This window comes from Mesorhizobium sp. WSM3879 (assembly GCF_002294915.1).
In the GTDB taxonomy this organism is placed as follows: Bacteria; Pseudomonadota; Alphaproteobacteria; order Rhizobiales; family Rhizobiaceae; genus Mesorhizobium.
Genome location: NZ_NSFZ01000013.1, coordinates 1 through 56,039 on the forward strand (window position 1 = coordinate 1; position 56,039 = coordinate 56,039).

Genomic DNA, 56,039 nt, shown 5'->3' on the forward strand with positions numbered 1-56,039 from the left:
AGAAAGGGAGCATCGCGTCTGGGACGCGTTGGGCTCCATGGGAGAAGCCTTTGGGGACGGCGAATGAAACGTTTATAGAGTGCTCGATCGCAGTCGGGAGCTCAGACCATGCGGTGCGCGCGGCCTCCGCATGCAACCTTCCGATGTGTTCGGACCCTGTCCCTTGAACGGGTAGCCCTTCCAATGGCAATCCACTCAACTGCTGCACGGGGAGCTGCATCGGTACGAGGTCACCGGAAATGCCGATTTCGCTCAGCGGTTGCTGAGTGACGGCGGCTTGCGGCGTATTGAGGGCCCTCTGCCTCTTCGCCGGTGTCAACAGCGCTGTGGAATGTTCATTGTTGATGATGACCCACCCGGTTGGTAGGTGGTCGCCCTGGCCCGGATCCAGTGAGGGCCGGATCTGCTGTTGGCTGGCAGTTAATGCTGGCGGGGCGGCGGCCTCAACCCCGGCGTGCCCAGAGGCGGTCGCTGCGAAAGCGTCCGCCACGATGCTGTTGAGGTCACCCGGTCCAGCGGGCATCCTTGGGCCGCTGAAAAAAGACGAGGCGGCTTGATCATCCTCCGCTCGCTGAAGCGCTTCGCGGAACCCGTGTTCCAGTCGCAGAAGCTTCTCTGGATTGGTTGGCGATTCGTAAGCTTCATCGAACAGCAGGGCCTCGGCACGCCTATGCGACGCGGCCTCCGCATCGCGAACCCGCTCCAGCGCTAAGCGGAGATAGCGGTCGACTGGAAACAACGTCCCGGCAAATTTGATCCGCGAATCATGATCCAGCCCAGAGATCGTCAGGCCCTGACTTTCAAGCGCCTCAGAAAATCTGCGAAGACTACGACCATAGACAACACGGGTGCTTGAGGCCAAACTGCTGTCACCTGTCACTAGTTCTATGACGCGCGCGTCTGCCTTTGAGGGCACCGGCACCGGCCGCCGGCCAGGTCCAGATGCCGAATAGCCCGGATCATAATATGCACGCAGGACGCTCAACGCCGTCCTCATACCAACGTTTTTCGGAAAGAAAGCATTGACGTGATTGACCAGGGATTGGTGATCTTTTAGATCAGTCGCTAAGCCACGAGCGCCGAGATCATTCGCCAATCGGCGAAGCGCAGAAGAGTATATTCGGAGCGTCGGCGCTTTAGGGTGTTGCTGAGCCGCAGCGTGGCCGATCGCCTTATTAATAACGTCCCGGTGCTCGTCGGATAGATGGGGATAGTGGATAGCAGGGGCGCCCACGGTAACTGAATAGCCCGGCTCATGATACGCACGCAGGACATTCACAGCCTTCTTCATTTCATCGTCGTTCGGAAAGAAAGCATTGGCGTGATCGACGAGGGATTGGTGATTTATTAGATCAGTCGCTTGGCCACTAGCGCCGAGATCATTCGCCAATCGGCGAAGTGTATACGTGTATTTTTGGAGCGTGCTCTCTCTATATTTTTGCTGATCCGCAGCGTGGAGGATCACTTTATCAATAAGGTCCCGGTGTTCGTCGGAGAGATGGGGATAGTGGGCTTCACGGGTGCCACTCGCGACAGGTTCATCTTGGAGCGGGTCGGCCCCGTGCTGCTCAAAGCTCACTTGCGGGGCCTGGCCCGCATCCGGCAAGAGGTTATAGCTGCCCGAGAAAGGGAGCATCGCGTCTGGGACGCGTTGGGCTCCATGGGAGAAGCCTTTGGGGACGGCGAATGAAACGTTTATAGAGTGCTCGATCGCAGTCGGGAGCTCAGACCATGCGGTGCGCGCGGCCTCCGCATGCAACCTTCCGATGTGTTCGGACCCTGTCCCTTGAACGGGTAGCCCTTCCAATGGCAATCCACTCAACTGCTGCACGGGGAGCTGCATCGGTACGAGGTCACCGGAAATGCCGATTTCGCTCAGCGGTTGCTGAGTGACGGCGGCTTGCGGCGTATTGAGGGCCCTCTGCCTCTTCGCCGGTGTCAACAGCGCTGTGGAATGTTCATTGTTGATGATGACCCACCCGGTTGGTAGGTGGTCGCCCTGGCCCGGATCCAGTGAGGGCCGGATCTGCTGTTGGCTGGCAGTTAATGCTGGCGGGGCGGCGGCCTCAACCCCGGCGTGCCCAGAGGCGGTCGCTGCGAAAGCGTCCGCCACGATGCTGTTGAGGTCACCCGGTCCAGCGGGCATCCTTGGGCCGCTGAAAAAAGACGAGGCGGCTTGATCATCCTCCGCTCGCTGAAGCGCTTCGCGGAACCCGTGTTCCAGTCGCAGAAGCTTCTCTGGATTGGTTGGCGATTCGTAAGCTTCATCGAACAGCAGGGCCTCGGCAAGGTGCTGCTCAACGCCCATTTGTCGCGCCTGGACCGCTTGCCTCCCCTCTTCCACGCCGGCGTCCTGCACGGAAGCTGTTACACGGGATGGGTTGCTATTTAGCGGGTCCATACTAGCCTCACATCAAACTGTATCGTCAAAGTCCCTGCGTCAATTCAGGCAGCGGGTCATCGAGATGAGGTTCTGCCGAGAGCCCCTCGTCTGCTATCGTCAAGGGTGCCGGCTCCGGGAGGACGCCCGCCTGGCTTTCGAAGATGCGTTTCAGAATGCGATCCGAAAAATATCGCACCTTCCTCAATTGCAATGGTGGCAGACCTTTGATGAGCACAATCTCGTAGTCGTCATCGAGCAGCCGAACCTGTTCCGGACGCAACAGCGGTGCACCTTGATGCGATTTCTGAATGTTCCAGTCGAACGTTCGCGCTTGGCTGTAGGAAATCGATTTGGCTTCAAACGTGTATTCACCGATGGCCTTGGATATGTAGTTCGGAGTCTCGTCATCGGCAGTGGCCATGAACACTTGCAGGCCGGTATTGCTGAGAAAATTCTGCTTGCCAGCCTCACCATAGCCGCCCGTAAGTGCCGAGAGGCTTTGGATGATGAGCATGAAGCGACCCTTGTAGCCGGCGATGGTCGTGATTGCGGTCTCGATCGCCTCCAGCTTACCCAAGTGTTTGAATTCATCGAGCAGAAACAGGACTTCGTATTTTTCATCCCGGCGAGGCATCGAACGCTGTAGAATTGAAACGACTTGCTGAAAGAACAGGCGGATCAAAGGCGCGACCACCTCAAGATCGTTCGGACTAACGCAAAGATAGATGCACGTTTTGCGACGGCGAAGATCATAGACCGAAAAATCTGAGCGACTTGTCGCTGCCTTTACAGCGGGATCCGCCCACAAATTGAGCCCGCCATCGCCGAGGACGGACGTGTAGGAGGTTAGGATTTTTGTATCGTTCCCGGCCATGTCGTCGAAGATGCGTTGCGCCTCTTTGTTCCGGGTCTCCATGGCGAGTCGCGCGAAGAGCTTAAACTTCTCCCCCGGCTGGGCGAAGAGGTCATAGACGGCGCCGATTGTTGGCGTGCCCCGCTCGATGCAGGCAAGGATCCCCGCGACAAAGAGATCTCGCGCGCCGTTGACGAAACCTTCCGCGCCCTCCCCCTTCGCCGTAATTAGGTTTGCCGCCAAGCGGCGGGCCTCGGTGAATTGCTGCTGTGGAGGCAGCGCAATAAGGTCCAATAACGGATTAAAGCAATTCGTGCGCCGCTCAGAATCCAGCGGCGCAAATTTGAACACCTCGGCGCCGGCAGCCTGGCGCGCCCTCGAGGTAAGCTCAAAGAGCTCCCCCTTGACGTCGAGAGCTATCACCGAGCCTTTGAATGTAAGTAGCGTTGGAATGACTATGCCGACGCCCTTACCAGCACGGGTCGGTGCGACGATAAGGCTGTGAGGCTGCTCGCCATTGGTTAGGTAGTAGCCAGGCCAGAAAGGGCCACTCGTCTTGCCAAATACCGGGCCTGTTACGCCACGGTATCGTCGTAGATAACCCGGGCGTCTCATCTCATCCACTCGCGCCCAGCGCGCCGTCCCGTGATGTTCGAGGTTGCGCCGTATCATGATCTGCTGAATCAGCAACACGACCGCGGACGTTGAGAGCACGATAGCTACGCCCCGATAGAAGACGGGGGTTGCGAAACCCAGATAGAAGGGCGTCTCAAACCAAAAGGCACGGACGTCAAATGTCATCAAAGCCGCGCCGCTACGCCAGTGGCGGAGCGTTGCGTACAGACTTGCCGCGCAGAAGCCCAAGGCGAGCGAGCACGCGATGCTAAGAGCTATGTTGGGGGTCGTTTTTGTTGAAGCCATCGTTTGGTAGCTAATGCTGCGCTTGCTTTCAGACACTGGACCGACGTCGCGCGATGTCGCCGCTCGACAGATCCATGCCAGAGCGGGGGGGGGTCGATGCTTGCTTCGCACCACCCAGCAGACGTTGTTTTTGAAATTTACCCTAAAGCAGGTGCGTCAACGGCCAGCGAATTGGAAAGGGCAAGGCCGTGGACGGAATTCGGGCAGTATGCGTCACTTACCATGGCCGAGACCTCAACGGCCGGAGCGATCTCTGCTTCTGGAGGCAGACATTAGATCCTCTCGGGCGTGATTGTAGGCTTGGCTTATGGACTGTCCGACTTGACCACCCCGCCGCAGCTGTTCATGGGAGGTTTGCGGGCCTACTGTATCACGGACTGAAGCCGCAATACCTGCTATGCGGTCGTCCAAATTCGCACTCCGTTCCTCTGCTGCATGCTGCGGCGGAGGCATGTTCTGCAACAGGCCATGCAGGTCGGGAAGTGAGTTAGCTTGCGCTTGCTGATTTGCGTCCAGCTGGTGATACGCGGTCACAATTGCATTTTGGGCGGTCACCTTGACCATGTGGTGCTGATGAGGATCAGCAGCCAATTCAATGGCCTGCTCAAAAATGCGCGATTTATTTTGGTCATTAAACTTACTGAAGTTTTGCGCCACAAACATAACCCCTAGAGCTTGCTCCATTGGGTCCATATTGCCAATGCGATTAACAAGAGCAGTCTGCTTCTGGGGCCCTAGAAAATGGCCTACATTACTAGCCGCTTGGACTTGGAACAATGCTACATCATCCGGGGCGAACCCCAATCCGTCCGTCAATCTGTCGACCAGATCGTTGGCTGCTCGTCCGAGCTGGTTGTTGCGCCTATCAAATCTGCCGAGGTCAGATTCTTGCCCGGGTGCCGCGTCCTGAAGGGCACGTCGCATTTGCCTCTCGGCGGATTTGAAGCTCCCAAGATCGCGTGCTGTATCGCGCGGGTTAGCGGTTACCAACCGTTCGGCAACATTGGTCAGTGGCCCGCCTGGAAGGCCATGGTGGTTGCGCTGTTCCTCGGCCCTCCTCCCGTCGCGGGATGAACTTCCAGCTGCACGTTTTGGTCTGCTATCGCGATCCATTGATCGGCCTCCAAAGGCGTTTCTCTACCCCATGAGGTTACCACCCAAGCTTGATCTGCTAAACCAATATGGTGTTACACTTGTAGTCTCGCAGAGGCTTCTCCCAGCTCTCTGGTCACGGCGAGAGCCCATCTAAGCCAAAGGAATATGATGAGTTGGGCTCAAGGGCTATGCATGTTTCGCAGCACGGATGGCACGCCGTGCCGCCTCTTTCGCCTGCTCCTACCCGCCGTTGGAAAATCCCGGCATGATGTCGTCCGCAGCAGCTTCTCCTTTGAGAGCAGGCGTATATGTTGGAGTGTTTCGATGACGACCATCGCCTTTTCCGGCCAATTACCCGGGCTGTCCTCCTCTGGCAAGCAAATCAGTCACGACCTGGTCGGCAATTTGCACAGCGCCGCGCGCAACGCCGCCCGTCCTCGACGCGGCCCGCCTGTCGTGCAGCGGCAGTCAGCGCCAGCGCTGGCGACCGGGGCCGTCCGTCCTGCCCGCGGGCTAGATCGAGCGAGCCGATCGCAGCTCTAGACGCAATCGCGACATCTTCAATTTCAATGCCTTGGGCCGCCGGGTTCTCTCAACGAGAAGCGCCACCTCCGGTCGCGGCGCTGCTTGCAAGCGAATGAGAACAGGCCGCTGCGCCTGTGGACACCTCATAACGAGGCATCGTTGGCACGTGTTATGGAGGTTGACCGGTTGCAATTGCCGCGCAGCGCCCCAGCAGCGCGACGATCTCGAGATCGGTTTATATCTGTGGCCGCCGGTCCTCGCCGAATATGGTAGTTGCCGGAGATCGGTTGCCGGCTCGAGAAGGTTCTCATTTTTCGGCGAAGGGTCGCCGCCCTTACAGGCAAACTCGTCCCGTTTCTCAAGGGTATGAAGGACAATCTCTGCGCCAAATCAACGCAACCTCAGTCGATTCCGGTCACTGAGGCAAGTCTCGCCGCCTTGGCTGATCGCGATTTCAGCGCTTACCCCGCAGCTCGGCTTCGGCCAAAGCTCTGCGGGTCGGCCGTGACCCGCGATGTTGGCTGTCGGAAGACTCTGACCGATCACAACGGTCGGGATGAAGGATGGGAAACGCTCACAATAGTGATTCCGCAGCACAGACGTTTTGGATACTCGGCGATGATCCTGGCAGACCGCAAGCTCAGGATTTGATCGAGGTAAGGAGTGGTCCCGACCAGAGAGGTCGTAGCTGGGGCGCATGCGACGTCGACGCAGCCCTTTTCATATGTTTCGAACAATCCGTCGCTGAAGGGAACGAGTTCAACTTGGTCACCAAAGATGTCCAGCGTGGCTTGATGGGTCCAAGTACCCTGGGGCCAATGTACCCGGCCCTCTTGATCCCCGAGGTGTTAATCGCTGGAGGCCGCTTGAATTGCTCGTTCATTCTCCGGCCACGTCGATCGAGAGAGCGTCAGACCCACATCCCAGGAACAATCACAATGGCGAGGTTCACAGCAGAACATGAGAAGCCGGGAACGTGCCCCTCTTCTCCCGCAAGCATCTTGTTTCAGTAGGAATTAGCAGCTTCCCACAATCTGCTCCCGCGGCGACGGGATCCATGTTCTTGCCCGCTCTTTGCGCCGGTCGGTGGCACGTCTGCCCGGCTCTTGCCGGGCAGACGCAGAAAAGTTCAGCCAGCTTTGCTGAGACTGCCAGCGGAGGACTTGCCGGTACGCCGGTCCTGTTCGATCTCGTAGTTGATCTTCTGGCCCTCATTAAGGGTCGAAAGGCCCGCTCGTTCGACAGCCGAAATGTGGACGAAAACATCCTGACCGCCATTGTCGGGCTGGATAAATCCAAATCCTTTGGTGCTGTTGAACCACTTTACCGTTCCGGTCGCCATTATTGTATTCCTCTGTAACCATGTCGATGTGGGCAGGCCATAAGCCAGTCCGCTTCATATCCGAGATTTCAGGAGCAGCAAAAGCGAAAATTGCAAAAGCCCCGCTCCAATCGCAAAGGGCTCGCGCCCTCGGCGTTGGAGGCAGCGTCGGCGCCGGAATCGGTATCGCTTCGGCGTGCGATCCAGCGTTGTTTACAGCCCCAGTTTCCTTTTGAGTTCCGCGTTCTCCTTGCGCAAGCGTTCCGCGAGCAGGCTCTTCAGCCGCTTGTTTTCTCCCTCAAGCGCCACGAGGTCCTTCAGATCGTCACCATTCGATGCAGCCGGCGCAGCCTTCTTCCATTGATAGTACGTCTGTTCCGAAATGCCGGTCTGCTTTACGGCAGCTTTGTGAGTGGCGCCGCCACTAATCGACTTCTCTATCTGGGCGAGCATCTGGGCACGCTCCTTTTCAGAGTAAATCTTCCGAGTCCGCACGGCCACTGCTGGTGCTTCCTTCGCCTGAGGCGCCGTATTGGCGGCATTCTTCCGAGCAGCCTGCCTAGGCTCAGCGTCCGCCTTCCGCAGGCCTTTCTTTTTTCCAGGCGTCTCCACTTTGGCTGCCGCTTCCGTTGCTGTTATTACTGATTCGGCATCCAAGGGATTTGCCATGAGATGCTCCGCTCGTGGTTTGTGCATGTCTTCAGCATCAAGCGCTACGGCACTAGAGTCAACAAGGCGACCATTTGGCAACTCCATCTCCTTTAGTTCCCTTGTTGTCTCGGCCATTGCTGCGGAGAGATCGACATCGCTCCAGATGGAACGACCCCGGTTGTGAGAACTGCGCTTTTGTCTGATCTCCACGGTGAACGGTCTGGTCTGCCGCCTCATAGTTTCTTCCTTGTTGGACGAATTGCGCGGAAGTCGCGGCAGACGACGAACGAACGTCTGGCCCTTCTGCTGTCGCCCCAGCTATACGCATGCGACGGCACGAGCAAGCCTGCTGGCCACTCGCATCCTGAACAGACCGTTTTTATGAAGCATGTGAGCAGGTAGGCTGACCGCTATGAACTTTCGCCTCATCGCTCGATTGATTGTGAGCAAGCGCCGAAGGTTGATCCGCAAGCTGATTGCGATCAAGCGCATGACTTTACTGGTAAGTTCATAATTTTGGGAGGTCACTACCGGCGCCGATGGTACCTCTCTTTTTCATATTGCGATGGTGGATGAACGGGTTACGGTCAACTTGTCAGGGGATCAAAACTTCGGCGCTCATTCGCAAAGAGTGTCATGTTGTCGAAGACCCACTGTACCTCAGAGGAACTCGACTTTGCTTGGCAATCGGAGGCTTGCTCCGTCTGTTGCAGGAGCACATGGACTGACCCCATGGTGGACGCGTCTTAAAAGTCTGTCTCATCAAGGTCAGCCAACTCGAGCAATAATTGCCGATTGAATTGCCGCTGCCGTATATAGGGAAGCATCTAACGACAAATTCCCAAATGCAAGTTGACAAAGGAGGTAGTTTGCACCTGCCTCTCCAGCTGATCAAGAAGAGCTTGTTCCCCAGAAGCTGTCGTTCCTGCTACGCACAATTCCTTCTCGATTGCCCAATCGAAAGTCAGCGGCAGGTTTGGTGGTGTCGGCATTGCGTTGAGATCGTAAAGTAATTTAAAGCTCTTAAGCCACCCTTCGTAAGCGGGTACGGCGAGTGAACGTACATCTGTTTCAGAACGCCCAATCACGACCGTTCGGAGCAATCCAAGAAATGGCGCTTGGTCGCCCGCGTCGCTGGCGTGCTCTCGACCGGCGCGGAAGGCATCAGTAATTCTGCGAACAGAAATGGAAGGTCCCACGCGCGCGATGTTCACGCCATTCGCAGCGGCCCAGGCTGCCGGTTCGGGTCCGTTCGTGGCGATCCAAGTCGGCGGATGCGGACGCTGATGAGTTTTTAGCGTCAACGGAACGCTGTTCAACTCGAAATGGCGGCCTCGATAGGATAGCGTGCCGCCTTTCAGCGCATTCATAAGAATTTCGCTGGCTTCCGCATATTGGTCTCGCGCCGCCTCCGAGCCGATGCGGCTGGCAACGCCATCCGGGAGGGGAGCATGGCTGTTCCAGCGCACATTGATATGACGTGTCGGGCCTGCGGCGGAGAGGGCAGATTGAAGCGTTGGCAGGCTGACCAGGTGGACCTGCGCGACGACGAAATTGTGGAGTGCCCGACGTGCAAAGAGCGCGACCCTGAATTATGCAGTACCTGTGGGGGCAAGGCGAGATACCCCGCTGGTTTGCCGACCAGCTCTAGAAGTGAGCCTCCGACGAATTACGTTATGGCGAATGGAACGGTGCGGAGGCTGATGCCGGTCACGACCGACCAAGCTTCGCCATTTCTTTCTGAAAGAAGGGCGATCGGTGACGGCACCCAAGCTCCACCACTACGTCCCGCAATTCCATCTCCGCCGGTTCGCTGACGAGCGGGGCGGGCTGTGGGCGTGGGATAAGCAAAGCGATCGCATGTTCCGGAGCTCGCCGAGCGGAATAGCTGCCGAGAAGCAGTTCTATTGGCTGACGCAATATGATGAGGAAGGCAACGATCCGCTGACGATGGAGAAGCAGCTGTCGCAGATGGAGGGCGAGGTCTCGCTTATCACCGACCAGTGGCTCCAATGGCTCTCTCAAATGAAGGCGCTCGACGCTCTACCAATCCCGCGCATCAATCGCTGGCTCGTTGCGCGGTATCTTGCGGTCCAGATGCTGCGCACGCTCGACACGCGCGATCTAGTATCGGCGATGGCTCAGATTGACCGCGGCGAACCGGTCGACGCAATGGAGGCGCGTGAGCTGCATACTGAACTTATGTGGGGTCCGCGCGTGGTGGAAAAATTGACGAAGAGGTTCATGAAATCGGTCTGGATCTTTGCTCGCAACGACAGCGCGACGCCGTTTGTGACCTCAGATAATCCCGTCGCTTTTCGCAGCCCCGACCACCGACAATGGCTACGATCCCTAGCGCTGGTGCCCGGCGCGTATCTCGTATTTGCGCTGTCACCCGGCGTGGTGCTCTATTGCCACCCGCCCGTGGGACCGTTCCGCAAGCTGGGCAAATTTGCGAATCGCTTGTCGCCGGTTGTGTTGGACGACCAGATGGTCGAGAGCGAGAATAGCGGTCAGGTGTTCATGGCCTCACGCTTCGTGCTGTCGAAACGGCCCGAGTTTAAGGCCGAACGCGCCTTTGCCCGGACGATCGGCGCCAATATAAACGCGCCGTCCAACTGATGCCCATCAAAATTGCCATCGAGCGCGATCGGCCTCGAATCTACAGTTCCGCAACGAGGCGACCAGCCTTGATGGGTTGGGTCCAGGCGCAAAGCTGCCGTTGAAATCGGATTTGCGTCGGCTTGAGTCCGAGTCCGGCGGGTCAGCCATGCTGATGGTGTGGCTAAATGAAAGGCGCGCTATGGTCGAGGCTGGAAGAGGCCCGATGGGTCGTTAGACCGATCATTCGCAGCCAATTTTCCAATGACCGAAAGGGGACCGTTAGCCGACAGTCCGGTTGTGGCTGAGGAATTCGGCAAAGCGGTCATTGGACTGACGACCCAAGTCTCCTCGTTCAGCCAATTTGATCCCAACGCGAAAGGCAGCCGTTGCCGGACGACCAACCCGCCGAGCGCTTAAATCTTGGGCGATCAGGTCAGGGTTATGCAACGAAGCGCACAACGCCGCCGTCCACCCGGAGCGCCGCTCGGCGGTCGATTGAAGACGAACCCAGAAGGTCGACGGCATATCTGCGCGGTCACGCCTTGCGCCCGCCCTTTCGAGCCGCCTCCGGTTTTGTCCTTATGCGAAGCGTCCCGCCTTCGGGTCGTTCGATCTCGAATGCGTTCGTCTTGCGGACGAGATCGCTTAGCTTGCGAAAGCCGAAGGTGCGGGGATCGAAGTCGGAAGCCAGATTGGCAAGCCGCGTTCCGACCGCACCGAGCGGAACCCAGCCATCCTCGGTTTCCATCTGCGCGATGGTTTTGCGGATGATCGGCACGGCCGCGGAAGGCGGCTGCAGTGGCTTCACAGTCGATACGGCTTCAGCCTCGTTTGCAGGCGCGGAAGCCAGCAGATTCTCGGTATAGACGAATCGCCGGCATGCCTGGCGGAAACTCTCAGGCGTCTTCTGCTCGCCGAAGCCGAATACGTCGATGCCCTGCTCGCGGATGCGGGCCGCGAGCCGGGTGAAATCGCTGTCGGAGGAAACCAGGCAGAAACCGTCGAACCGGCCGCTGTGCAGCAGATCCATCGCGTCGATGACGAGCGTGATGTCCGAGGCGTTCTTACCTGTTGTGTAGGCGAACTGCTGCTGGGGTACGATTGCGTGCTTTGAAAGGACGTCGGCCCACGCTTTCGAGCGCGAGCTGGAAAAATCGCCATAGATGCGACGCACGCTGGCCTCGCCGATCTTGGCGATCTCCTCGAACAGCCCATCGGCGATCTTGGCCGAGGCATTGTCGGCATCGATCAGAACGGCAAGGCGTGGTGAGCGCGGCTCGGACGGCATCATGGTCTTTTCCTTAGCGCTGTTCATGCCACCTGAAGTTCTTGCTCTCAATGTCGATGATTTCGCCGCAGTTCGCGCATTCGATCTGGGTGTGAGTACGAATCCAACCGACGAGCGTCTTTGCCTGATGATGGCACCGAGGACATTCCACGTCGATTTCGAAGCTGTCCGACTCGCGCTGCGTCATCGCCATGCCTCAGCTTTCGTCAGCAGCGGGCTCTCGCTGTTCTTTCTGCTCTATGGATAATGGTTTCTCCTTCGCAGCTTTCCCGGCAAGCTTGGCTTCTTTCTTGGCCGCCTTGGCCTTGTCTCGTTGACTGCGCTCGTACCGATAATTCGGCTTCATCGCCATTCAAACTCTCCCTATCTGGTAGATCCGTCAGGCCGAATGCCGGCTGAGGATCGCAATCCGGCCAGCGCGTGGCTCCAACCGCGCAGTCGCTCGCCAGGCTCAGTAAATCTCAACCGTGCGGTCGTAGCTGATCCCCGCCCCCTCAAGCGCGGTGAGGAATGCAGCACTCGCGTCATCGGGAGCGCCATCTACGGCGCAGCGCTTCATCGCGTCTGTCCAGGCCAGGCTGTCGTTTCCAGGCCAATGGTCAAACAGGAAATCCGAAGCCTGTGCTAAGGACTCGATCAGCGTGAAGCCGCTCGGGCCGGCGACATAGACAACCACGGGAACCCGGAATTTTTTTGCAGCCATCGCGCACCTTACGCCCGCTTGCATGGAAAGACGAGGTAGCGTTCGATTGTCGACCAGGCTTTGATCGCGGAAGCTGCTACCTGAAATCGGCGGCGGTCAAAGTGTAGGAGTCGCGGCGGTGGCGAGCATAAACCTTGCCAGCCATCTCCTGGATGGAGGTCCGCAAGCCATCGAATGCCGCAAGGTAGGCCGTCTCTACGCTGGCTTTCCCACCCAGGGCAATGCCATTTTTGGCCAGAGCCTCGGCCTCGACGAAGAAGCGAATTTGAAACATGCCGTCGTGACCGACGAAGTAAACGCCGTTGCGCTCCTGGTCAAAGCTTCGGCTGGTGTTCGGGAATGCGAGCGTCATCATCGGTCTGCCAGATTCTCGGGCGCAATTAAAAAGCGCGCGGCGATCCTCTCCTTGCGGCGCTCGCTGCTGCAAAAGTTGAGAAACAGCATGCTTTTCGTCGCTTCCGAACGGCTGAGCCCGATCATGGCGGCGCCGTTCACATGCGCCGGAATGCCCGTGAAGACGTGATAGACGGACCAGGAACGATCGGCTTCGACGCGACGGCCATATTGATGGTCCCCAAAGTGGCATGGTTGGGCGCCCCCTGCATCGAGGTGATGGGTGCCAGTGTTCATGATATCGGCCCTTTGTCTATGTCCGCCGGCGCGGCGATGATGCTGGAATAGATGGTCGTGCCGTCGGCGTCGGCGATGGCGACGGCATCTGGCCACTGGGGCATGTTCAATGTCCTTGCCAGATGCCGCGCGATCTCGATCGCCGCGTCGCGGTCGGCCGCGTCTACGGTTTCACGGCCGACGACGGCGTGCGCGTCGTCGGCAACGCGCGTCCGATAGAATTCGATCACGACCTTCATAGGAGTCCTGTTTAGCGAAAACATCCTGCCATCAGCGGCCATTGCTTTGCGCCGGAAACACTTCCAACCTTCAGCGGACGCTTTTGCCGCTCCGGCTTTCGGCTCCAGCATCTCCGTTCCTTGGCGCATGTCCGAATGTGCTTTCGATAAGAATCTTTCCGCCGTCCGACGCCTCGTCCATCGATTCCAGCATGTCCTCCGTCACCACCCGCTCGTGCGGTTCAGCGTCACTGCGGATGCGGTATTGCGGCGAGTTTCCCCTCGGCGGAAGAGCAAGCGTCACACGGTAGAGTTCGCCGGTCCTCGGGCCCGTGCCTAAACCGCCCTTCAGTCGAACTGACTGTCCGATATCGAAAAGACGTGCCAGAGCTCCGTGCTGGATTGGTCGTGCATTGCGCTGCAAGAGGGTGGTCATAGTTTTCTCCGGTTCTTTTGAGCGGCGCCTCGACTGAGGTTGATTAATCCGCTCCCTTGCTGCATCGACCCCTTCGCGGATCGCTGGCAGGTGATGAATGTGGTTAGACAGCGCCGTTCGGTGCGGGAAGCTTCCGAGGGACTTCTCATCGAGATCGACGCGATACTTTGCGGCCGGCTGCGCACATCGAAGCCCCGGCAAAACAGACGATGGATCGGGGCAAATGACGGTTTGCGCGAGCGGTCACTTGCGACTTCCTGCAGAAGTGGAGCGCTCCATCCGCTTCAATTCAAGCCCTCAAAACAATGCCTGATGCCGCCAGTACATCCGTGGTCCGTGCCGGCATTCCATTTCAGGGTTCGATCCATTCGAGATGCCCCGCCGCGAACAGCGCAATGCAATCCATATCGAAAATTCGGAGCAGAATGGCGAGGCCTTCGATATGACGAAAGCTAGGTCGGCCAAATCAACGAGCTTCATATATGCGCTTCAATTGCGCTGGGAACAAGCGCTAGCAGCTTTTTATTTTTCTCTGCTAAGTGAAATTCCGAAGACGAGGGTATGAGATCAGCATAAAATTATCTCATCCACGGGAAAAAAGTTCGAGACTCGCAATTAAAACAAGCGACAAATAGCGTTTTTCGGCGAATATCTTCGATGGCTGCTATCTATCGCAAGGCCGGCGGTCTACGGTGAGACATGCGTACCCATTCCGCCACGAGAATGAAGTTGCCTAAACTAGGTCGGGTGATAGCCTTGCCAATTGTGGAGCCTGGCGTCCCGCACACAAACGGCGCCGTGGCCGTGGTTGAACCGCGACGGGTGTTCGGCAAGCTCGCCACCAAGCGGCCATTGGCTGTCGCGGTGGCGCGGGCTGGCGCGAAGGATACGATGGCCGTGCGCGCGAGGGCGGCGCTCTCTTCGCACGGTCAACTGGCCGTAAAAATATATGTCGCGCTCTGGATGGTCGCTCTGCTTGCCTCGGTTTTTCTCATTGTAAAAGGCTGAGCAAGGTCGGCATAGTCGAGAGGCGAAACGTCAAGGACGCGAACATGGCAAAACGCTATGAGCTTCGAATGGACGAGCCGAACAGTTGAATATTCGGAGGAGTCCCACCGGACTTCCTAATCGCGACGCGACCGATACCGCGATCCAGTGCTCCTTCTGGGCGACTTCGGTCCCCCATGCATTTCAGTTGAAAGGGAATACCCATGAGAACCATGACAACACCGGATGTCCCCCCTGTCGCGGCGGTTGCGCTGGCCAAGTCATCCCGGAATTTGTCGGCTCGGCTGACGATCAGAACCGACGAAGCGGCAAGGCGCAAGATCGCTGACACCGACGGCACCCTGAGGCGGGCACGGGCACTTGCGGAACGCAACCGGCTGATCTGAAACTGCTTCCCGATTCCGGACAGAGCAGCCTGAACGAACAATGCTACCTAACCACGACCTATCGGCTGACCAAGGTGATGAGCGACTGCTTGACGCTTTGCGAACAATGGCGAAACGGTATCGGGGCGGATCGTCTAAATCAGGTGAGGAATTGGTCGAGCTGACACTGCGGACTGCGATCGAAAAATATGACTGTCGACCGGCAAACATGAGCTTATATGGGTGGCTGCTCAGCATAATGCAGCGGCATATGAACTGATTGATAATGTCGGATAGCTAGCTGCTAGCTTCGTCGGATTACCGCCACATCGCCTCAAGGCAACCGCGGGCACCTCTCACCTGGAACAAACTCGGATTATGCCCCTGGGTTGCGAGGAATGCTTGTCCCGCGCAATTCCGCAGCGGCTAACCAGTGGGGCCGAGAGCAGCGGAGCTTTCCATCTGCGTCCGGAACCAGCGTAGCGTCTCGAGCGTCGAGGGAAGCGCGTTCTGCTTTCGGGCAAGAATTTCCAACTCCCTGAAGCGCAACGCGAACGGCCTCTGATCCGGAAGCGCATGCAACAGCGAACTTACGATAATTTTGAGGCCGTCTATTTGGCCTTGCATTTCAAGGCGCAGGTCTGTGTCGGTCATCAAGTCTCTCCTGAAGCTTGGAATCGTATCCTGCCCAAGGAAGAGGAGCGGCCGTCTGCGCACCCAGTTCCTGTTGCCGCTACTGGCGTAATCGCTGGGCAGCACGGAGCGTCAGAGCCTTTCGCCCTTCCGAAACTTGGTCAGGAATGAGCGCCACTTCCGCTTGGCGGCGCCGTCACGGAGTCGCAAGATATGCGGCGCCATGAAGTGAACGACGGCCATTCCGCTGCCGTGCCGTTCGGCTTCGGCAACTGAATGCTGATCGTAGAGAGCATCGTCCATCGATGCGACGTCCTTGCCTTCGAAGGCTTCAAGCGCGGCTCTGCAGCGCTTGAAGCGCTCCATGAATGCATCGAATTCCCCGCGTGAGTCTTCATCCAGCCGGAGCGATTGCAACTCATCGAGGGTGAGCTTTTCCAGGATCGACGGCCGCGGCTTCGCCGCGCGACGCAGCGGCCTTTTCCCTGCCTGTACGGAAGACGCTATATGCTTGGCGGCATCAGTCATTTGGATTTCCCTTGGATTTGCTGAACTGGCAAGTCAGCGCCGCCCAATCAATGATTGACAGCCGGCGGAGCCGTGGCACGTGCGCTTACCGAGGTGCTTCTGCTACCGGCTCGCACTCAAGCATCGAAACGAAAAGGCCGAGCAAGTGCCCGGCCTCTTGATCAGAATTTGCAGGGCACCAGTACATCCGTGGTCGCCGCGCAAAGTTCTGGAGTTGGTCAGGCAGCCTGAAGCTGCTCAGCCGCCATCTTGCCAGACTTGCTGTCACGAACCATCTCGTAGCCGATCTTCTGGCCCTCGACGATGCTGGTCATCCCAGCGCGCTCTACAGCGGAGATGTGGACGAAGACGTCCGAGCCGCCGTTGTCAGGCTGGATGAACCCGAAGCCCTTGGTGGAATTGAACCATTTTACTGTGCCGGTGGTCATGATGAACCCTTTCCTCAGCAGCATTGCTCTCTCGCGATGCGGATGCACCGGGAGTAGAAATCGAGATTTGTGGGAAGGAAGATCGTAGACCAGCGCCGAAGCACGAATAAACAAAGTCCAAACTTCAAAAGTCGATTGGTTTGTGTACCTGCAACGGATCTGACTGTCCAGCTTTTGTTTCGTCCTGCTGCAAACGCATGAACTAGCGCACTGGTTCTAGCTTGTGACCGCAGGGAGTACGAAGCGAGAAGCGCCAAGGGGAGATAGACGCCGGCCTGCCTTGAGGTTCAAGTTCGCCTCCGAGCTGCTCGACCAGCGACCGCACCAAACCAAGGTTAGAACGAAAGTCGCAGATGAACCTGCTGCCGAGTACTGCGCATCCGAATGACAGGTTTCACGATCAGTATGCCGGACGCTGAACGTCCGGGATGAGGCACCGGCGCAAAGCGGTCATTCGTGAATGATCTCGTTTGGAGCCTTAAATCAGGATGGCCCTTGAGGATGCTGCCACTCTGAAGTCCGATCGCCAACTTCAACTCTGGCTTGGCCGGCTTTTTAATCTGGCAGCCTTGTAACAAACTGCCTAACAAGCGACGAGACCCCCCGCGCCGCCTAACATAGAGAGTTATGGGACCGACAGGTCCTATTCCGGAACCGAACCTATCCACAGAAATATTTTATTGGTATTTCTGTTGGTAGCTGCGGCGGTGACCCTTCCCTACGCATTTGAAAGTCAAGCGGGATTTTCTCCACTGGGATTCCGCCTCTGGGCACCATCCCCCTCTTCTCCCACATTCGCTTTCGCCGAAGCTTCTACGCTGCAGCAAGCAGTTGGGGTTGGCGATCTTTTTGCTACCGATGGCGCAATTTGGCGGGATGGGGAGCGCTGCGCTCGGGCTGTTACGGCCGCACGCTTGCCAGCCGGTTTAGCCGTGCCCAGGTTCGCCGAGCTTTTCCAGTCTCGCGGACAGCCGGTCAAGGTCAGTTGTGCCCTGGCCGAAAAGGCTCATGGCCCTCATGGCGACCAACTGGCGGTCTTCCTCGCTCTCAAGTCCATGCCTTGAACAATAGCGATGGACAGCTTTTGAGAGGATTTCAAGTTGGGTGGAATCCAAAACACCATGCAGGGACATGCGTGCCTCCTAGCCAGGGGCGAAAGCACGATACCGCTTTCAAGCGTCCGCTTGCCTCACTACTCGGTACGAACGACAAAGGGGTGATACGCCTCTCCGGCAAGTCGCGCGCTAACAAATGAGGCCGTGATGAAAATCGCGCCTGAGCGGTTACGTCTTCTTGAGAAGGCGCGCCTGCCCAAGACGCGAAGCTGCGTCGATGCTGATCAAGTCGATGAGCTCGCGCCTTGGGCTGCGGTGATGCCGGTCCCGCGCGGCTGAAATTGCACCCGAAATTCCTTTTCGGCCTGCGACATTCCACCTGAACGTCGGGTACGCGAGCCTTGGCGGCGGCCCGTCTCGCTTGTCATGTGACAGCCATCATAGACCCAAGAATATCAATCGGCACTTCGCGAACGTTTTCTCCGCTCCAGGCTTTTCGCCTTTCGGCGAGCGATTCTGAGTTCGCCAAGCGTCGGCTGCCACCACCCTCTCGATCGTTCCGCTGATCCGGCAGGACGCCGCGCCGGCCATGTCTTGATCAGTTCAGCCAAGGTCGGCGGCCGCCACCTCGCCCTAACGGCGCCGAAGCCGGTCTCCATCGACTGTGGGTAGAACGGCGCCAGGTCAGAGGGGTCGGCGAGCTCGCCTGAAATCCCGGTGAAGACAACAACGTCATATTGCACCGTCGCCACGGCGCGACCGAGCGGAGGCAGGTCTTCGGCTGGAACCGGACAGCGCCGGCGCCTGCGTTCGGCATGGCGCAGCCTGGCGGCCTTGTGCTCATCGGAGTGTTTACCAGCCTCCCGTCGGCGTTTCCTCTCCTCCGGCTCGGCGCGCTGGGCGGCTCTTTCGATGCTTGGCCAACGGCGCCGCAGCTCCTCATAAGCGCGAAAAGGCACCCGCCAGACCCGCAGTTCGTCGTCCCAACTCGCCCATGGAACCGCTCGCAGTTCCTCCAGCACGGTCTTCGAATAAGGCGTGCGAATGCGCAGGTCGTCCGCGACTTCCAGATAGTGGCTCGACAGTGGATCGAAGGCGAAGGCATCCCGCCCCTTACTGTCGTCATGGGCTGCGCGAGCCGCTGTCTCCTGTGCCAGCCAGCGCTCGATCCGCCGCGCCGCCGTTTTTCCGGGCACGAACCAGCTCCTGCGCTCGTCGCTCCACCTCGCGCGCGGAAACGCAAGCTGGAACCGCTCAACTGCCGCTCGATCGTACGCGAAGCGCGCTTCGGCACCACGAGGCTTCTGCGGTTCAAAATGGGCTTCGGATTTTTCCATCGGATTGCGCTTGCTAGCTCTGCTCGCAAGGAACGCCGCGCAAGTTCTTTGGGTTCAAGCCACACAGCGGAGACAAGCCGAACTGCTCGAGGAACCGCGAGCGGAAACCTTCCCGGCATTCGACGGTTAATCCGGATCAGGAGAGGTCAGCCCATGGCGAGACGACGTGATGCAGATGAAACAGCGGCGAGCCGGCCCAGAAGGCCACGTTCGCGCCCGCTGAAAGGCGAAGAAACGGAAGTGAACCATATCGTGGAAACGCAAAACATCTCGCCGGCCCAGGCGCGGGAGCTGGTGCGGCGCCACGGAAACGATTGGCGCAAGATCGATGAGGCCGCCAAATCCTACAAGAAAGACAGCTAGTATTCCAAACCAAGTATCGGGGTGACTGCTCGGAGAGATCATCGGCCAAGATAACCGGATGACCAGGATCGCTACTTTCAACGTAAATGGCGTCAATGGGCGATTGCCGGTCCTCCTGAAATGGCTTGGCGAAACCGGCTATGACATCGTCTGCCTGCAGGAGCTCAAGACATCCGATGAGAAGTTCCCTGCCGAGGCGATCCGGCAGGCTGGTTACGGCGCCGTCTGGCATGGGCAGAAATCTTACAACGGCGTAGCGATTCTGGCCCGTGGGAAACAGCCGCAGGAGCGCAGGCGCGGACTGCCAGGCGACCCGGACGATACGCACAGCCGCTACATCGAGGCCGAGGTGGATGGGCTGGTGATCGGCTGCATCTATCTGCCGAACGGCAATCCCGCGCCTGGCCCTAAATTCGATTACAAGCTGGCGTGGTTCCAGCGTTTGATCAGCTATTCCCAGACCTTGCTTAAAGAAGAGACGGTCCTGTGCGGCGATTACAACGTGGTGCCAACCCCCATCGATGCGGTGGTGCCGGCGCGCTGGTTGGGCGATGCAGTGTTTTTCCCGCAGAGTCGTGACGCTTACGCCGATTTGCTGAAGATGGGCTGGACGGATGCGGTTCGGCAGATCCATCCCGAGAAGGGGGTCTACACCTACTGGAACTTCTCCTACCGGGGCGGTTATGACCGGAGCTCAGGCCTGCGAATGGACCATCTCCTGATCAGTCCGGCACTTTCAAACCGGCTGCGAGGGGCGGGCGTCGATGCTGCGGTAAGAGCTTTGGAAAGGCCAAGCGATCATGCCCCGGCGTGGATCGAGCTGACCCGGCCTGGAAAGCTCGACTGAGGTTCCGATGGCCTGCCCAGGAGCGGCATCAGCCCGAGCGTATCACGCCGGGCTCATCGGTCTGTTCGTGGGCTTGTCCGACAGCTTGGGGCGCGGCCACAAGGTCCTGGAATCCGATCGTGGCGACCAGATACCCCGCTTCGTCGTAGATTCTCGTAACCCACGATGTCGGGTCGACGCCTTCGACAATCCCATCGAGCATCGCCTCCTTAGCCGCGCGTTTCGCCTCGGCCTTGGCGGCATCCAAATTTTCCATGTCGACCTGGATGGCCGGCTGCGCCGTACTTTCGATGAACTCAAAACGGAACTTCGGCATTGGTTTCTCCATTCGGCGCCGCCGGGAGCGGATCGGGCGGGCTCTCAATCTTGCCGTTGCTGGAAGTTTCGTCTCCGAGCACTGTTTCCGCGATGTATTGCTTGAGATCGCCGACTTCGTCGCCGATATCCTCAGCCAGTATTCCCAGGCCTTCGGCATCGGCGATGCATTGTTCGGCGAGCTTCTCGGCGGCGATTTCGGCCGGGATTGCAGCTGCGGCTTCCGCCTTGTGCTCGTCGATCCATTCCCCGACGAAATGTGCGGTCTTGTTCACGATGATATCCGGTTCCTGAGCGGAAACCGTGTCAGCGTCAGTTGGCTTCGTGTCCATGTCTAAACCCGCCCTCTAGGATCCTTCTTCAACGCCGATTGCCTGCGAAGGATGCAGGCGTTGGTCGAAAGTTGTTATAGCTTCAGGCTTGCACTTCAGACTCCTGGCTCAAGGCTGGAACCTGCGTCAGGATCAACAGTTCTTGAGCATGGCAAATCACCCGATAACGAGTTTCCTCACCTCAATCGGCACTTTATCGTCCCGTCCCGCCGCATTCCTGGTGCTGCTGGCCCACGCAGCACTGTGTGTCGTTTTCGATCGGCAAAGTCTGAATTGGTATGGGGCGGCCACCCTGGCGCCTCCAGCGGGCCCGTGAAAGGTGAGATTTGGTCGGAACCGGCGGAGGCTGCTCAGCAGCCTCAAGTATTTGGCCGTCGCGCTTGTCACCAGTCTGGTCACGTTGCTCGCGATCAACTTGACCCCCGAGACCCGTGTCATCCGCACCATCGTGCCGCACCGTTTCGATGCGGCAGATCCGCAATTCGCAAGGAGCATGAGCAGCTATTCGCAGGGGCAGATGTTCGAGGCGAACGCCGTGCAGACCCTCGTCAACGGCGACGAGATTTTTCCCGCCATGCTGCAAGCGATCCGTTCGGCCCGAAAGACCATCAACATGGAAACCTACATCTATTGGTCGGGCTCGGTCGGCTACGAGTTCGCCACGTCTTTGGCTGCGAAAGCCCGAGAGGGTGTCGAAGTGCGCGTGCTCGTCGATTGGCTTGGCAGTCTTCCCTTCGATGAGAAGCTGATCCAAATCATGACGAGTGCTGGCGTTCGGTTCGAGCGCTATCGGCCGATCCACTGGTACACGCTCGACCGCGTCAACAACCGAACGCATCGCAAGCTGCTCATTGTGGACGGGCGGGTCGCCTTCACAGGCGGGGTCGGCATCGCGGACAACTGGCTGGGAGATGCGCGCAACCCCAATGAGTGGCGCGACACGCACTACCAGATCGAAGGGCCTGCTGTGCCCGGGTTCCAGGCGGCCTTCGCCGAGAACTGGCTGGAAACAGTGGGCGAGACGTTGCAGGGCGAGAACTTCTACCTGCCGCCCGAAGCCGCGGGTGCGCTCCGTGCCCAGCTGATCCTTTCTTCGCAGCCGAACGGCTCCGAAAACATGGAGCTGATGATGCTGGCCGCCATAGCCGCGGCCAAAGACCACCTGCGCATCGGCATGGCCTATTTCGTCCCGGACGACATCGCCCTGCAGCAGATATTGGACGCCAGAAAAAGAGGCGTCGCCGTCGACGTGATCGTTCCCAATTCCCTGACGGATGTTCCGATCGTCCGCAAAGCTTCGCGCTATTTCTGGGGCAAATTGCTCGAGGCCGGGGTGCGGATCTACGAGTTTCAGCCCACGATGTATCACCCCAAACTGCTGATCGTGGACGACGTCTGGGCGAGCTTCGGTTCCACCAACCTGGACCAGCGGTCTTTGCGTTTGAACGATGAGGCCACGCTCAACGTCTATGGCAAGGAATTCGCACGAACGCAGATCGACTTGTTCAACGAAGATCTGAAGCGCTCGAGGCAGATCAGCCTTGCCGAATGGAGATCGCGTCCCATGCGCGAAAAGTTCACCGATTGGCTGGCCAGCACGCTCCACGCGCAGCTTTAGTCAGCCCATGGAGCCGAACGCAAAACACCAGCCGCTGCTTGTCTCTTCGGCCGCCCGTCACCCAGATCGGCGGAGTTGCCAACCCACCCCAGGTGAGCCAGGGTCGGCCGCCACGGGGCGGCTCTTGACGCCGAAAATCGCGCTTCCAATATTTCACCTCAGCGCCGCCGGCACATCGCCCAACACCTTGCTGAGCATCTGTTTGGCCTGCCGGCGATTGGCACATCAAGCGGAGGAAGGTCATGGGCCCAAATGTCTTCGGGGAGCCCGTTGGGCGTGCTTTGATTTCTCGGCAAAGCGACAACTATGGTCACGACCACGGCGCGGCAGAACCAGGCGCAATGAGCACTGATGTGTTCGCTGAACCTGTCCTTGTTGATGACGTGCCATTTGGCGTGAGGAAAATCCGTTGCGCGATGGACGCCATCGAATTCCTGGAGGAGTGGCCGTTCGAGAAGCGGTGCCGCCTGCACGGTTTGGCCAGCGACGCTTGCTGCGCGGCATATGATGGCCGCGGGCCGGTCGCCGCGGCCAGGAAAGTGTTCGTCAGCTGGGCGATCCAGACCGGGATTTGCGCGAGCGCGCCTTGCCTCGAGCTCGACGCCGCCGAGGCAGCGGATCAAGTCACAGGCAGTGGCACGTCCTGATGAGGAAGAACACGCCGGTCCCATAGGGAAGCAACAAAAGCAACAGGGCCAGCCAGTAACCCGGCTGTGCGATCGGCGCGAAATCTGAACGAAGCTGCTCCATTGCCCGTCCAACGCAGGGCGGCACAGCTGGTTCCTCTACCGCACATGTCGCAAACCAAGCAGCCGCGTACCCTCCTGCTGTTGACGGCTGCAGCGATCGAGGGACGCTGGCCGCCTCCCAGGAGCGGTGATGGCACCCCCAGGTCCTTGGTGCTGTTGGGCCGGACTTCGATATGGATGCACCTGCCACACGCAATTCTTGCAGTCCCTTTCTGGGCAGCAGGAACAAAGGGGCTCGTTGTCCGTTCGGTTTCGCGCAGCAAGAGCAGGATCAGCTTGCAGAACGGCGAGACCGGAGTTTCTGCCGCCAGATTTCTGTTTCCCTTGTTGTCCGCGTTGAACAAGGTGTTCCGAAGCGCCATGCATTTCCGCCAGTGTCCGTCGGCCGCTCTTGGCCTCCTGCTCTTGGCCATCGCGGTGCTGCCGTACGATCCCGCTTGGGCGCAAGCGCCCTGCCCGGCCGATCACGACAAACTGCTGTCGGTCTTGAAGGCCAATGTCAAGGCAAGTGGCGGGCCGGCAAATGGCGGCTTCGAGACCAATGAATGGGCCGCGATCGTTGCCCGTGACGGTACGGTCTGCGCCGTCGCCTTCAGCGGCCCTACCGTGGACGCGCAATGGCCCGGCAGCCGGCTGGTCGCGGCGGAGAAGGCCAACACGGCCAACGGGCTCAGCCTGGCGAATATGGCCCTGTCGACCGCCAATCTTTATGCCGGGGTGCAACCAGGCGGGCCGCTGTTCGGCCTGCAGGCCACCAACCCCGTCAACCAAGCGGCGGCTTACGCCGGCGACGCCAAGACATTCGGCAGCCCCAATGACCCGCTGATCGGCAAACCGATCGGAGGCGTGGTTGTGTTCGGCGGAGGCCTGGCCCTGTACGACGGCAAGGCGATCGTCGGAGGCCTTGGAGTCAGCGGCGATTCCTCCTGCGCCGACCACAACGTCGCCTGGCGCGTGCGCGCCGCGCTCGGCCTCGACAAGGTTCCGGCAGGCGTCAATCCCAATCGCAAGGACGCCATCATCTACGACCTCGACCCAGGCGGCAAAAGCGCATCCGGCTGGGGTCATCCGCTTTGCGCCGGGCGCGAGGCCGACATCGCCGCCGAACTGGGCGCCAGCGTCGGAGGCTCGGTCCCGAAATGAAGGCAGCGCGACAGCTGACGGCGAGGTGTGCGCAGTCCGGACGCGCTCGCCTTACCCGGGCTGCGCGGCAATATGCGGGATTAAGCATTGTTGGGGCGATGATGCTGGCCTGTCCCCCAGTTCTGATGGCCGCCTCGGAGTCGCCCTCGACGCCTGCGATCTCGCCGCCTGCCTCCGCCGCCCCGCCCGACGACGGCCAATGGACGATGCCGGCCAAGAACTACGCCTCGACCCGCTATAGCGAGCTCGCGGAAATCAATGCAGGCAACGTCAAGAACCTGCAGGTCGCCTTCACCTTCTCGACCGGCGTGAACAAGGGCCAGGAAGCGGCACCGCTGGTGGTCGGCAGCACGATGTATATCGTGACGCCGTTTCCCAACATCGTCTACGCGCTCGACCTCTCCAAACCTGGCGCACCGATCAAGTGGAAATACGAACCCAATCCCGAGCCCGCTGCACAAGGGGTGGCGTGCTGCGACGTCGTCAATCGCGGCGCCGCCTTCACCGACGGGCGCATCTTCTTCAACACGCTGGACGGCCACACGATAGCGCTCGATGCGAACTCCGGCCAGCCGATCTGGAACACCCATATCGGCAACATCAATGTCGGCGAGACCCTCACCATGGCGCCGCTGGTGGTGAAGGGCAAAGTGCTCGTCGGCAATTCGGGCGGCGAGATGGGCGTACGCGGCTGGGTCAAGGCGCTCGACGCCGGCGATGGCCATGTCATATGGACGGCTTTCAGCACGGGTCCCGACAAGGAGGTGCTGATCGGCCCGGATTTCAAGCCGCATTACGACATGGACAAGGGCAAGGACCTTGGTGTGACGACATGGCCGCCGGAGGCCTGGAAGATCGGGGGCGGCAATATGTGGGGCTGGATCTCCTATGATCCCGATCTCGATCTGATCTTCCACGGCACCGGCAATCCAGGCCCCTGGAACCCTGACCTGCGCCCCGGCGACAACAAATGGACATCGGGCATTTTTGCCCGCGACCCCGATACCGGAGCGGCTAAATGGTTCTATCAGTGGACGCCGCACGATCTGCACGACTATGACGGCATCAATGAGCAGATCCTGCTCGACATGAACTGGCAGGGCAAGCCGCGCAAGGTGCTGGTCCGGCCGGAGCGCAACGGCTATCTCTACGTCCTTGATCGCACCACCGGCGAGGTCCTGTCCGCAAAACCCTATGGCCCCGTCAACTCCAGCAAGGGTGTGGATCTCAAGACGGGCAGGCTGATGGCAAACCCGGACAAGAAGACCGGGACCGGCAAGGTCGTCCGCGACATCTGCCCGACCGCCTCGGGGCTCAAGGACTGGCAGCCTTCCGCCTTCTCGCCGAAGACGGGCCTGCTCTATATCCCGCACAACAATCTGTGCATGGACGAGGAAGGCGTCGAGGTGAACTACATCGCCGGCACGCCCTATGTCGGAATGAACGTGCGAATGATCCCAGGCCCCGGCGGCAATCGGGGCGCCTTCACTGCCTGGGACATTGCCGCAGAGAAACCGGCCTGGAGCCTCAAGGAAAACTTCCCGGTATGGAGCGGCGCGGTCGTAACCGCCGGCGATATCGTCTTCTACGGAACCATGGAAGGCTGGTTCAAGGCCGTCAGCGCGAAGACCGGCGAACTGCTTTGGCAGTTCAAGACCTCCTCCGGCATCATCGGCCAGCCGGTGACTTATCGCGGCCCCGACGGACACCAATATGTCGCGATCCTGTCCGGCGTCGGCGGCTGGGCCGGCGCCATCGTCTCGGGCGATCTCGACCCACGCGATGCCACTGCTGCGCTCGGTTTCGTCAACGCCATGAAGGACTTGAAAAACACGACAACGGCGGGAGGCACGCTCTATGTGTTCCGACTGCCTTGATGCATTCAAACCGACGGCACTGGCGAAAAGATCCTCCCTGCGGGCCCTCGTGGCCGGTCTCGTCGCGTTGGTCTGGCTGGTTCTGGCCGGCGCGGCGGATGCGCGGGAACTCCGCGCCTGCGCCGATCCCAACAACATGCCGTTCTCCGACGCCAGCGGCGAAGGCTTCGAGAACAAGATCGCCGAGATCGTTGCGGCCGACCTTGGCGCCAAGCTTACCTACACCTGGTGGGCGCAGCGCCGCGGCTTCGTTCGCAACACGCTGAAAGCCGGGCTTTGCGATCTGGTGCTCGGAACGCCCGCAAATGTCGAAATGCTGCGCACCACCTCACCCTATTACAGATCCTCCTACGTCTTTGTCGCACGACAGGATGGGCCGGACGTAACGTCCTTTAACGATCCACGGCTGCGCGACATGCGCATCGGCGTTCAGCTCATCGGCGATGACGGCGCCAATTCGCCGCCGGTCCAGGCGCTTGGCCGTCGCGGCTTTGTCGGACATCTCGTCGGCTACCCGGTCTACGGAGACTATTCCGCTCCTAACCCTGTGGCGCGCATCGTCGAAGCTGTCGCGAGCGGCGAGGTCGACGTCGCCGTGGTCTGGGGCCCGCTCGCCGGTTACTTCGCTACGAAGCAAAAGGTGCCGCTCCGGATCACGCCGGTCACACCTCGCATTGATGGACCGCAACTGCCGCTGATGTACGACATCTCGATGGGCGTTCGGCGCGAGGACGATCGACTGCGCGGCGATGTGAATAGCGCGCTCGCCAGGCACAAGGCCGAGATCGACGCGGTTCTGACGCAATATGGCGTTCCGCTTCTCGACATCGCCGGGAGCCCGGTGCGATGAGGCTGGGTTTCGCGACGCTGCTGTCCGTGACGCTTGCCTTGGCGGCATGCCAGCGCGAGGAGCGGGACACGCGTCCCCAATCTTCGCTCGGCTCCGGCGGGCAGCCGACGCCCGTGACTACGCTGGAACCTGGCGGCCAAAGGCCCTCCCCCAGCAACAACAAGGCAGCGAGCTTCGAGGCGAACGCCTTTCATCTCAGCGAGGGCAAGCGCCTGTTCGGCTGGTTCAACTGTTCGGGATGCCACGCCAATGGCGGCGGCGGCATGGGCCCGGCGCTGATGGACCAGAAGTGGATCTATGGCAGCTCGATGGAAGGCATTCACGCCACCATCCGCGACGGACGTCCGAACGGGATGCCGAGCTTCCGCAACAAGATCCCCGACGATCAGATCTGGGAACTGGCGGCCTTCGTGCGTTCGCTAAGCGGCAACGCGCCCTCTTCCGCTGCGCCACAGCGAAATGACGACATGATGCCCCATCCGTCGGAAAACCGCATGCCGGATGCCGCCACGCTGGGGAAGTCGCCGTGAAAGGCCTCGCCTCGATGGCGTTTGCCGCGGCAAGCGTCCTTTCTCTCCAGGGATGCGCGGGCTGGCAATCGGCCCTCGACCCGAAAGGCCCCGCGGCGAACGAGTTGGCATGGCTGATCTGGTTCTTCGTAGGGCTTTGCTCGGTAGTGTGGGTGCTGGTGATGATCGCTCTCGCCGCACCGCTGTTGATGCGGCCACCCAGGCGCACCGAGCCGCTGATGCTCGACGCCAGCGCCGACCATCGCAAATTGCGCGTTGTGGTCATCGCTGTCGGGCTGACCGCAGCGACGCTGGTCGGGCTGACCCTGCTCAGCTTCTTGGCCAACAGGACGCTTGCGGCAATCGGCTCGAACGCTGCGCTCACCATTCGGGTGACCGGGCACCAGTGGTGGTGGGAGGTGCGCTATGAGGATGCCACGCCGAGCCGCATCCTGACGACGGCGAACGAAATCCACATCCCCACCGGCGAGCCGGTGCGGCTTCTTCTGACCTCGACCGATGTGATCCATTCCTTCTGGATCCCAAGTCTGGCCGGCAAGCTCGACCTCGTCCCCGGTCACATGAACGTGCTGGATATCAAGGCGGACAAGCCCGGAACCTATCGCGGCCAGTGCGCCGAGTTCTGCGGCGCGCAGCATGCGAACATGGGCACCTTTATCATCGCCGAGCCGCGGGCAAAGTTCGACGCCTGGTGGAACGACCAGCTGCAGCCGGCCGCGGCCCCGACGGGCGACGAGGCGAAGGCGGGCGCGGACTTGTTTCTCAAGCGTCCCTGCGTGATGTGCCACAAGATCGGCGGCACGCCCGCGGGCGGAACGGTCGCTCCGGATCTCACCCATATTGCCAGCCGGCAAACACTTGCCGCGGGAACCTTGACGATGAGCCGCGGCAATCTCGCCGCCTGGATAGCCGATCCGCAAGGCATCAAGCCCGGCTCCCACATGCCGGTGGTCGAGCTCAATGGCGACGAGCTCAACGCGATCGTCGCCTATCTCGAGGGCCTAAAATGAGCAGCGCGGACCTGGCCAGCGAACGCGACCTGCCGCCGGAACGTGAGGCGACTGCCAAGGGCGACGTTGCCCCCGAACGTGATGGGCCGCGCGACACCGGCATGGACGATGCCAGCCTTCACCGCTGGCTCGCGCGCACATGGCGGACGCCGCCCGGCATCGTCGGCGCGTTGTCCAGCGTTGATCACAAGGTCGTCGCAAGGCGCTATCTGATCACGGCATTCGGATTTCTGTGCCTGGGCGGGCTGAGCGCCGTCGCCATGCGCATCCAGCTTTCGGCACCGCAACGCGGCCTGATCGGGCCGGACCTCTACAACCAGCTGTTCACCATGCATGGCGTCACCATGATGTTCCTGTTTGCCGTGCCCATCGTGCAGGCGACCGGCATCTATCTGGTGCCGCTGATGGTCGGCAGCCGCAACATCGCCTTTCCGCGCCTGAACGCGTTCAGTTACTGGATTTATGTCTCGGGAGGTCTCTTCGCCTGGGTGTCCTTCGCCCTTTCCATGGCGCCGGATGTCGGCTGGTTCGCCTATGTGCCGCTGTCAGGTCCCGAATTCAGTCCCGGCAAGCGCGCCGACGTGTGGGCGCAGATGATCACCTATACCGAGGTCTCATCGCTGGCGGTCGCCGTCGCGACCATTGTCACCGTATTGAAGCAGCGTGCGGCAGGCATGTCGCTGGACAAGATCCCGCTCTATGTCTGGGCGTTGCTGGTGACCTCATTCGTCGTCGTCTTCGCCATGCCGGCGGTGATGATCACCTCGACCTTCCTGATCCTCGACCGACTGGTCGGAACGCATATTTTCAATCCAGCGGAGGGCGGCGACGCCCTGCTGTTCCAGCACCTGTTCTGGTTTTTCGGTCACCCCGAGGTCTACATCATCTTCCTGCCGGCGACAGGCATGGTCTCCGCGATCATTCCCGCTTTCGCTCGAAGACCGGCGTTCGGCTATCTCGGGCTGGTCCTGTCGTTGATCGCGGTCGGCTTCCTGTCGTTCGGTCTCTGGGTCCACCACATGTTCGCGACGGGATTGCCGAAGCTCGGTGCAAGCTTCTTCACGGCATCCAGCATGTTGATCGCCATTCCCAACGGCGTGCAGATCTTTTGCTGGTTGGCGACCTTGTGGGACGGCAGACCGGTGATCCGCACGCCGTTGCTCTTCGTCTTCGGTTTCTTCTTCATCTTCGTCATTGGCGGTCTCACCGGTGTCATGCTGGCCTCGGTGCCGCTCGACCTGCAGGTGCACGACACCTATTTCGTCGTCGCGCATTTCCACTATGTGCTGATCGGCGGCTCGGTTTTCCCACTGCTGGGTGCCGCCTATTTCTGGTTCCCCAAGATCACCGGCCGCATGATGAGCGAGCGCCTCGGACGCTGGCATTTCTGGCTGGCCTTCATCGGCTTCAACGCGGCCTTCTTCCCGATGCACCTTGTCGGCCTGTGGGGCATGCCGCGCAGGGTCTATACCTATCCGGCCGAGCTTGGCTGGGGGAACATCAACCTGTTCATCACCGGCGGCGCGGTGCTCTTCTTCCTGAGCTTCGTGCTGTTCACCTTCAACCTCGTGCATGGCGCCTTGAAAGGCGCGCCGGCCGGCGACAATCCCTGGGATGCCGGCACGCTGGAATGGGCCACGTCTTCGCCGCCTCCAAGCTATAATTTCGCGCGCATTCCAATCGTCACGAATGTCGAGCCGCTCTGGGCCGAACGCGAGGCCCTTCCCGTCGCCACCGGCCTTCGCGTCGATGTGCGCGAGCTCCTCATCTCGACGGTGGCGGAAGCGCATCCCGATATCCGCGAGAAATCGGCGACGCCGTCGATCTGGCCCTTGTTCGCTGCGATCGCTGTCGGCGGCACCTTTCTGTATTCGATCTTCACGCCCTGGGCGATCGTCTGGGGCGCCGCGCCGATCGCGATCACCCTGATCGGCTGGTTCTGGCCGAAAGATACGCCGGAGGACGAGGAATGAAGCAGCGTCCCGCCGCCGATCTGTCGGGCCTGCCAAGCTTCGGGCTTGGTCCGCGCAGCCCGACCTGGTGGGGTACGCTCGGTTTCATGGCGTTGGAAGGAATGGGCTTTGCGCTGGCGGCCGGCGCTTATCTGTATCTGGCGACCTTGTGGCCCAACTGGCGTCTGAGCGTCCCGGAGCCCAACCATTGGCCGGGAACGATCGTGACGCTGCTTCTCATCGTCAGCCTGGTGCCAAACCACCTCCTCAACCGCTACGCCAAGCAATGCGCCATCGGGCCGGTGCGGATCGGCATGGTGGTGATGTCGCTGCTCGGCAGCGCGCCGCTCATCGTGCGCTGGTTCGAGTTTCCGGCCCTGAACATCTATTGGGACACCAACGCTTATGGCTCGATGCTCTGGGTGCTGCTCGGCCTGCACACCATCCATCTGATCACCGATGTCGGCGACACGATCGTTCTGACAGTGCTGATGTTCACGCGCCACGCCTATAGCGGCCGGCGTTTCGGCGACGTCGGCGACAACGTCTTCTACTGGGATTTCGTGGTCTTGACCTGGATCCCGATCTATCTGCTCATCTACTGGGTCCCGAGGCTAGGCTGATGCGCGCGCTGCGTTTGGGAACGTCCTGGGGTGGTCTTGTGTCGGGGCCTCTGGCCTGGGCCATCTCTACGCAGCTGAATTACGCGCTGGTGCCCTGGCAATGTAATCGCCAGGTCCCGGTGGTGCTTCCCGTCGCACTGGTGCTCATGGTGTTTTCGCTCCTCGGCGGCGTCCTGTCGTGGCAGGCGAAGCGGCAAGGCGGCGCCGCCTTCAAACCGGAGCGTACACGCAGCACCGAGCGATTCATCGCCGATCTCGGCATGCTTTCGGCTTTGCTGTTTGCCCTCGTCATCGTCATGCAGGCCAGCGCCGCGCTCATCCTCGACGAGTGCCTGCGATGAGCTTCGAGGCGTTCTTCTCGACCTCGATCTGCTACGGCGCCGGCGCGCCCGAGGCCGGGTGGACGCTTGCCCTTCCCATCACGCTTCCGCTGGCTGCGCTCGCGCTGGTCTATGCGACCGGCGCCAACCGGCTGTGGCGCCGCAGCAGCCGAGGCCGACCAGAGCGGATACGACAAACCTTGCTGTTCGCCGCAGGGTGGTGCGTGCTGACGGGAGCGCTGGTCAGCCCGATCCATGCGCTCGGCGAGCGGGTCTTTGCCGCTCACATGATCGAGCACGAGCTGCTTATGGCGCTGGCGGCTCCGCTGCTGGTTGCAGCCCGCCCCGGCGCGGCCCTGGTATGGGCATTACCGGTCGCGTTTCGGCAGAGAACGGGAAGGCTCACGCATGGCAAGATGCTGCAGGCGGTCTGGGCCTTCGCCAGCCGCCCTCTCAACGCAACAATCATCCACGCGATCGCCATCTGGATCTGGCACATCCCGTTCCTGTTCGAGGCAGCCCTGCAGCGGGGCGTGCTGCACTATACCCAGCATGCGAGCTTCCTCGGCACTGCCTTGCTGTTCTGGTGGGCGCTTCTGCCCCGTTCCGGTCGGCAGCAGGCCTATGGCAGCGCTGTCATGCATCTCTTCTTCACCTCGATGCACACCGGCCTGCTCGGCGTGCTGCTGCTGCTGTCGCCCAAACTCTGGTATCCGGAAAATGCCGGTGGCGCAGCGCTGTGGGGTTTAAGCCCGATCGAGGACCAGCAGCTTGCGGGTCTGGTGATGTGGGTTCCGGCTGGCCTGATCTATGGCGGAGCCGCTTTGCTGCTCGCCGGCCTCTGGATAAGCAAGAGCGGAACCAGGGAGGCGACGCATGCGCTCCGATCTGGCTAGACTGATCGCCGGCGCCCTCGCCGCCATGATCGTAGTTGCCGTAGCCGTCGCCGCCGTGGCCCTATGGGCCGACCGGCGTGATCGTGTCCGGCACGAGTCGGATGCGGCAACCGGCGGCGTGGGCGCGCGCGCCATTCCGATCATGACCGCGAACGGCTGCTCCGGCTGCCATACGATCCCTGGCGTGCCGGGCGCGCAAGGTCAGGTCGGCCCGCGCCTCGACGCCAGCCTCGCCGGCCGGGTCATTATCGGCGGCGTGCTGGCGAACAATCCGGAGAACCTGATCCGCTGGATACGCGGCGCCAGAGAGATTAATCCGCACACCGCCATGCCATCGACGAGGATCACCGAGCAGCAGGCGCGTGATATCGCGGCCTATCTCTATGCTTTGAAATGATTGAACCCCGCCGCGTCGGAACCCGGGCTGTCACGCAACCTTCGACAGGACGCTGATATCGCATCTGGCGAGGCCATATCGCCAGCGATGGTTCGTCGCCGCGACACGGCTCTGATAAAAAAGCGTTAGCTGTTCGCCCTCGATCATGACGGTCGAGTGACCGTTTTCTCCTGGCCCGCCTGGATCAAGAACCGGACCGATCGAAACGTAGGGTCCGGTAACCTCGGCGGCGATGGCGAAAAACACGCGTTGTCGGCTTCCTCGCGCTCCCCGCGGAAGGAAGCACGTGGCGTTGAGAAGCACGCGGCCATCGGGGAGCTCGACCAGTTGGGCGCCTTCGATCCCCCACTCGTAGTCGGGATCATCGCGCGTATTGTGGTGTGGGATATCACTATGGTCGAGGATCCTGCCCAGCCGCTTCCAAGGTCCGAACCACGAGTCCGACTGGCTGCGCGCCAGGTAGATGTCGGGTTGCGGCACACGACTGAATTTCGGCATGCCGGAATAGACGATGTAGCGCTTGCCGCCGATGATCGCCGGATGCGGATCATAGATCCCATCTTCGTCCGTGCCAGGGATCGACAGGATTGCCGGGTTGAGCACCACCCAGTTGAAGCCATCATTCGACACCGCGTGCTCACAGCGGCCGCCGGACTTCATGAACTCGGTCTGGATGAACATGTGGAAGACGCCGAGCTCGTAGACAACACCGGGCGCGGCAACGCCCGATCCTGTGACAGGAAGCTCGATGGGCTCGTGCTCCGTCCAGGGACCATGCAGCTCCGGCGCGGTTGCGTGAAGTATCTTCCAGCTCTCGGTTGTTACCGTGCCGCTCGAGCCGAAGACGTGCCAAAGCCTGCCGTCAAAGACGGGGCATGGATCCTTGAGATCATCCACCGCTTGCGGATGGAAGAGCGGGAACACATTCGTCTCGAACTCGATCTTCATCACCTGCCCCAGCAATTGCCGGCCGTTTGAGGCTCGTTTGGCTCCGGTCCAGGCGAATCGTTGGAGCCGTCGAACAGCTTAGCTGCCCATGCTACCGAAATACGGCCACCGAGTGACCGTCCCCAGGAACCTGCGTGCAAATCTTGGCCCCAACGCCCAAAGGAGCAGCAGCCCCGCGGCGTGATCCTTCGCCGCTTTAACGGTTCGCGGCTGGAACAAGTTATTCGACGGAAAGTTAGACGGAAAGGTGGATCTCGTCTCCGCTGCCTGCGATTAACAAATGTTAATCGCAATATAATTTCGGCTGCCACTAGGGAAAATTTGTATGGACGCGGCAATAAGAATACCAATTCGCAGAAAAACCACGAAGACGCAAGGCTTACTTATATGCTTCTCTCATTTACGATGGAATTTTGTCTATCAGCGTCCACAGCATATTCTTACCTTGGCCGCGAAGGAGCATGAGATTATTTATTTCGAGGAACCTGTTTTCGAGGAGCGCTCGCATCCCTCGATGCGTTTCTCAGAGGTGGCGCCGGCAATTCGGGTCGCGACTCCTCTGCTTCCAATTGGCACAAGCCCGGCCAGAGCTGATGCCGTGCAGCGCAAATATCTCGACCGGATCATCGCTACGACGCCGCACACTAACCTGACCGCCTGGTACTACACGCCCATGGCCCTACGCTTCAGCGCGCACATCAATTGCGATGTCTGCGTCTATGACTGCATGGACGAACTTTCGGCGTTCAAGAATGCGCCAACCGAGCTGGCCATGATGGAGCGAGCACTCTTCGGGCGCGCCGACGTGGTCTTCACCGGCGGCTTGAGCCTCTTTGAAGCGAAGCGCTGCCAGCACCGTGCCATCTATCCGTTTCCGAGCAGCATCGACGTCAGCCACTTCCACAAGGCAAGGACACCCGGCAAGGACCCTGCCGATCAATTCGGCATTCCTCATCCACGGGTGGGCTTCGTCGGCGTCATCGACGAGCGCCTCGACATCGATCTCGTGGCCCAGGCCTCCAAGGCGATGCCAGACGTGCATTTCGTCATGCTCGGTCCGGTGGTCAAGATCGACCCGAGCAGCCTGCCGACAGCGGGCAATCTGCATTGGCTCGGCGGGAAAGCCTATGCCGATCTTCCAGATTATCTGCGCCACTGGGACGCCGGCTGGATGCCGTTCGCGCTCAACGAGGCCACACGCTTCATCAGCCCGACAAAAACGCCGGAGTTCCTCGCCGCTGGCCTGCCGGTGGTTTCAACAGCAATCGTCGATGTTGTGCGAACCTACGGCGCAGCCGGGCTCGTCGACATAGTGGACGCCGAGGACGTCGACATCAAGCTGCGATCCGTCCTTACCCAATCGCGCGAGGCGCGGCTTCAGCAGGTCGATGCCTATCTCGCGGACATGTCCTGGAAGCGCACATGGAATGGCATGGCCGCTCATATCAGGAACGCCAGTGCTCGGAAAAAGGTCGTCCCGTTCCGCAGGAGCGCCTGACCATGTTCGACTGGCTGATCGTCGGCGCCGGCTTCGCCGGCAGCGTTCTCGCCGAACGGATTGCCTCGCAGCGGGGAGAAAGCGTTCTCCTCATCGATCGCCGCAATCACATCGGGGGTAACGCCTATGACTGCTACGACGAAGCAGGCATCCTCATCCACCGCTACGGGCCGCACATATTCCATACAAATGCGCGGTCCATCGTGGATTATCTGTCACACTTCACGACATGGCGGCCGTATGAACATCGTGTGCTGGCGGCGGTCGACGGAATGCTTCTCCCGATCCCCATCAATCTCGATACGATCAACCGCCTCTATGGTCTCGATTTGGATCCGGTGGAACTGGAAGACTTCTTCGCGTCTCGCCGCGAGACCGTCGAGGAAGTCCACACGGCCGAGGACGTCGTGGTCAGTACCGTCGGGCGGGAACTCTATGAGAAATTCTTCCGCGGCTACACCAGGAAGCAATGGGGCGTAGACCCCTCCCAGCTCAGCAAATCGGTAACCGCCCGGGTTCCGACCAGGACCAACCGCGACGACCGCTACTTCGGTGACAGCTTCCAGCACATGCCCGCGAACGGGTACACGCGCATGTTCGAGCGCATGCTCAACCATCCCAATATCAAGATCATGCTGCAGACGGATTATCGTGAGGTCCGGGACCGGATTCCGTTCCGCAAGCTGATCTACACCGGCCCTGTCGACGAATTCTTCGACTGGAGACTTGGCCGCCTGCCGTATCGCTCGCTGCGTTTCGAGCACGTGACCGTCGAATGCGAACAGTTCCAGCCGGTCGCTGTGGTCAACTATCCGCAAACGGAGGACTTCACCCGGATCACCGAGTACAAGCATCTGACGGGCCAAAAGAACGCCCGGACAAGCCTCACCTATGAATACCCGACCGACATTGGCGATCCGTATTACCCGGTGCCCAGGCCGGAAAACGAAGCGCTCTACAAGCAATATGAAGCCTTGTCCGCCAGTCGCACGGATGTCTGGTTTGTCGGCCGCCTTGCGACATACCGCTATTACAATATGGACCAGGTCGTGGGTCAGGCTCTGGCTACTTTCGCCCGCATTCAGAAGACGGTCCCAATTGGAGGCGCCTTGCAGCCGGCAATGGCTGTGCCGGGCTAAAGCCGCTTGCTACTCCGGCATGCAAGGCTGCGTGGGTCGAGAACGCTGCTCAAACAGCCTCTGCTGCCTCGCCAGTTCATCGGCCATCGACTGACGGGTGCGGCGCGATCCATCCGCATGGATGACGGAGAAAAGGCCAACTTCGGCGTGGCGTGAATTGTCCCATCCCGGGTAAGCCGTGATCGGATAAAGGCAGATTCCCCCGACCGGCGCGCCTTGGTTCATAGCCTCCCGCACCTCGTCGCATACATAGTGAAGCCATGCCGGGCCTCCCGATCCTTCCGCACCGGTCTCCGCAATGTACATCGGCTGTCGGTAGCGTTGGGCGACCTCGACGAGCATTTCCGACAGAGCCCGGTATTCGTGATGCCCCATCGGGATTGTTGGCCCGTGCAGGTACCACTGATTGTGCGGGTAGAAATTCAGACCGATGACATCGATGAGATCTTCGCTGCCGCCAAGCTGCGGCTCGACGCGCCCCATCAGCATGTCGTACGCTTCGAACTGTCCCTGTCGGACTTTTTCAGCCGCCCGCATCTCCGCGCGGCTTCGATCGCGCGGCGCGATGTGAATAAGCGGCTCGGCCCAGATGAACCGGCATTCTGGATCGGCTTCGCGCATGGCTCGTATGCCTTGCACGGCAGCCTTGACAAGGTGGCGTTTGAACCAACCCCTTCGCCTTGGGCCGGCCGGTGGAAAATAGCCCACTTCGACTGCCCAGGCGAAGAACGATATCTCGTTGATCGGGCAGACGAGCGCAGGCTTCCCGCTGACGGCCCGATGCAACCGGACAGCTTCCGCTGCGAAATCGGCATAGCGCTCGATCAGCTCCTTCCCGCCCTGGTCAAGATAATCGGGGGTTCCGTAGTGAAAGACATCCCAGATGACCTGAACGCTGGCGAGATTTGCCGCTTCGATCATCGGCGCCCAACTCGACCAATCGTACACGCCCGGCGCATTCTCGATCAGGTGCCAGCGTAGCCCGTCACGAACAGTTCTGAGGCCAAGGTTCGCGCAGCCGCGATAGTCGCGTTCTGCGTGAGAATCATGGCCAGTCGCCCGCACGAGATCGAGACGCACACCATCCTTTCGCCGGTGCGAGGAGCATTCGAAACCGCCCATGAAAAAACTGCCGAATGTGACAGCGCCGGCAGCTGGATTCACGTTTGGGCTAACGGCTTGCGGCACATTCTTACTCCTTGCATTGGCCGGCACTGTCGACCAACGGCCGAAGCCCTCTATGGGTTGGGCAACTTCTTCGTTCTTGCCGCATGCTGAACGGCGTTCAGCCCAGCGTGATCTCCTGATCGTTCACAACCTCGGCCAGCCGACTGAGGAAACTCACGAGGCCGACTTCCGGATCGTCGTTGTCGCCTGTGAGCACGGAGATACCCCAACGCCCCAGCACGGCTTCTTCGACGGGGTCTCGGCTCGCCATGAAAATGTATGACGGCGGCCGATCCGCCTCGTAGCCCGAACGGTTCCATGTCTGCCAAAGCCGATGCAACAGCAGCCGGATGTTCAGGTCCGAGAGGCTATAGCCGACGAACAGAACCGTGCTGCCCAGCGCATCGGAACGAAACCGCACATCGAGCGGCGAATCGAAGGATAACCGATCGAGATAGTCGGTTTCCGTAAGGACCAGCGAGGAATCGTCATCGAAGTCGCCGTGGAATTTCACGATGCACGCGACGTCCCGGCGAGCCTTCGAGACATCCCTAGCATTTGCCACCTTCACATATGCGCGGCCGTGTATCTCAAAGGCGACTTCGAGGTTTCGGTCATAGTTGGTGGTGTAGATCACCGGAAAATCCAGCGCGACGATCAGACGATGCAGTTCGGACTCCCGAATCTTCTCCCTCGTCACGGTCCAGTGCCTGTCCATCCAACTGCGTAACGGCCCGATGCTGCCGTGCTTGATCCGGTAATACTCGGCCAGGGTTTGGAAGCGATCACGCGGTCTTGCCCCATCCAGGCCGAGTTCGCTCGCCATGCGCTCAATCAGCTTCTCCCAGGAAGGCAGCCCGACGCTCATCGAAACACCAGCGCCGACAAAGAGCACCGCATTGCGCTCTCGGATCGCTTTAGCGAGTGGAAGAATCGGGTCCTCGTTCATTGCCGAAGCTGAGTGGGCTGCCGCGGGTGGGGCATGACGCATACTTCCGAACCTGGAGGTGGATGAAGTGTTCCCCGCTCAGCCGTGAAAATCCAGAAGACGCCGATACTCAGGTCAGACTCGCCGAAAGCAATGCGCAGGCAGGGACAGGCGGCTTGGCTTCGGTCCCTCTCAGCATCGGCGAATCGCCAGCGCGACATCGGTCGCGAACGGTGGCACCTCCAGCTTCAACCTACCGTCCGCTTGCGCCCGCCATTCCGCCGCTTGCGTGCCGGCCGCAGTATCCCAGCCGACTATGCGGTAGCTACCCGGAGCCAGCCCAGGCAGGACGATCATGACGGGCTCGGTTTGCACGTCGGCCTGCAGCATGCCGTTGGGCCCGATCGTTTCGCGGTGCACCAGCCAGGCCACCGCCTGGGCATCGTCGCCGCAGGCTACCGCCGCGACATCGGGGCGGGAAACCCGCACCCGGCCGCAGAGATGGACACGTCGGAACCGACTCCAGTCGATCAGCGGCAGGAAACCCGCCAGCGAGCGCTGCGCCCGCCGCATGCCGGGTGTGAGCACATGCGGCGTACGGTTCGGCCAGCGCATGCCGCCACCGGCACCGCCGGCAGCCAGGTGCGCCCATTGCATATGGCGGAAATATTCGTCGTCGAACGGCTCCGGCAGCGTGATCTTCTTGTCCTTGAAGGTATGGATCGGGCCATGTTCGCTGTCGAGGAACGGCCGGCCATCGCGAGTTTCGGCCAGGGCCTCGCCGACGATCCGCCCCAGGCCGAGCGCCGGGGCCACTGTGTCGCGGGGATGATCGATCGTGCCTTCCTCGTAGATGTGGAGGGAGGCGAAGTCGAGATCCGGATGCCGGAAGATAGGTTCGCGGAGCGGCATGTGCGCCCGCCAGCGAAGCTCCGGTCCGAAGAGCGAAACCGTTTGCGGGTGGGAGCGGCCGTAGAGCGAAATCTCCAGCCGGCGAACAAAAGCACCGAGATCGTGGATGAAGTCGCCGAAATAGTCGGCGCTGCCTTCGGCCTGCTCGGGATGGATCTCGTTCCAGAGGTCCCAAGCGAAGAGCGCGCCGCTGCCGCCCCATCTGCGCACCGCGAATTCCAGCCTTGCCTTGATGGCGCGGCGCGTGGCCGTGCAGACCAGAAAGCGCGAGGGCTGATCCAGCACGCCGCCGTTCCTCTGATTATAGGGGTGATGACGCCAGTGCCGCCACTGCCAAAATGTATCGAACGGGGTGAGCAGTATTCTCAAACCGTGCTTTTCACAGAGACGAAAAAGATCGTCCCACAGCCGCACGATAGCAGGAACGAAGCGACCGAGCGGCCGCTCGAAGTAGCGGTGGCGGACCTGAGCATATTCCAGCATCAGCCTGAGGCAGGTGACGCCGCTTTGCTTAAGCCAGCGGAGGTGAGCCTCCACGCCGGCTATGTCCTTGCGCCGGAACAGCCCATTTAGCTCAGGCCAGCTTATAGCGTCATTCTGCCCGATCGGCATCCACGGCTCGCCGTCCTCAGTGGCGAAATATGAGCCGGCCACCGTGATCCACTGCAGACCCGCGGACCGCACAGCGAGTAAGCGCTCCGCGTCACTGGTCGTGCTGTCCGTTAATCCCGTGTTGTCCAAGTGGCTTTCCGGTATTCCCCAAGGCACTCCAAACTGTCTCAGGGGAAAAATGTTCACCGGCGCCGGCGCAAAAATCGCAGCCCGCCCGGGCCTCATCGCCGAGAGAATGGCCCGTTATTAAAGAATGGCCAGCTGATCTGCTCCAGCTTCGTTCGACTGAAAACCCTAGCTAGGATCCGCTCGCCGCCATCCCGGCCGTAGGGGCCTGGGCAGGCCACCGAAAGCCAACCAGGTCAAGTCATAGCGACGAGTAGAGATTCGCCAGCGGGATCTCGCCAACCAGGAAGGCCGGCTTCAGGCGATCCTCTGCTGAAGCTGCGGCACGTCTTCGCTCTTCCGCAGACCCGTCGCGACGACCGACACCCGAAATTTTCCGGCCAACGCCTGGTCGAAGATGGCGCCGACGATAATATCGGCATCGGCGTCGACCTCTTCCCGTATCCGTGTCGCGGCTTCGTCGACCTCGAAGAGCGTCATGTCCGTGCCGCCGCAGATCGATACCAGCAGGCCTCTGGCGCCCGTCATGGAAGCCTCATCGAGCAGCGGGTTGGCGATTGCTGCCTCGGCCGCCGTCCTTGCGCGGCCCTCCCCCGAGGCTTCACCGGTTCCCATCATCGCCCGGCCCATGTCCCGCATCACCGACTTCACGTCGGCAAAATCGAGATTGATCAGGCCCTCCTTCACGATGAGATCCGTGATGCAGCCGACACCGGCGTAGAGAACACGGTCCGCCATAGCGAAGGCATCGGCAAACGTGGTCCTGGCGTCGGCGACCCTGAAAAGGTTCTGGTTGGGGATGACGATCACGGTGTCGGCGCTTTCGCGAAGGCGTTCTATGCCCTCTTCGGCGGCCTGGGACCTGCGCTTGCCCTCGAACGTGAAAGGCTTGGTAACGACGGCCACTGTCAAAATGCCGGCATCGCGCGCCGCACGCGCAATAACGGGCGCGGCGCCAGTCCCGGTGCCGCCGCCCATGCCCGCCGTGATGAAACACATATGCGTTCCCGCAAGATGATCCATGATCTCGTCGATGGATTCCTCGGCGGCCGCGCTGCCGACGTGGGGGAGAGATCCGGCGCCCAAACCTTCGGTCACATGCGCACCCAACTGGATCAGCCGCGGCGACTTCGACATGGTGAGCGCCTGGGCGTCGGTATTGGCGACGACGAACTCGACCCCCTGCAGGCCTTCAGCGATCATGTTGTTGACGGCGTTTCCGCCAGCGCCGCCGACCCCGACAACGGTGATCTTAGGTCTCATCTCCAGGATTTCCGGCTTGGCAGTCATTGTGATCTCTCTACGGGACGCAGTGGCTGCGCCAGAGCAACTAGCAAACGAATCAGATGGTCCCGCCAAGATCAGGGAATCAGAGGACAGGCCTCCCCGCAAGGTCAAGCTGAGGGCATCAAATCGCAAGTTTGCTTCAGGAGCGCCGTAGTCCCGAGCGCAAACCTGCGTGAACCGGTGGGGGGCGGGGGCGACGAAAGACAAATGGTTCAGCCGAAGCAGCCCGCGTCCTCTTCCCTGAGATACGTCCGGGCCGCTTCGGACCGTCGCGCGGCCAGCAGCCCTGAGGACCGCGATCCGTCGCAAACAGAGCCGGAGACGTCCTGCTCACGAGGTTGATAAATCCCGCCGGCTCTCTAAGTTCGCCTTGGGGCACCTTGACTTCGCGCTGGTCCGGCAAACGATCGGACTTAGGCGCAAGAACGGTGATTTGTCGATGACAAGCGCGGCGTCGGGCACCTTGGCGGGCCTTTTGTGCTTTCTGTCCCTGACCGCTGCTGCTCCACGGGCGTTCGCCCAGCAACCGACCGTGCAGCCGGCCGGAGCGATCAAGCCGGACGAGAAGATCACCGAAATCAAGCTAGGCTATTTACGGGCCTACGCGCCGCGCCTGACGCTTTCCCTGCTAGACGAGCCGCCGCGTGACGAAGGTGTCGCCGGCGCCAATGTCGCCATCGGCGACAACAACACGACGGGCAGGTTCATCAAGCAGAAATTCAGCCTCGACGTCACCGAGATAAAACCGGAAGCCGACGCGGTTCAGGCATTCAACGCGTTGATTGCCAAAGGCGACCGCTATGTGATCGCGGACCTCTCGGCCAAGCAGCTGCTGTCGATCGCCGACATCGCCCGCGACAAGGGCGTGCTGATCTTCAACGTGGGCGCCACCGACGACAGACTGCGCGAGGAGGACTGCCGCATAAACGTCTTCCACATCGCGCCGACGCGAAGCATGCTCGCCGACGCTCTGGCGCAGTATCTGATGGTGAAGAAATGGCCGAACTGGGTGCTGCTCTACGGCTCGCATGACGAGGACCGCCTCTATGCCGACGCGTTGCGCCGCTCGGCAGCCCGCTTCGGCGGGCAGATCGTCGCGGAGAAGGAATTCAAGGATACCGGGACGGCGCGCCGCACTGACACCGGAGCCACGCAGATACAGCAACAGATTTCGGTATTCACGCAGGACCTGCCGGAGCATGACGTGCTGCTTGTGGCCGATGAAAGCGAGGTGTTCGGGAGCTACGTGCCCTACCGCAGCTGGACGCCGCGGCTCGTCGCAGGCACGGCCGGTCTTGTGGCATCGTCATGGCATCCCGCGAGTGAACAGTGGGGCGGCATTCAAATGCAAAATCGCTTCCTGAAGACAGCAGGCCGGCGAATGATGTCCAAGGACATGTCGGCCTGGACGGCCGTGCGGGCCGTCGGCGAAGCCACTACGCGCACCAATGGCGACGATCCGAAAAAGATCAGCGATTACATCCGCTCGGACGACTTCTCGGTCGCCGCCTTCAAGGGACAGAAGCTGACCTTCCGCAAATGGAACCTCCAGCTTCGCCAGCCGATCCTGCTTGGCGATGCCACATCGGTCGTCTCGACATCTCCCCAGGAGGGCTATCTCCACCAGGTCTCCGAGCTCGACACCCTCGGCATCGATCAGCCGGAAACGAAATGCGTTCTCAAGTAGCGCCGATCGGGAGGAATTCGTGCAGAGCCGAGCTTGCATACTCGCCATTCTCGCAACCGGCGTCATGGCCGACCCGGCATCGGCCTACACGGCCTACGTCTCAAACGAGAAGGACAATACGATCACCGTCGTCGACACGGCGACGATGCAGGTGGTCAAGACCGTCGACGTCGGCCAGAGACCGCGCGGCATCACCATCTCGCACGACGGCAAGTTCATCTATTTGTGCGCCAGCGACGACAATACGATCCAAATCATCGATACCAGGACGCTGCAGGTCGTCGGCACGCTGCCCTCCGGCGACGATCCCGAATTGTTCGTGCTTTCGCCCGACGGCAAGACGCTCTACGTCGCCAACGAAAACGACAATCTGGTCACCGCGATCGACCTCGACAGCAAGCAAGTCACGTCCGAGATCCCGGTCGGCGTGGAACCCGAAGGCATGGCCGTCAGCCCCGACGGCAAGACCCTGGTCAACACCTCGGAGACCACCAGCATGGCGCATTTCATCGACACCGAGAGCCATGAGGTAACCGACAACGTGCTGGTCGACACGCGCCCGCGCTTCGCCGCGTTCAAGCCCGACGGCTCGCAGGCCTGGGTCAGTGCCGAGATCGGCGGCACCGTCAGCGTCATCGACAACGCCAAGCGCCAGGTCGTGAAGAGGATCAAGTTCGCGATTCCCGGACTGCGAGCCGAAACCATCCAGCCGGTCGGCATCGCCATCAGCGCCAACGGGAAGAAGGCCTACATCGCGCTCGGCCCGGCGAACCATGTCGCAGTGATCAACACCGAAACCTACGAGGTGGAAAAATACATCCTCGTCGGACAGCGCGTCTGGCATCTGGACTTCACCCCCGATCAGAAGACACTGATCACAACGAACGGCAATTCCAACGACATTACTTTCATCGATACGGCGACCGAGGAGCCGGTTCAGTCGGTCACCGTGGGTCAGCAGCCGTGGGGCGTGGTCATATCGCCCAAATAGAGAAGCAGCCGGAAGATTAGGCCTTGAAGCCGGGGCCAAAGACGTCGAGCGCGCTAGATAAGCATCCTGAAGGAGCATCCATGCAGCACGCGAGGACGGCGAAAACGGGGAACGGAGCGGCGGCACTCGATGTCGCCGGCGTCAGCCATTCCTATGGTCCGAAGCGGGCGCTCAACGACGTTTCGTTCTCGATCGCGCCGGCGACTTTCACCGCCCTTCTCGGTCTCAACGGCGCCGGCAAGACGACCCTGTTCTCGCTGATCAGCCACCTCTACGACACGCGCCAGGGATCGATCCGCATCTTCGGCCATGACGTCAGCCGTGCGTCCGGCGAGGCGCTGAGGCGGGTCGGCATCGTATTCCAGGCACGCACGCTCGACCTCGACCTGAGCGTATACCAGAACCTCTCCTATCACGCCTCGCTGCACGGCATCGGACGGCACGAAGCCCGGCAGCGCATTGCAGCGCTGATCGAGACGGTCGACATGCAAGGCCGTCAGCATGACAAGGCTCACGGCCTTTCCGGCGGCCAGATGCGGCGCATCGAGATCGCCCGCGCGCTGCTCCATCGCCCGTCCCTGCTGCTGCTCGACGAGGCGACGGTGGGTCTCGACATCCAGTCGCGCGCGGGCATTCTCGCCACCATCCGCAAGCTGGTCGAAACCGAGGGCATCGGCGTGCTTTGGGCCACCCACCTGATCGACGAGGTTGAAGACGGCGACCATGTCGTCGTGCTGCGGCAAGGTGACCTGGTCGCCAAAGGCAAAGTGGCCGACGTGGTCCAAGCGAGTGGCGCCGCGTCGATCCGCGACGCCTTTTCCAAACTCAGCCGCGGCGAAGCAGCCGGCCAGGCGGAGATCTCGCCATGAGCACTCCCGCAATGCCGGAAAAGGTCGCATCCGTCACGCCGGTGAAGTCCGGCGCGTTCGGCTTTCGTCACTACCTCATCTGCCTCAAAGGCGTCGTCGTGCGGGAAGGGCTGCGCTTCCTGCACCAGCGCGAGCGCTTCATCTCGTCGCTGGTGCGACCGCTCGTCTGGCTGTTCATTTTTGCCGCCGGGTTCCGGCAGGTGCTCGGTGTCTCGATCATCCCGCCCTACAAGACCTACGTGCTCTACGAGGTCTACATCACGCCGGGCTTGTGCGGCATGATCCTGCTGTTCTCGGGCATGCAGTCTTCGCTGTCGATGGTCTATGACCGTGAGATGGGCAATATGCGCATCCTGCTGGTCAGCCCATTTCCCCGCTGGTATCTGCTGGTGTCGAAGATGCTCGCCGGCGTTTCCGTTTCGATCGCGCAGGTTTATGCCTTTCTGATCGTTGCCTGGTTCTGGGGCGTCAAGGCGCCGCCGCTCGGTTACCTATGCGTGCTGCCGGCCCTGTTCCTGTCGGGGATGATGCTTTGCGCGCTCGGCATGCTTTTGTCCTCGATGATCAAGCAGCTCGAGAACTTCGCCGGCATCATGAACTTCGTCATCTTTCCCGGCTATTTCGCGTCGCCGGCGCTCTACCCATTATGGCGCATCCAGGAAGCGAGCCCGCTGCTTTACAAGCTCTGCCTCGCCAACCCCTTTACTTATGCCGTCGAGCTGATCCGCTTCGCCTTCTACGGGCAGATCGATTGGGCGTCGCTGGGTGTCGTCGCCGGCTGCACGCTGCTGTTTCTCGGGGGCGCCATCATCGCTTATGACCCTTCGCGCGGCCTGATAACCCGCAAGCAAGGCACGGGAGGAAACGGTTGATGGAACGGATGAGCCTTGTTCGCAGCCTGGTTGCGGCTGTCATGCTCATGCCCCACGCCGGCGCCACGGCCGCGAACACCGATCCGGACTGGCCCTGCATGCAGCGCAAGGTGCCGCAACTGCTCGCCGGGGTGAGCTTGATCGAACGGGAGAGAGACGGAGCTAAGGAACTGATCCTTGAGCTAGGCAGTTGTGTTTTGTTCCTGTGTTTTTTTGGCTGTTTGAGAACCCAGCGTTTCATTTGTCCATTGTGAACTGATGGATGACCGGTCCCTTCGGGCTGGCTAAAGAGGAGAATGCAATGAAGAAGAAGACCTGGAAGAAACCGACGATGTGCCAGGTTGCCGCGGGCTTCGAGATTTCGCGGTATCTGCCTGCTGAAACTCCTGCCAGGAAGTAGGCCGCAGAGCTGCGTGTCCCTGGCTGTGGGGGCATGCATCCCCTTGCCGCTTGAGGTCGTCGCGACGGAGTTTGCCGCGGCAAACGCGGGCGCGAAGCCGTTTGCCACCGAGAATTTGGCGCCGGTCAAATGGGCCGCAGAGCAGGCATCGCCATGCGCCTGAAGATCATAGGATCGGCGGCGGGAGGCGGCTTTCCGCAATGGAACTGCAACTATCGCCTGAGCCGCTCGGCTCGGAGCGGCATGGCCGGCGTGCATTCGCGGACCCAGTCGTCCATTGCCGTATCGGCTGACGGGACAGGCTGGGTTCTGTTCAACGCGTCGCCCGACATTGGCCGCCAGATTGCGCAAACGCCTGAACTGCAGCCCGCGGCCGATGCGCCGCTGCGCTCGACGCCCATCCGCGCGGTCGTGCTGACGAATGGCGACGTCGACCATATCGCCGGCCTGCTCAGCCTGCGGGAGCGGCAGCCCTTCGCAATCTATGCAACGGCACAGGTGCTGGCGACGCTGGCGGCGAATTCGATCTTCAACGTTCTCGATCCGGCGATCGTGCCGCGCCGCCTTCTGGCGCCAACGGAGGAACTGGCGATCTGCAACGCGGACGGCCAGGAGACCGGCGTGGTCGTCGACGCCTTTCCCGTGCCCGGCAAGATCGCGCTCTATCTCGAGCAAAGAGGCGATCCAAGTGCCGATTTCAGCTCCGACACGGGCGACACGATCGGCGTGCGTGTCAACGGGGCTGGAAGTCGCGCCGCTGTCTTCTACATTCCCGGCTGCGCGGGCATCGATGCCGCCCTGCGCACGCGTCTGGCGGACGCCGCCTGCCTTCTGTTCGACGGCACTGTCTATACAGACGACGAGATGATCCTCGCCGGCGTCGGCCAGAAGACCGGTGCGCGCATGGGGCACATCGCAATGTCTGGAGAAGCGGGTTCGATCGCCGCCTTGGCCGATGTGAGGATCGGCCGCCGCGTCTTCATCCACATCAACAATACCAATCCTGTTCTCGACGAGAGTTCCGCCGAACACGCGGCGGTCAGAGCGGCTGGCTGGGAAATCGGGAGCGACGGAATGGAGATCGAACTTTGAGCGACTTCCACGACGCGGCGCGACATGGTCTGTCCAAGAGCGAGCTCGAGGCGGTGCTGCGGCAGGTCGGCGCCGAGCGTTATCACAACCGCCATCCCTTTCATCACAGAATGACCAGCGGCGGGCTGACGAAGGCCGAAATGCAGGCCTGGGCATTGAACCGCTACTGCTACCAGGCCGTCATTCCGCGCAAGGACGCCATGATCCTGGCACATGCCGAGGATCCGGCGTTTCGCGCCGCCTGGCGCAAACGCATCGAGGATCACGACGGCGAGGACGGCTGGAGCGGCGGCATCGCGCGCTGGCTGCATCTGGCGACCTCGCTCGGGCTCGATGCCGAAGCCATCAAGAGCGAAAGGCTGGCGCTGCCGGCGACCCGCTTCGCCGTCGGCGCCTATCTTTCCTTCTGCACGAACCGCACGCTGCTCGAGGCGGTGGCATCGTCGCTGACCGAGATGTTCTCGCCGATCATAATCGGCGAGCGAGTGCCGGCGATGCTGGCCAAATACGACTACATCACCGACGACACGCTGGCCTATTTCAGCCGGCGGCCGGAACAGGCAACGCGCGACGCCGACTTCGCCCTCGCCTATGTGCTGAGCCACGCCGATACGGCCGAGCGCCAGCAGCAGGCGATCGATGCGCTGGTGTTCAAATGCGATATATTGTGGGCCATGCTCGATGCGCTTCAACATGCCTATGGCGCGCCGGGAAACGTACCACCGGGCGCCTTCCGGCCGGAGGCAACCCGATGATGGCGCTGCGCGAGAGAGCCATCGTCTCCTTGCAATCAATGCCATCGCTGCCGAGGCACGTGCGTATTCAGTACGACCCCGTGCGACAGGCCTTCGCCGTGCTTTCGCCGGAGAAGATATTCTGGCCGAACGATATCAGTCTCGACATATTGCGCCGCTGCGACGGGCGGTCCACGGTCGGCTACATCATCGCCGGTCTTGCGGCCGATTACGATGCTGAACAGGAGGCCGTGGCGGCCGATGTCATCGCCTTCCTGCAGGAATGGTCGGACAAGCTGCTGGTGAAGCTATGAGCGAGCCGCTTCTGCCTCCGATCGGCATGCTGGCGGAACTGACGCATCGCTGCCCGCTGCAGTGCCCTTATTGCTCCAATCCGCTCGAATTGCTCAAGGCCGATCGTGAGCTCGACACCCAGACCTGGCTCGATCTTTTCTCGCAGGCCGCCGATCTCGGCGTTCTGCAGGTGCATCTGTCCGGCGGCGAGCCGACGCTGCGCCGCGATCTCGAGCAATTGATCGCCGGGCTTTCGGCGCGCGGTGTCTACACCAACCTCATCACCGCCGGCATCAACATTGCCGAGGGCCGGATCGCGGCCTTTGCCGAAGCCGGGCTCGACCACCTGCAGCTGAGCTTCCAGGGCGCCCGCCCGGCGACGACCGACCGTATCGGCAACCACAGCGGCAGCCACGAAAAGAAGCTGGAGACGGCACGCCGCGCCCGCGCGGCCGGGTTGCCGCTCACCATCAATGCGCCGATCCATCGCCACAACATCGAGGAAGTGCCGGAATTCATCGACCTGGCTCTTTCGCTGGACGCCGAGCGGCTCGAGATCGCCAATGTGCAGTATGCCGGCTGGGCGCTGGCCAATCGCAATACGCTGATGCCCGAACGCGCCGCGGTCGAACGGCAGGCGGAGATCGTCGCGGCGGCGCAAGCACGGCTTGCCGGCGTCATCAACATCGATTTCGTCCCGCCGGACTATTTCGCCGTCTATCCCAAGCCGTGCATGGGCGGCTGGGCGCGCGACGCCTTCATGGTGACGCCCGACGGCACGGTGCTGCCATGCCATGCCGCGCAGACCATTCCTGCGCTCCGCTTCGAGCGTTTCGGAGAGCGCTCGCTGGCCGAGATCTGGGCCGATTCACCGGCATTCAATGCCTTTCGCGGTACCGAATGGATGCTGGAGCCGTGCCGAAGCTGCGAGCGGCGCGAGATCGATTGGGGCGGCTGCAGATGTCAAGCGATGGCGATTGCCGGCGATGCCGCCGCAACGGATCCGGTCTGCATCAAATCGCCGATCCATGCCCGGGTGGGCATGCTCACCGATGAAACGCGGCGCGCCGCGGCAGACAGTGCGGAGGGCGAACCCTTCATTTACCGTCGGATAGGAGCTGTGGCGGAGCTCGCCTGACCGTCTTCCCCTAAGTGGTCCCCAATAGGATAGAACCGGAATTCGGCATGGCGGGATTTGTGCGAAAGCGCGTCGCCTGAATCCGTTCCAGCGCGACGCGCTTTAGAGAGGGTCGAGGCGCAGTTTGTCCCGGGCGATCTTCCAGGCGGATTCGACGTGGCGCCGTGCCGCGGCTTCCGCCTCCTGCGGCTTACGCGCCCGGATCGCATCCATAATCGCGTTCATCTCGGCGATCGCCGGCTCGCGACGGTTTGCCGAGGCGATCGTCATCGAACGCAGCTGGTTGATGCGCACATTCAACCCGCTGACGATCTCCCAGGCGACACGCTTGTCCGCAGCCTCGAAAAGCGCTTCGTAGAACTTCGTCGTCGCGCGCATCACTGCCGGCGGCTTGCCCGAGGCCCAGGCCTCGAAGAGCTCGCCGAGGGCGTGCTCCAGTACGGCCAGTTGGCCATTGGTGGCCGATTGCGCGCAGGCGCGCGCCGCGATGCCCTCGAGCAAAGCCCTGAGCTCATAGATCTCGTCGGTGCGGCCGATATCCGGTTTGGCCACAGCCGGACCATGCCCGGGGATCATCTGCACAAGGCCTTCAGCCTCCAGCTGCCGCAGGACCTCGCGCACAACCGATCGGCTGACGCCGAGCTGGTCGCAAAGCGGCCGCTCGACGAGCCTTTCGCCGGGCTGGAAATGAAAATCCATTATGGCCTCGCGCATGCGCTCAAGGGCCAATGTTCTCAAGGTTTTGGCGCTGCGATCGATGCGAAGCGTGTCGTCCTGCATGTCTCTGCTCCCTTGGCCGCCACGAAAACAGATTCCATGGCCGGTTGACAAGGTATTTGGTGCTCCATATTATGGTATACCATAAGACGACAGAGAAGTTGGCATTTTCTCGAGCGCCACCTGACAGAGGTTTCCATGCAGCCGGCCATTCGCAAGATCGTCACTTACAGCGAGAACACGCTGATCGAAGGCGGCAAGGCAGCATCCAAGCCGCTGCGCCTGATCGGCATCGCCGCCGTGCTGACGAACCCCTGGGCGGGTCGCGGCTTCATCGAGGATCTTTCGCCCGAAATCCGCGCCTTTGCGCCGGTGCTTGGAGAAACCCTGACCCGCGAGATCGTTGCCGCCGCCGGCTCGGCCGAGGCGATCGAGGGCTACGGCAAGGCCGCGATCTGCGGCACGTCGGGCGAGATCGAGCATGCCTCGGCGCTGATCCACACACTGCATTTCGGCAATCATTATCGCCGCGCCGTCGGCGCCAAGACCTATCTCGCCTTCACCAATCTGCGTGGTGGGCCGAACACACCGATCATGATTCCGCTGATGGACAAGAACGACGAGGGCCGCCGCTCGCACTATCTGACCGTGCATTTCCAGATCGGCGACGCACCGGCGCCGGACGAGTTGGTCGTGGCGCTCGGTGCTTCGATCGGCGGCCGTCCTCACCATCGCATCGGCGACCGCTATCAGGACCTCAAGGAAGTGGGCGACCTGCATGGCTGACGCCGTCGCACCTGGATGGACCCGGGCCGCCGCGCCCGACGGAACCGGCTTTATCCGCGCCGGATCGGGCGCGCCGGTGCTGTTCATCCACGGCGTCGGCATGAATGCGACGATCTGGCAGCCGCAGATCGAGCGGATGGTCGACCGCTTCGACCTGATCGCCATCGACATGCTTGGCCACGGCCGCTCGCCGCTGCCGCCGCAGGAGCCGGAACTCGCCGACTATGCCGCGCAGGCGATCCGGCTGCTCGATCATCTCGGCCTCGACAAGGTGTCCGTCGTCGGTCACTCGATGGGGGCTTTGGTCGCGCAGGAACTCGCGCTGCTAGCGCCGGAGCGCATCCGCCGTGTCGTGTCGCTCAACGCCGTGTTCCGTCGTCCGCCTGATCTGGCCCAAGCCGTGCTCGAGCGCGCGGCGGCGCTCACCGGCCACGGCGATGCGGCGGGGGTCGCCCAGACCATCGCCCGCTGGTTCGGCGATCCGGTTCCGGCCGAGCTCACGGCGGCGGCCGGGAAGGCGGCGGCAGCGTTGAGCGAGGTCGATCCCGAAGGCTACGCCCGCACCTATCGCCTGTTCGCCCGTGCCGACGGCGACCACGCCGAGCGCCTGCAGACCCTGGCCATGCCGGCCCTGTTCATCACCGGCTCCGAGGACAAGAACTCCTCGCCGGCAATGTCGGCCGCCATGGCCAGGCTCGCGCCGCATGGCCGCTGCACCGTTCTCGCCGGCCAAAGGCACATGATGGCGGTGGCAGCACCGGATCTCACCTCACGATGCATCGCCGAGTTCCTGAACGAAGGTGAAAGCCTGGAGCAAGGAGCAGCAGCGGACGCCAGCTTCGACAGCGGCGAGTTCCGGCGTGCGCTCGGCTCCTTCCTGACCGGCGTCACCATCGTCACCACGATCGGCGCGGAAGGCGAGCCGCGCGGGTTCACCGCCAACTCGTTCACATCGGTGTCGCTTGATCCGCCGCTGGTGCTGGTCTGCATCGCCCACAAGGCGCTCGGTCATCCGGTGTTCGCGACATCGAAGAGCTTCGCCATCAACATTTTGAACGAGACCCAGAAAGCGGCCTCCGGCATCTTCGCCTCCAAGGCAGCGGATAAATTCGCGTCGGTCGACTGGCGCCCGGGGAAGACCGGCAGTCCGGTTCTCGACGGCTCGGTCGCAACCTTCGACTGCGATCTGGAGCGGTTGGTCGAGGCGGGCGACCATTCGATCCTGATCGGCCGCGTCCGCGACTTCCAGCACAATTCCTCGCAGCCTCTCGGCTATTGCCGCGGCGCCTACATCACGCCCGGGCTCAGTCAGGAGGCGCTGGCCGCCGCCCAGCCCGGCACCGATGTCGGCGCCATCCTCGAAAACGGCGGCCGTATCCTGTTCCTGGAAACGCCAGACGGCTTCCTCGAACTGCCGCGCGGCCGGGGGCTGGGCTCGGCAAGCGACGGCAAGAGCCTCAACGGGCTTCTGGCCGCAAAGGCCATCGAGGCCCAGCTCGGCTTCCTCTTCGCCGTATGGGACGACGCGGGCAATCCCTCGCGCACCCATGTTTACTATCGCGGTACCTTCGACGTGCCGGCTTCCAGCGATCGAGGCATCCGGCTGATCGACATCGACGCGATCGACGGCTTGAAGATCGCCGATCCGGCCATCCGCTCGATGCTCACCCGCTATGTGCGCGAATGCACTGAAGACGCATTCGGCGTCTATGTCGGCAACGAGGTCGAAGGCGAGGTAAGGCCGCTCGCCAGGACCGCCGCCCTCAATATAGGTGACCAGGGATGAAGTTCTCGCTCTTCGTGCATATGGAACGCTCGGATCTCGCCAAGCCGCATTCGGAGTTGTTGCGCGAGCTGGGTGAGCTGGTCCTACTGGCGGAACAGGCGGGCTTCGAGACCGCCTGGATCGGCGAGCATCACGGGATGGAGTTCACCATCTCGCCCAATCCGTTCATCAACATCGCCTATCTTGCGGCCAAGACCAGCCGCATCCGCCTCGGCACCGGAACCATCATCGCGCCCTTCTGGCACCCGATCAAGCTTGCCGGCGAGGCGGCGATGACCGACGTGATTGCCGGCGGCCGGCTCGACATCGGCATCGCCCGGGGCGCCTACAGCTACGAATATCAGCGCGTCTTCCCCGGGCTCGATGCCTGGGGCGCCGGGCAGCGCATGCGCGAGATCATTCCGGCGATCCGAGGTCTCTGGGACGGCGACTACGAGCACTCCGGCGAATTCTGGCAGTTCCCGCCAACCACCTCCTCTCCCAAGCCCCTGCAAAAACCCTACCCGCCGATCTGGGTGGCGGCGCGCGATCCGAACTCGCACGACTTCGCTGTCGCCAACGGATGCAAGGTCCAAGTGACGCCACTGGCGTCCGGCGACGATGAGGTTGCAAGCCTGATGCAGCGGTTTAACGACGCCTGCGCCGCGCATCCTGAAATCCCGCGTCCGGAAATCATGCTCTTGATGCACACGTTCGTCGCCGAGGACGCCGCCGATGCCGATCGGCTGAGCCAGGATCTGTCGAACTTCTACTGCCAGTTCGGCGCCTGGTTCCAGAACAAGAAGCCGGTGCACCAGGGCATTTTGGAACCGCTGAGCGCCGAAGAGATCGCGGCCATGCCGCAATACGCGCCGGACAAGATGCGCCAGAACCTGGTGATCGGCGAGGCGCACGAGGTGGTCGCGCGGCTGAAAGCCTATGAGACGCTAGGCTTCGACCAGTACTCGATCTGGATCGACAGCGGCCTTTCGCACGCGCGCAAGAAGAAATCGCTGCAATTGTTCATCGACCGGGTGATGCCGGCCTTCATCTGATCGCGAACGAACGGGCAAGGCCATGACCGACGCCGCATTCAGGAACTTCATCGACGGCCGCTTCGACGAGCCGTCGGCCAGCTTCGACAGCATCGATCCGTCGACCGGCGCGCCATGGGCGAAGATGCCGGCGGCGGATGAATCCGATGTCGACCGCGCCGTCGAGGCCGCGCATCGTGCGCTGCGCACCGGCCCCTGGGCGTCGATGACAGCAACCGCGCGGGGCAAGCTGCTTGTCAGGCTCGGCGACCTCGTGGCCGCCAATGCGGGCCGCCTGGCCGAGTTGGAGACGCGCGACACCGGCAAGATCATCCGCGAGACGCGCGCCCAGATCGCCTATGTCGGCGACTATTACCGCTACTATGGCGGGCTCGCCGACAAGCATGAAGGCGCGCATGTGCCGATCGACAAGGCCGATCTCGACGTCACCATCCGCCGCGAGCCGATCGGCGTCGTCGCCGCGGTGGTGCCGTGGAACTCGCAGCTCTTCCTCTCGGCGGTCAAGCTCGGCCCGGCGCTTGCCGCGGGCTGCGCGGTGGTGCTCAAGGCCTCAGAAGACGGCCCGGCACCGTTGCTCGCCTTCGCCGAGTTGGTCAGCGAAGCCGGCTTTCCGGCCGGCACCGTCAACATCCTCACGGGCTTCGGCCAGGAGTGCGGACGGCGCCTGACCAGCCACCCGCTGGTCTCGCGCGTCGCTTTCACCGGCGGCCCGGCCACGGCGCGCGCCATCGTCAGGAACACGGCGGAAAACCTCGCGCACACGACGCTCGAGCTCGGCGGCAAGAGCCCGGTCGTCGTCTTTGCCGACGCCGACCTCGACAGCGCCGCCAATGCGGTCGTCGCCGGCATCTTTGCGGCGACCGGACAGAGCTGCGTCGCCGGCTCGCGCCTGCTGATCGAGCGCTCCGCGAGGCAAGAATTCCTCGGCCGGTTGAAGCGCAAGGCCGAAGCGATCCGCATCGGCGATCCTCAGGATCCGGCCACCGAAATGGGGCCGCTCGCGACCCTGCGCCAGCGCGACCGGATCGAGACGATCGTCGCCGAAAGCCTCGCCGCCGGCGGCATGCTGGTCACCGGCGGCAAACGCCCCGACGCCGGCGCTGGCTTCTACTATGCACCGACGATTGTCGATGCCGGTGATAGCAACCTGCCCTGCGTGCGCGAGGAATTGTTCGGGCCGGTGTTGAGCGTGCTCGCCTTCGACACCGAGGCCGAGGCATTGGCTCTAGCCAACGACACGCCCTTCGGTCTCGCCTCCGGCGTCTTCACCTCGAATCTCGGCAAGGCGCACCGCATGGCGCGCGACATCCGTGCCGGCGTCGTCTGGGTCAATACCTATCGCGCCGTTTCGCCGCTCGTTCCCTTCGGCGGCTACGGGTTGTCGGGTCTTGGCCGCGAAGGCGGGCTCGACGCCATCCGCGACTACACGCGCTCGAAATCGGTCTGGATCAAGACCTCGGACGAGCCGATTCCCGATCCTTTCGTCATGCGCTGAGAACGCATGCCGAGGGTGCAGCGACAAGAACAAGAAACGGAACAGAGAAATCAGAGGAGAATGACATGAGACTGATCTTAGCCGGCGTGCTCGCCGGACTGCTGTCGGCAACCGCCGCCAAGGCCGACGAAATGGTATTCACCAGCTGGGGCGGCACCACGCAGGAAGCGCAGACCAAGTCCTGGGCCGAGCCATTCGCGGCGAGCTCCGGCATCAAGGTGCTGCAGGACGGCCCGACCGACTACGGCAAGCTGAAGGCCATGGTCGACGCCAAGAACGTGACCTGGGACGTGGTCGACGTGGAAATGGATTTCGCCATCAAGGCCGCCAAGGACGGGCTGCTCGAGCCGATCGACTTCGCCGCCGTGCCGAAGGCCGATCTCGACCCACGCTTCAGCAACGAGCACGCCGTCGGCAGCTTCTACTATTCCTTCGTGCTGGCCTGGAACAAGGGCGTGGTTTCGGGTGAACCGACAAGCTGGGCCGACATGTTCGACACCAAGAAGTTTCCCGGCAAACGGACCTTCTACAAATGGTCGGCGCCGGGCGTGATCGAGATCGCGCTGCTCGCCGACGGCGTGCCGGCGGACAAGCTCTATCCGCTCGATCTCGAGCGCGCTTTCAAGAAGCTCGACACGATCAAGTCGGATATCGTCTGGTGGGGCGGCGGCGCGGAGTCGCAGCAGCTCATCGCTTCGGGCGAGGCTGCCTTCGGGCAGCTCT

General features: G+C 61.4%; 58 protein-coding genes and 2 pseudogenes (1 of these 60 running past the window's edge). 33 read left to right on the forward strand and 27 right to left on the reverse strand.

Annotated features, from left to right (window positions below; all coding sequences use genetic code 11):
- The 6 genes and pseudogenes from CK218_RS30760 to CK218_RS24140 form a co-directional block, all read right to left on the reverse strand.
- A pseudogene (locus CK218_RS30760) lies at positions 1-2,308 on the reverse strand (hypothetical protein); the annotation flags it as partial.
- Between the two features lie 118 nt (positions 2,309-2,426).
- Positions 2,427-4,157 carry a type IV secretion system ATPase VirD4 gene (gene virD4 / locus CK218_RS24110; RefSeq protein WP_095777585.1) on the reverse strand — a complete coding sequence of 577 codons (1,731 nt, stop codon included), beginning with the start codon at positions 4,155-4,157 and terminating at the stop codon, positions 2,427-2,429.
- A 234-nt stretch (positions 4,158-4,391) separates the two neighbouring features.
- Positions 4,392-5,270: a hypothetical protein gene (locus CK218_RS24115; RefSeq protein ID WP_095829132.1), complete on the reverse strand. Its 879-nt coding sequence runs from the start codon at positions 5,268-5,270 to the stop codon at positions 4,392-4,394.
- Between the two features lie 1,636 nt (positions 5,271-6,906).
- Complete coding sequence (locus CK218_RS24125; protein WP_095777381.1) at positions 6,907-7,119, reverse strand: cold-shock protein; 213 nt, start codon at positions 7,117-7,119, stop codon at positions 6,907-6,909.
- A gap of 192 nt (positions 7,120-7,311) precedes the next feature.
- On the reverse strand, positions 7,312-7,986 hold the full coding sequence (locus tag CK218_RS24130; protein WP_245322484.1) for a transposase: 675 nt from the start codon (positions 7,984-7,986) through the stop codon (positions 7,312-7,314).
- Positions 7,987-8,517: 531 nt separating this feature from the next.
- Positions 8,518-9,170, reverse strand: a pseudogene (locus CK218_RS24140) (LLM class flavin-dependent oxidoreductase); the annotation flags it as partial.
- 337 nt (positions 9,171-9,507) lie between these two features.
- On the opposite strand from CK218_RS24140, the gene CK218_RS24145 reads away from it, so the two are divergent.
- Positions 9,508-10,371, forward strand: coding sequence for a DUF4238 domain-containing protein (locus CK218_RS24145; protein WP_179294588.1), 864 nt, complete (start codon positions 9,508-9,510; stop codon positions 10,369-10,371).
- Positions 10,372-10,888: 517 nt separating this feature from the next.
- Here the strand turns inward: CK218_RS24145 and CK218_RS24150 are convergent.
- From CK218_RS24150 to CK218_RS24180, 8 genes are all read right to left on the reverse strand, one after another.
- On the reverse strand, positions 10,889-11,641 hold the full coding sequence (locus CK218_RS24150) for an NYN domain-containing protein (RefSeq protein WP_095829212.1): 753 nt from the start codon (positions 11,639-11,641) through the stop codon (positions 10,889-10,891).
- Positions 11,642-11,654: 13 nt separating this feature from the next.
- Positions 11,655-11,834, reverse strand: coding sequence for a hypothetical protein (locus CK218_RS30345; RefSeq protein WP_095807864.1), 180 nt, complete (start codon positions 11,832-11,834; stop codon positions 11,655-11,657).
- A 3-nt stretch (positions 11,835-11,837) separates the two neighbouring features.
- On the reverse strand, positions 11,838-11,993 hold the full coding sequence (locus CK218_RS30765) for a hypothetical protein (protein WP_095777384.1): 156 nt from the start codon (positions 11,991-11,993) through the stop codon (positions 11,838-11,840).
- Positions 11,994-12,092: 99 nt separating this feature from the next.
- Positions 12,093-12,344 carry a DUF982 domain-containing protein gene (locus CK218_RS24160; protein WP_095829213.1) on the reverse strand — a complete coding sequence of 84 codons (252 nt, stop codon included), beginning with the start codon at positions 12,342-12,344 and terminating at the stop codon, positions 12,093-12,095.
- 76 nt (positions 12,345-12,420) lie between these two features.
- Positions 12,421-12,696 carry a DUF1488 domain-containing protein gene (locus CK218_RS24165; RefSeq protein WP_095829214.1) on the reverse strand — a complete coding sequence of 92 codons (276 nt, stop codon included), beginning with the start codon at positions 12,694-12,696 and terminating at the stop codon, positions 12,421-12,423.
- Positions 12,696-12,974 carry a hypothetical protein gene (locus CK218_RS24170; RefSeq protein WP_095829134.1) on the reverse strand — a complete coding sequence of 93 codons (279 nt, stop codon included), beginning with the start codon at positions 12,972-12,974 and terminating at the stop codon, positions 12,696-12,698. The genes CK218_RS24165 and CK218_RS24170 overlap by 1 nt, the downstream gene beginning before the upstream one ends.
- Complete coding sequence (locus CK218_RS24175) at positions 12,971-13,324, reverse strand: hypothetical protein (protein ID WP_348628735.1); 354 nt, start codon at positions 13,322-13,324, stop codon at positions 12,971-12,973. The genes CK218_RS24170 and CK218_RS24175 overlap by 4 nt, the downstream gene beginning before the upstream one ends.
- Complete coding sequence (locus CK218_RS24180; RefSeq protein WP_095829215.1) at positions 13,284-13,628, reverse strand: hypothetical protein; 345 nt, start codon at positions 13,626-13,628, stop codon at positions 13,284-13,286. Before CK218_RS24180 ends, CK218_RS24175 begins: the two co-directional genes overlap by 41 nt.
- 798 nt (positions 13,629-14,426) lie before the next feature.
- Here CK218_RS24180 and CK218_RS24185 point away from each other — a divergent pair.
- Together CK218_RS24185 and CK218_RS24190 are read left to right on the forward strand one after the other, a co-directional pair.
- Positions 14,427-14,636 (forward strand): hypothetical protein, encoded by a 210-nt coding sequence (locus CK218_RS24185; RefSeq protein WP_095777588.1) that lies wholly within the window; start codon positions 14,427-14,429, stop codon positions 14,634-14,636.
- Positions 14,637-14,839: 203 nt separating this feature from the next.
- Positions 14,840-15,022: a hypothetical protein gene (locus CK218_RS24190; protein ID WP_095829136.1), complete on the forward strand. Its 183-nt coding sequence runs from the start codon at positions 14,840-14,842 to the stop codon at positions 15,020-15,022.
- A gap of 405 nt (positions 15,023-15,427) precedes the next feature.
- Here CK218_RS24190 and CK218_RS24195 read toward each other — a convergent pair whose 3' ends face one another.
- The 5 genes from CK218_RS24195 to CK218_RS24215 all read right to left on the reverse strand — a co-directional run bounded on the left by CK218_RS24195 (position 15,428) and on the right by CK218_RS24215 (position 18,982).
- The gene (locus tag CK218_RS24195; protein ID WP_095777389.1) at positions 15,428-15,655 is read right to left on the reverse strand and encodes a hypothetical protein; all 228 of its coding nucleotides are present in this window, start codon (positions 15,653-15,655) and stop codon (positions 15,428-15,430) included.
- 111 nt (positions 15,656-15,766) lie between these two features.
- On the reverse strand, positions 15,767-16,162 hold the full coding sequence (locus tag CK218_RS24200) for a hypothetical protein (RefSeq protein ID WP_095829138.1): 396 nt from the start codon (positions 16,160-16,162) through the stop codon (positions 15,767-15,769).
- A gap of 218 nt (positions 16,163-16,380) precedes the next feature.
- Positions 16,381-16,614, reverse strand: coding sequence for a cold-shock protein (locus CK218_RS24205; RefSeq protein ID WP_280950716.1), 234 nt, complete (start codon positions 16,612-16,614; stop codon positions 16,381-16,383).
- Between the two features lie 902 nt (positions 16,615-17,516).
- Complete coding sequence (locus CK218_RS24210) at positions 17,517-17,723, reverse strand: hypothetical protein (RefSeq protein ID WP_095777391.1); 207 nt, start codon at positions 17,721-17,723, stop codon at positions 17,517-17,519.
- 377 nt (positions 17,724-18,100) lie between these two features.
- Complete coding sequence (locus CK218_RS24215) at positions 18,101-18,982, reverse strand: hypothetical protein (RefSeq protein WP_095829139.1); 882 nt, start codon at positions 18,980-18,982, stop codon at positions 18,101-18,103.
- A gap of 153 nt (positions 18,983-19,135) precedes the next feature.
- On the opposite strand from CK218_RS24215, the gene CK218_RS24220 reads away from it, so the two are divergent.
- Together CK218_RS24220 and xth are read left to right on the forward strand one after the other, a co-directional pair.
- Positions 19,136-19,345 (forward strand): hypothetical protein, encoded by a 210-nt coding sequence (locus CK218_RS24220; protein ID WP_066993812.1) that lies wholly within the window; start codon positions 19,136-19,138, stop codon positions 19,343-19,345.
- 58 nt (positions 19,346-19,403) lie between these two features.
- Complete coding sequence (xth, locus tag CK218_RS24225; RefSeq protein ID WP_095829140.1) at positions 19,404-20,192, forward strand: exodeoxyribonuclease III; 789 nt, start codon at positions 19,404-19,406, stop codon at positions 20,190-20,192.
- Positions 20,193-20,220: 28 nt separating this feature from the next.
- Here the strand turns inward: xth and CK218_RS24230 are convergent, their stop codons facing one another.
- A complete protein-coding gene (locus CK218_RS24230; protein WP_066993818.1) occupies positions 20,221-20,508 on the reverse strand; it encodes a hypothetical protein in 288 nt (95 codons plus the stop codon).
- Positions 20,489-20,839 (reverse strand): DUF768 domain-containing protein, encoded by a 351-nt coding sequence (locus CK218_RS24235; protein ID WP_095777394.1) that lies wholly within the window; start codon positions 20,837-20,839, stop codon positions 20,489-20,491. Before CK218_RS24235 ends, CK218_RS24230 begins: the two co-directional genes overlap by 20 nt.
- 367 nt (positions 20,840-21,206) lie before the next feature.
- On the opposite strand from CK218_RS24235, the gene CK218_RS24245 reads away from it, so the two are divergent.
- The 12 genes from CK218_RS24245 to CK218_RS24300 all read left to right on the forward strand — a co-directional run bounded on the left by CK218_RS24245 (position 21,207) and on the right by CK218_RS24300 (position 32,804).
- Positions 21,207-22,457 (forward strand): phospholipase D-like domain-containing protein, encoded by a 1,251-nt coding sequence (locus CK218_RS24245; RefSeq protein ID WP_245435175.1) that lies wholly within the window; start codon positions 21,207-21,209, stop codon positions 22,455-22,457.
- 242 nt (positions 22,458-22,699) lie between these two features.
- Complete coding sequence (locus CK218_RS24250; protein ID WP_095782978.1) at positions 22,700-23,104, forward strand: DUF982 domain-containing protein; 405 nt, start codon at positions 22,700-22,702, stop codon at positions 23,102-23,104.
- A 462-nt stretch (positions 23,105-23,566) separates the two neighbouring features.
- Entirely contained in the window at positions 23,567-24,349 is a 783-nt protein-coding gene (locus tag CK218_RS24255) for a heme-binding protein (protein WP_245435176.1), read from the forward strand.
- 125 nt (positions 24,350-24,474) lie between these two features.
- A complete protein-coding gene (locus tag CK218_RS24260; protein ID WP_245435177.1) occupies positions 24,475-26,226 on the forward strand; it encodes a methanol/ethanol family PQQ-dependent dehydrogenase in 1,752 nt (583 codons plus the stop codon).
- A gap of 49 nt (positions 26,227-26,275) precedes the next feature.
- On the forward strand, positions 26,276-27,076 hold the full coding sequence (locus CK218_RS24265; protein ID WP_245435178.1) for a substrate-binding domain-containing protein: 801 nt from the start codon (positions 26,276-26,278) through the stop codon (positions 27,074-27,076).
- Entirely contained in the window at positions 27,073-27,606 is a 534-nt protein-coding gene (locus CK218_RS24270; protein ID WP_095829144.1) for a c-type cytochrome, read from the forward strand. The genes CK218_RS24265 and CK218_RS24270 overlap by 4 nt, the downstream gene beginning before the upstream one ends.
- Positions 27,603-28,616, forward strand: coding sequence for a cytochrome c oxidase subunit II (gene coxB / locus CK218_RS24275; protein WP_245435180.1), 1,014 nt, complete (start codon positions 27,603-27,605; stop codon positions 28,614-28,616). The genes CK218_RS24270 and coxB overlap by 4 nt, the downstream gene beginning before the upstream one ends.
- Positions 28,613-30,589: a cytochrome c oxidase subunit I gene (gene ctaD, locus CK218_RS24280; RefSeq protein ID WP_095829145.1), complete on the forward strand. Its 1,977-nt coding sequence runs from the start codon at positions 28,613-28,615 to the stop codon at positions 30,587-30,589. The genes coxB and ctaD overlap by 4 nt, the downstream gene beginning before the upstream one ends.
- On the forward strand, positions 30,586-31,191 hold the full coding sequence (locus CK218_RS24285; RefSeq protein WP_095829146.1) for a cytochrome c oxidase subunit 3: 606 nt from the start codon (positions 30,586-30,588) through the stop codon (positions 31,189-31,191). The genes ctaD and CK218_RS24285 overlap by 4 nt, the downstream gene beginning before the upstream one ends.
- Positions 31,191-31,532, forward strand: coding sequence for a hypothetical protein (locus CK218_RS24290; protein WP_095826018.1), 342 nt, complete (start codon positions 31,191-31,193; stop codon positions 31,530-31,532). Before CK218_RS24285 ends, CK218_RS24290 begins: the two co-directional genes overlap by 1 nt.
- Entirely contained in the window at positions 31,529-32,407 is an 879-nt protein-coding gene (locus tag CK218_RS24295) for a cytochrome c oxidase assembly protein (RefSeq protein WP_095777401.1), read from the forward strand. The genes CK218_RS24290 and CK218_RS24295 overlap by 4 nt, the downstream gene beginning before the upstream one ends.
- Positions 32,388-32,804: a c-type cytochrome gene (locus tag CK218_RS24300; protein WP_066993840.1), complete on the forward strand. Its 417-nt coding sequence runs from the start codon at positions 32,388-32,390 to the stop codon at positions 32,802-32,804. The genes CK218_RS24295 and CK218_RS24300 overlap by 20 nt, the downstream gene beginning before the upstream one ends.
- A 30-nt stretch (positions 32,805-32,834) precedes the next feature.
- Here CK218_RS24300 and CK218_RS24305 read toward each other — a convergent pair whose 3' ends face one another.
- On the reverse strand, positions 32,835-33,752 hold the full coding sequence (locus CK218_RS24305; RefSeq protein ID WP_095782970.1) for a hypothetical protein: 918 nt from the start codon (positions 33,750-33,752) through the stop codon (positions 32,835-32,837).
- Between the two features lie 325 nt (positions 33,753-34,077).
- Between CK218_RS24305 and CK218_RS24310 the strand changes: the two genes are divergently transcribed.
- Positions 34,078-35,250: a glycosyltransferase gene (locus CK218_RS24310; protein WP_095829147.1), complete on the forward strand. Its 1,173-nt coding sequence runs from the start codon at positions 34,078-34,080 to the stop codon at positions 35,248-35,250.
- A gap of 2 nt (positions 35,251-35,252) precedes the next feature.
- Positions 35,253-36,389: a UDP-galactopyranose mutase gene (gene glf / locus CK218_RS24315; RefSeq protein ID WP_095829148.1), complete on the forward strand. Its 1,137-nt coding sequence runs from the start codon at positions 35,253-35,255 to the stop codon at positions 36,387-36,389.
- Positions 36,390-36,398: 9 nt separating this feature from the next.
- Here the strand turns inward: glf and CK218_RS24320 are convergent, their stop codons facing one another.
- From CK218_RS24320 to ftsZ, 4 genes are all read right to left on the reverse strand, one after another.
- The gene (locus CK218_RS24320; RefSeq protein ID WP_095829149.1) at positions 36,399-37,577 is read right to left on the reverse strand and encodes a beta-glucosidase; all 1,179 of its coding nucleotides are present in this window, start codon (positions 37,575-37,577) and stop codon (positions 36,399-36,401) included.
- Positions 37,578-37,674: 97 nt separating this feature from the next.
- Positions 37,675-38,505 (reverse strand): SIR2 family protein, encoded by an 831-nt coding sequence (locus tag CK218_RS24325; protein ID WP_095829150.1) that lies wholly within the window; start codon positions 38,503-38,505, stop codon positions 37,675-37,677.
- Between the two features lie 171 nt (positions 38,506-38,676).
- A complete protein-coding gene (locus CK218_RS24330) occupies positions 38,677-40,080 on the reverse strand; it encodes a hypothetical protein (RefSeq protein ID WP_210201080.1) in 1,404 nt (467 codons plus the stop codon).
- A 351-nt stretch (positions 40,081-40,431) separates the two neighbouring features.
- Positions 40,432-41,424, reverse strand: a complete 993-nt coding sequence (gene ftsZ / locus CK218_RS24335) for a cell division protein FtsZ (RefSeq protein ID WP_095829152.1) — start codon at positions 41,422-41,424, stop codon at positions 40,432-40,434.
- A gap of 436 nt (positions 41,425-41,860) precedes the next feature.
- Between ftsZ and CK218_RS24340 the strand changes: the two genes are divergently transcribed.
- The 9 genes from CK218_RS24340 to pqqE all read left to right on the forward strand — a co-directional run bounded on the left by CK218_RS24340 (position 41,861) and on the right by pqqE (position 49,498).
- Positions 41,861-43,108 carry an ABC transporter substrate-binding protein gene (locus tag CK218_RS24340; RefSeq protein ID WP_095829153.1) on the forward strand — a complete coding sequence of 416 codons (1,248 nt, stop codon included), beginning with the start codon at positions 41,861-41,863 and terminating at the stop codon, positions 43,106-43,108.
- A 19-nt stretch (positions 43,109-43,127) separates the two neighbouring features.
- Positions 43,128-44,099 carry a YVTN family beta-propeller repeat protein gene (locus CK218_RS24345; protein ID WP_095829154.1) on the forward strand — a complete coding sequence of 324 codons (972 nt, stop codon included), beginning with the start codon at positions 43,128-43,130 and terminating at the stop codon, positions 44,097-44,099.
- Positions 44,100-44,179: 80 nt separating this feature from the next.
- Entirely contained in the window at positions 44,180-44,968 is a 789-nt protein-coding gene (locus CK218_RS24350) for an ATP-binding cassette domain-containing protein (RefSeq protein WP_095829155.1), read from the forward strand.
- Positions 44,969-44,979: 11 nt separating this feature from the next.
- Complete coding sequence (locus CK218_RS24355) at positions 44,980-45,840, forward strand: ABC transporter permease (RefSeq protein WP_179294593.1); 861 nt, start codon at positions 44,980-44,982, stop codon at positions 45,838-45,840.
- On the forward strand, positions 45,840-46,094 hold the full coding sequence (locus tag CK218_RS24360; protein WP_095829157.1) for a hypothetical protein: 255 nt from the start codon (positions 45,840-45,842) through the stop codon (positions 46,092-46,094). Before CK218_RS24355 ends, CK218_RS24360 begins: the two co-directional genes overlap by 1 nt.
- A gap of 299 nt (positions 46,095-46,393) precedes the next feature.
- Complete coding sequence (gene pqqB / locus CK218_RS24365) at positions 46,394-47,332, forward strand: pyrroloquinoline quinone biosynthesis protein PqqB (protein WP_095829158.1); 939 nt, start codon at positions 46,394-46,396, stop codon at positions 47,330-47,332.
- Positions 47,329-48,087: a pyrroloquinoline-quinone synthase PqqC gene (gene pqqC, locus CK218_RS24370; protein ID WP_095829159.1), complete on the forward strand. Its 759-nt coding sequence runs from the start codon at positions 47,329-47,331 to the stop codon at positions 48,085-48,087. The genes pqqB and pqqC overlap by 4 nt, the downstream gene beginning before the upstream one ends.
- Positions 48,084-48,380: a pyrroloquinoline quinone biosynthesis peptide chaperone PqqD gene (gene pqqD / locus CK218_RS24375; protein WP_095829160.1), complete on the forward strand. Its 297-nt coding sequence runs from the start codon at positions 48,084-48,086 to the stop codon at positions 48,378-48,380. The genes pqqC and pqqD overlap by 4 nt, the downstream gene beginning before the upstream one ends.
- The gene (gene pqqE, locus CK218_RS24380) at positions 48,377-49,498 is read left to right on the forward strand and encodes a pyrroloquinoline quinone biosynthesis protein PqqE (protein ID WP_095829161.1); all 1,122 of its coding nucleotides are present in this window, start codon (positions 48,377-48,379) and stop codon (positions 49,496-49,498) included. Before pqqD ends, pqqE begins: the two co-directional genes overlap by 4 nt.
- A 102-nt stretch (positions 49,499-49,600) precedes the next feature.
- Here the strand turns inward: pqqE and CK218_RS24385 are convergent, their stop codons facing one another.
- Entirely contained in the window at positions 49,601-50,278 is a 678-nt protein-coding gene (locus CK218_RS24385) for a GntR family transcriptional regulator (RefSeq protein ID WP_095777416.1), read from the reverse strand.
- Between the two features lie 135 nt (positions 50,279-50,413).
- Here CK218_RS24385 and CK218_RS24390 point away from each other — a divergent pair, with 135 nt between their 5' ends.
- The 5 genes from CK218_RS24390 to CK218_RS24410 all read left to right on the forward strand — a co-directional run.
- Positions 50,414-51,001: an amino acid synthesis family protein gene (locus CK218_RS24390; RefSeq protein ID WP_095829162.1), complete on the forward strand. Its 588-nt coding sequence runs from the start codon at positions 50,414-50,416 to the stop codon at positions 50,999-51,001.
- Positions 50,994-52,787: an alpha/beta fold hydrolase gene (locus tag CK218_RS31440; RefSeq protein WP_095829163.1), complete on the forward strand. Its 1,794-nt coding sequence runs from the start codon at positions 50,994-50,996 to the stop codon at positions 52,785-52,787. The genes CK218_RS24390 and CK218_RS31440 overlap by 8 nt, the downstream gene beginning before the upstream one ends.
- Complete coding sequence (locus tag CK218_RS24400; RefSeq protein WP_066993884.1) at positions 52,784-53,821, forward strand: LLM class flavin-dependent oxidoreductase; 1,038 nt, start codon at positions 52,784-52,786, stop codon at positions 53,819-53,821. The genes CK218_RS31440 and CK218_RS24400 overlap by 4 nt, the downstream gene beginning before the upstream one ends.
- A 22-nt stretch (positions 53,822-53,843) precedes the next feature.
- Positions 53,844-55,316, forward strand: coding sequence for an aldehyde dehydrogenase (locus tag CK218_RS24405; RefSeq protein WP_095829164.1), 1,473 nt, complete (start codon positions 53,844-53,846; stop codon positions 55,314-55,316).
- Positions 55,317-55,381: 65 nt separating this feature from the next.
- On the forward strand, positions 55,382-56,039 hold the 5' portion of the coding sequence (locus CK218_RS24410) for an ABC transporter substrate-binding protein (protein ID WP_095829165.1). The gene runs 347 nt beyond the window's last position; only the first 658 of its 1,005 coding nucleotides appear in the window; its start codon is at positions 55,382-55,384; the stop codon falls past the right edge of the window.

Excerpts from the sequence above, each read along its gene's own strand:
- virD4 (WP_095777585.1), bottom strand. The coding sequence starts at position 4,157 with ATGGCTTCAACAAAAACGACCCCCAACATAGCTCTTAGCATCGCGTGC.
- CK218_RS24115 (WP_095829132.1), bottom strand. The coding sequence starts at position 5,270 with ATGGATCGCGATAGCAGACCAAAACGTGCAGCTGGAAGTTCATCCCGC.
- CK218_RS24125 (WP_095777381.1), bottom strand. The coding sequence starts at position 7,119 with ATGGCGACCGGAACGGTAAAGTGGTTCAACAGCACCAAAGGATTTGGA.
- CK218_RS24130 (WP_245322484.1), bottom strand. The coding sequence starts at position 7,986 with ATGAGGCGGCAGACCAGACCGTTCACCGTGGAGATCAGACAAAAGCGC.
- CK218_RS24150 (WP_095829212.1), bottom strand. The coding sequence starts at position 11,641 with ATGCCGTCCGAGCCGCGCTCACCACGCCTTGCCGTTCTGATCGATGCC.
- CK218_RS30345 (WP_095807864.1), bottom strand. The coding sequence starts at position 11,834 with ATGGCGATGACGCAGCGCGAGTCGGACAGCTTCGAAATCGACGTGGAA.
- CK218_RS30765 (WP_095777384.1), bottom strand. The coding sequence starts at position 11,993 with ATGGCGATGAAGCCGAATTATCGGTACGAGCGCAGTCAACGAGACAAG.
- CK218_RS24160 (WP_095829213.1), bottom strand. The coding sequence starts at position 12,344 with ATGGCTGCAAAAAAATTCCGGGTTCCCGTGGTTGTCTATGTCGCCGGC.
- CK218_RS24165 (WP_095829214.1), bottom strand. The coding sequence starts at position 12,696 with ATGACGCTCGCATTCCCGAACACCAGCCGAAGCTTTGACCAGGAGCGC.
- CK218_RS24170 (WP_095829134.1), bottom strand. The coding sequence starts at position 12,974 with ATGAACACTGGCACCCATCACCTCGATGCAGGGGGCGCCCAACCATGC.
- CK218_RS24175 (WP_348628735.1), bottom strand. The coding sequence starts at position 13,324 with ATGCTGGAGCCGAAAGCCGGAGCGGCAAAAGCGTCCGCTGAAGGTTGG.
- CK218_RS24180 (WP_095829215.1), bottom strand. The coding sequence starts at position 13,628 with ATGACCACCCTCTTGCAGCGCAATGCACGACCAATCCAGCACGGAGCT.
- CK218_RS24190 (WP_095829136.1), top strand. The coding sequence starts at position 14,840 with ATGAGAACCATGACAACACCGGATGTCCCCCCTGTCGCGGCGGTTGCG.
- CK218_RS24195 (WP_095777389.1), bottom strand. The coding sequence starts at position 15,655 with ATGACCGACACAGACCTGCGCCTTGAAATGCAAGGCCAAATAGACGGC.
- CK218_RS24200 (WP_095829138.1), bottom strand. The coding sequence starts at position 16,162 with ATGACTGATGCCGCCAAGCATATAGCGTCTTCCGTACAGGCAGGGAAA.
- CK218_RS24205 (WP_280950716.1), bottom strand. The coding sequence starts at position 16,614 with ATGCTGCTGAGGAAAGGGTTCATCATGACCACCGGCACAGTAAAATGG.
- CK218_RS24210 (WP_095777391.1), bottom strand. The coding sequence starts at position 17,723 with ATGTCCCTGCATGGTGTTTTGGATTCCACCCAACTTGAAATCCTCTCA.
- CK218_RS24215 (WP_095829139.1), bottom strand. The coding sequence starts at position 18,982 with ATGGAAAAATCCGAAGCCCATTTTGAACCGCAGAAGCCTCGTGGTGCC.
- CK218_RS24220 (WP_066993812.1), top strand. The coding sequence starts at position 19,136 with ATGGCGAGACGACGTGATGCAGATGAAACAGCGGCGAGCCGGCCCAGA.
- xth (WP_095829140.1), top strand. The coding sequence starts at position 19,404 with ATGACCAGGATCGCTACTTTCAACGTAAATGGCGTCAATGGGCGATTG.
- CK218_RS24230 (WP_066993818.1), bottom strand. The coding sequence starts at position 20,508 with ATGCCGAAGTTCCGTTTTGAGTTCATCGAAAGTACGGCGCAGCCGGCC.
- CK218_RS24235 (WP_095777394.1), bottom strand. The coding sequence starts at position 20,839 with ATGGACACGAAGCCAACTGACGCTGACACGGTTTCCGCTCAGGAACCG.
- CK218_RS24250 (WP_095782978.1), top strand. The coding sequence starts at position 22,700 with ATGGGCCCAAATGTCTTCGGGGAGCCCGTTGGGCGTGCTTTGATTTCT.
- CK218_RS24255 (WP_245435176.1), top strand. The coding sequence starts at position 23,567 with ATGCATTTCCGCCAGTGTCCGTCGGCCGCTCTTGGCCTCCTGCTCTTG.
- CK218_RS24260 (WP_245435177.1), top strand. The coding sequence starts at position 24,475 with ATGGCCGCCTCGGAGTCGCCCTCGACGCCTGCGATCTCGCCGCCTGCC.
- CK218_RS24270 (WP_095829144.1), top strand. The coding sequence starts at position 27,073 with ATGAGGCTGGGTTTCGCGACGCTGCTGTCCGTGACGCTTGCCTTGGCG.
- ctaD (WP_095829145.1), top strand. The coding sequence starts at position 28,613 with ATGAGCAGCGCGGACCTGGCCAGCGAACGCGACCTGCCGCCGGAACGT.
- CK218_RS24285 (WP_095829146.1), top strand. The coding sequence starts at position 30,586 with ATGAAGCAGCGTCCCGCCGCCGATCTGTCGGGCCTGCCAAGCTTCGGG.
- CK218_RS24290 (WP_095826018.1), top strand. The coding sequence starts at position 31,191 with ATGCGCGCGCTGCGTTTGGGAACGTCCTGGGGTGGTCTTGTGTCGGGG.
- CK218_RS24295 (WP_095777401.1), top strand. The coding sequence starts at position 31,529 with ATGAGCTTCGAGGCGTTCTTCTCGACCTCGATCTGCTACGGCGCCGGC.
- CK218_RS24300 (WP_066993840.1), top strand. The coding sequence starts at position 32,388 with ATGCGCTCCGATCTGGCTAGACTGATCGCCGGCGCCCTCGCCGCCATG.
- CK218_RS24305 (WP_095782970.1), bottom strand. The coding sequence starts at position 33,752 with ATGAAGATCGAGTTCGAGACGAATGTGTTCCCGCTCTTCCATCCGCAA.
- CK218_RS24310 (WP_095829147.1), top strand. The coding sequence starts at position 34,078 with ATGGACGCGGCAATAAGAATACCAATTCGCAGAAAAACCACGAAGACG.
- glf (WP_095829148.1), top strand. The coding sequence starts at position 35,253 with ATGTTCGACTGGCTGATCGTCGGCGCCGGCTTCGCCGGCAGCGTTCTC.
- CK218_RS24325 (WP_095829150.1), bottom strand. The coding sequence starts at position 38,505 with ATGAACGAGGACCCGATTCTTCCACTCGCTAAAGCGATCCGAGAGCGC.
- ftsZ (WP_095829152.1), bottom strand. The coding sequence starts at position 41,424 with ATGACTGCCAAGCCGGAAATCCTGGAGATGAGACCTAAGATCACCGTT.
- CK218_RS24340 (WP_095829153.1), top strand. The coding sequence starts at position 41,861 with ATGACAAGCGCGGCGTCGGGCACCTTGGCGGGCCTTTTGTGCTTTCTG.
- CK218_RS24350 (WP_095829155.1), top strand. The coding sequence starts at position 44,180 with ATGCAGCACGCGAGGACGGCGAAAACGGGGAACGGAGCGGCGGCACTC.
- CK218_RS24355 (WP_179294593.1), top strand. The coding sequence starts at position 44,980 with ATGCCGGAAAAGGTCGCATCCGTCACGCCGGTGAAGTCCGGCGCGTTC.
- CK218_RS24360 (WP_095829157.1), top strand. The coding sequence starts at position 45,840 with ATGGAACGGATGAGCCTTGTTCGCAGCCTGGTTGCGGCTGTCATGCTC.
- pqqB (WP_095829158.1), top strand. The coding sequence starts at position 46,394 with ATGCGCCTGAAGATCATAGGATCGGCGGCGGGAGGCGGCTTTCCGCAA.
- pqqD (WP_095829160.1), top strand. The coding sequence starts at position 48,084 with ATGATGGCGCTGCGCGAGAGAGCCATCGTCTCCTTGCAATCAATGCCA.
- pqqE (WP_095829161.1), top strand. The coding sequence starts at position 48,377 with ATGAGCGAGCCGCTTCTGCCTCCGATCGGCATGCTGGCGGAACTGACG.
- CK218_RS24385 (WP_095777416.1), bottom strand. The coding sequence starts at position 50,278 with ATGCAGGACGACACGCTTCGCATCGATCGCAGCGCCAAAACCTTGAGA.
- CK218_RS24390 (WP_095829162.1), top strand. The coding sequence starts at position 50,414 with ATGCAGCCGGCCATTCGCAAGATCGTCACTTACAGCGAGAACACGCTG.
- CK218_RS31440 (WP_095829163.1), top strand. The coding sequence starts at position 50,994 with ATGGCTGACGCCGTCGCACCTGGATGGACCCGGGCCGCCGCGCCCGAC.
- CK218_RS24400 (WP_066993884.1), top strand. The coding sequence starts at position 52,784 with ATGAAGTTCTCGCTCTTCGTGCATATGGAACGCTCGGATCTCGCCAAG.
- CK218_RS24405 (WP_095829164.1), top strand. The coding sequence starts at position 53,844 with ATGACCGACGCCGCATTCAGGAACTTCATCGACGGCCGCTTCGACGAG.